The 56506-nt window shown below is 62.1% G+C and carries 55 protein-coding genes (1 of these 55 cut by a window edge); 19 read left to right on the top strand and 36 right to left on the bottom strand.

Annotated elements, in window-relative coordinates:
• Positions 1–461, bottom strand: partial view of a MurR/RpiR family transcriptional regulator gene (locus OOZ53_RS12630; protein WP_271089937.1) — the 5' portion only. 445 nt of this gene lie to the left of the window's left edge; 461 of the gene's 906 nt are visible here — the first part of the coding sequence; it begins with the start codon at positions 459–461; its stop codon lies off the left edge, out of view.
• Positions 462–824: 363 nt separating this feature from the next.
• On the opposite strand from OOZ53_RS12630, the gene OOZ53_RS12625 reads away from it, so the two are divergent.
• From OOZ53_RS12625 to OOZ53_RS12610, 4 genes are read left to right on the top strand one after another with little or no spacing between them, the layout of a single operon-like run.
• Positions 825–2267 carry a class I adenylate-forming enzyme family protein gene (locus tag OOZ53_RS12625; protein WP_271089936.1) on the top strand — a complete coding sequence of 481 codons (1443 nt, stop codon included), beginning with the start codon at positions 825–827 and terminating at the stop codon, positions 2265–2267.
• Complete coding sequence (locus OOZ53_RS12620) at positions 2264–2851, top strand: GNAT family N-acetyltransferase (RefSeq protein ID WP_271089935.1); 588 nt, start codon at positions 2264–2266, stop codon at positions 2849–2851. The genes OOZ53_RS12625 and OOZ53_RS12620 overlap by 4 nt, the downstream gene beginning before the upstream one ends.
• Positions 2848–3087, top strand: a complete 240-nt coding sequence (locus OOZ53_RS12615) for an acyl carrier protein (RefSeq protein WP_271089934.1) — start codon at positions 2848–2850, stop codon at positions 3085–3087. Before OOZ53_RS12620 ends, OOZ53_RS12615 begins: the two co-directional genes overlap by 4 nt.
• Positions 3084–4100, top strand: coding sequence for a nucleotidyltransferase family protein (locus OOZ53_RS12610; protein ID WP_271089933.1), 1017 nt, complete (start codon positions 3084–3086; stop codon positions 4098–4100). The genes OOZ53_RS12615 and OOZ53_RS12610 overlap by 4 nt, the downstream gene beginning before the upstream one ends.
• A gap of 6 nt (positions 4101–4106) precedes the next feature.
• Here OOZ53_RS12610 and OOZ53_RS12605 read toward each other — a convergent pair whose 3' ends face one another.
• From OOZ53_RS12605 to OOZ53_RS12595, 3 genes are read right to left on the bottom strand one after another with little or no spacing between them, the layout of a single operon-like run.
• Positions 4107–5096, bottom strand: coding sequence for a hypothetical protein (locus OOZ53_RS12605; protein ID WP_271089932.1), 990 nt, complete (start codon positions 5094–5096; stop codon positions 4107–4109).
• Positions 5093–5497, bottom strand: coding sequence for a lasso peptide biosynthesis B2 protein (locus tag OOZ53_RS12600; RefSeq protein ID WP_271089931.1), 405 nt, complete (start codon positions 5495–5497; stop codon positions 5093–5095). The genes OOZ53_RS12605 and OOZ53_RS12600 overlap by 4 nt, the downstream gene beginning before the upstream one ends.
• A gap of 22 nt (positions 5498–5519) precedes the next feature.
• On the bottom strand, positions 5520–5810 hold the full coding sequence (locus OOZ53_RS12595; protein WP_271089929.1) for a PqqD family protein: 291 nt from the start codon (positions 5808–5810) through the stop codon (positions 5520–5522).
• A 271-nt stretch (positions 5811–6081) separates the two neighbouring features.
• Here OOZ53_RS12595 and OOZ53_RS12590 point away from each other — a divergent pair, with 271 nt between their 5' ends.
• Positions 6082–6858, top strand: coding sequence for a beta-keto acid cleavage family enzyme (locus OOZ53_RS12590; RefSeq protein ID WP_271089928.1), 777 nt, complete (start codon positions 6082–6084; stop codon positions 6856–6858).
• Between the two features lie 4 nt (positions 6859–6862).
• Here OOZ53_RS12590 and OOZ53_RS12585 read toward each other — a convergent pair whose 3' ends face one another.
• The 14 genes from OOZ53_RS12585 to torT form a co-directional block, all read right to left on the bottom strand.
• Entirely contained in the window at positions 6863–7846 is a 984-nt protein-coding gene (locus OOZ53_RS12585; RefSeq protein WP_271089927.1) for a beta-ketoacyl-ACP synthase III, read from the bottom strand.
• On the bottom strand, positions 7846–9114 hold the full coding sequence (locus OOZ53_RS12580) for an adenosylmethionine--8-amino-7-oxononanoate transaminase (protein ID WP_271089926.1): 1269 nt from the start codon (positions 9112–9114) through the stop codon (positions 7846–7848). Before OOZ53_RS12580 ends, OOZ53_RS12585 begins: the two co-directional genes overlap by 1 nt.
• A 29-nt stretch (positions 9115–9143) precedes the next feature.
• Positions 9144–9770: a dethiobiotin synthase gene (bioD, locus tag OOZ53_RS12575; protein ID WP_271089925.1), complete on the bottom strand. Its 627-nt coding sequence runs from the start codon at positions 9768–9770 to the stop codon at positions 9144–9146.
• Positions 9767–10924: an 8-amino-7-oxononanoate synthase gene (locus OOZ53_RS12570; protein ID WP_271089924.1), complete on the bottom strand. Its 1158-nt coding sequence runs from the start codon at positions 10922–10924 to the stop codon at positions 9767–9769. The genes bioD and OOZ53_RS12570 overlap by 4 nt, the downstream gene beginning before the upstream one ends.
• Entirely contained in the window at positions 10908–11900 is a 993-nt protein-coding gene (bioB, locus tag OOZ53_RS12565; RefSeq protein WP_271089923.1) for a biotin synthase BioB, read from the bottom strand. Before bioB ends, OOZ53_RS12570 begins: the two co-directional genes overlap by 17 nt.
• A 64-nt stretch (positions 11901–11964) precedes the next feature.
• On the bottom strand, positions 11965–13281 hold the full coding sequence (locus OOZ53_RS12560; RefSeq protein WP_271089922.1) for a 4-aminobutyrate--2-oxoglutarate transaminase: 1317 nt from the start codon (positions 13279–13281) through the stop codon (positions 11965–11967).
• A complete protein-coding gene (locus OOZ53_RS12555; RefSeq protein WP_271089921.1) occupies positions 13278–14252 on the bottom strand; it encodes a 5-oxoprolinase subunit C family protein in 975 nt (324 codons plus the stop codon). Before OOZ53_RS12555 ends, OOZ53_RS12560 begins: the two co-directional genes overlap by 4 nt.
• On the bottom strand, positions 14242–15117 hold the full coding sequence (locus OOZ53_RS12550; protein WP_271089920.1) for a 5-oxoprolinase subunit B family protein: 876 nt from the start codon (positions 15115–15117) through the stop codon (positions 14242–14244). Before OOZ53_RS12550 ends, OOZ53_RS12555 begins: the two co-directional genes overlap by 11 nt.
• Positions 15114–16502, bottom strand: a complete 1389-nt coding sequence (locus OOZ53_RS12545) for an acetyl-CoA carboxylase biotin carboxylase subunit (protein ID WP_271089919.1) — start codon at positions 16500–16502, stop codon at positions 15114–15116. Before OOZ53_RS12545 ends, OOZ53_RS12550 begins: the two co-directional genes overlap by 4 nt.
• 12 nt (positions 16503–16514) lie before the next feature.
• Complete coding sequence (locus OOZ53_RS12540; protein WP_271089918.1) at positions 16515–16757, bottom strand: acetyl-CoA carboxylase; 243 nt, start codon at positions 16755–16757, stop codon at positions 16515–16517.
• Between the two features lie 31 nt (positions 16758–16788).
• On the bottom strand, positions 16789–17517 hold the full coding sequence (locus OOZ53_RS12535) for a LamB/YcsF family protein (protein WP_271089917.1): 729 nt from the start codon (positions 17515–17517) through the stop codon (positions 16789–16791).
• 14 nt (positions 17518–17531) lie between these two features.
• Positions 17532–18560 carry an ABC transporter permease gene (locus OOZ53_RS12530; protein ID WP_271089916.1) on the bottom strand — a complete coding sequence of 343 codons (1029 nt, stop codon included), beginning with the start codon at positions 18558–18560 and terminating at the stop codon, positions 17532–17534.
• Positions 18560–20098: a sugar ABC transporter ATP-binding protein gene (locus tag OOZ53_RS12525; RefSeq protein WP_271089915.1), complete on the bottom strand. Its 1539-nt coding sequence runs from the start codon at positions 20096–20098 to the stop codon at positions 18560–18562. Before OOZ53_RS12525 ends, OOZ53_RS12530 begins: the two co-directional genes overlap by 1 nt.
• A 23-nt stretch (positions 20099–20121) precedes the next feature.
• Positions 20122–21195, bottom strand: a complete 1074-nt coding sequence (gene torT / locus OOZ53_RS12520) for a TMAO reductase system periplasmic protein TorT (protein ID WP_271089913.1) — start codon at positions 21193–21195, stop codon at positions 20122–20124.
• A 374-nt stretch (positions 21196–21569) separates the two neighbouring features.
• On the opposite strand from torT, the gene OOZ53_RS12515 reads away from it, so the two are divergent.
• The 7 genes from OOZ53_RS12515 to OOZ53_RS12485 all read left to right on the top strand — a co-directional run bounded on the left by OOZ53_RS12515 (position 21570) and on the right by OOZ53_RS12485 (position 30168).
• Complete coding sequence (locus OOZ53_RS12515; RefSeq protein WP_271089911.1) at positions 21570–22496, top strand: LysR family transcriptional regulator; 927 nt, start codon at positions 21570–21572, stop codon at positions 22494–22496.
• 316 nt (positions 22497–22812) lie between these two features.
• Positions 22813–23811 (top strand): LacI family DNA-binding transcriptional regulator, encoded by a 999-nt coding sequence (locus tag OOZ53_RS12510; protein WP_271089910.1) that lies wholly within the window; start codon positions 22813–22815, stop codon positions 23809–23811.
• Positions 23812–23862: 51 nt separating this feature from the next.
• On the top strand, positions 23863–25170 hold the full coding sequence (locus OOZ53_RS12505; RefSeq protein ID WP_271089909.1) for an ABC transporter substrate-binding protein: 1308 nt from the start codon (positions 23863–23865) through the stop codon (positions 25168–25170).
• Between the two features lie 74 nt (positions 25171–25244).
• Positions 25245–26090 (top strand): carbohydrate ABC transporter permease, encoded by an 846-nt coding sequence (locus OOZ53_RS12500; protein ID WP_271089908.1) that lies wholly within the window; start codon positions 25245–25247, stop codon positions 26088–26090.
• Complete coding sequence (locus tag OOZ53_RS12495; protein ID WP_271089907.1) at positions 26087–26920, top strand: carbohydrate ABC transporter permease; 834 nt, start codon at positions 26087–26089, stop codon at positions 26918–26920. The genes OOZ53_RS12500 and OOZ53_RS12495 overlap by 4 nt, the downstream gene beginning before the upstream one ends.
• 18 nt (positions 26921–26938) lie before the next feature.
• On the top strand, positions 26939–29056 hold the full coding sequence (locus OOZ53_RS12490) for an ADP-ribosylglycohydrolase family protein (protein WP_271089906.1): 2118 nt from the start codon (positions 26939–26941) through the stop codon (positions 29054–29056).
• Positions 29057–29097: 41 nt separating this feature from the next.
• Entirely contained in the window at positions 29098–30168 is a 1071-nt protein-coding gene (locus OOZ53_RS12485) for an ABC transporter ATP-binding protein (protein ID WP_271089905.1), read from the top strand.
• A 41-nt stretch (positions 30169–30209) separates the two neighbouring features.
• Here OOZ53_RS12485 and OOZ53_RS12480 read toward each other — a convergent pair whose 3' ends face one another.
• The 9 genes from OOZ53_RS12480 to OOZ53_RS12440 form a co-directional block, all read right to left on the bottom strand.
• Positions 30210–30497, bottom strand: a complete 288-nt coding sequence (locus OOZ53_RS12480; protein ID WP_271089904.1) for a hypothetical protein — start codon at positions 30495–30497, stop codon at positions 30210–30212.
• Between the two features lie 184 nt (positions 30498–30681).
• A complete protein-coding gene (locus OOZ53_RS12475; RefSeq protein ID WP_271089903.1) occupies positions 30682–32142 on the bottom strand; it encodes an aldo/keto reductase in 1461 nt (486 codons plus the stop codon).
• A gap of 47 nt (positions 32143–32189) precedes the next feature.
• Entirely contained in the window at positions 32190–33449 is a 1260-nt protein-coding gene (locus tag OOZ53_RS12470) for an ABC transporter substrate-binding protein (RefSeq protein WP_271089902.1), read from the bottom strand.
• Between the two features lie 17 nt (positions 33450–33466).
• Positions 33467–34459 (bottom strand): branched-chain amino acid ABC transporter permease, encoded by a 993-nt coding sequence (locus OOZ53_RS12465; protein ID WP_271089901.1) that lies wholly within the window; start codon positions 34457–34459, stop codon positions 33467–33469.
• A complete protein-coding gene (locus OOZ53_RS12460) occupies positions 34456–35367 on the bottom strand; it encodes a branched-chain amino acid ABC transporter permease (protein WP_271089900.1) in 912 nt (303 codons plus the stop codon). Before OOZ53_RS12460 ends, OOZ53_RS12465 begins: the two co-directional genes overlap by 4 nt.
• Positions 35364–36101, bottom strand: coding sequence for an ABC transporter ATP-binding protein (locus OOZ53_RS12455; RefSeq protein ID WP_271089899.1), 738 nt, complete (start codon positions 36099–36101; stop codon positions 35364–35366). The genes OOZ53_RS12460 and OOZ53_RS12455 overlap by 4 nt, the downstream gene beginning before the upstream one ends.
• A complete protein-coding gene (locus OOZ53_RS12450; protein WP_271089898.1) occupies positions 36094–36876 on the bottom strand; it encodes an ABC transporter ATP-binding protein in 783 nt (260 codons plus the stop codon). Before OOZ53_RS12450 ends, OOZ53_RS12455 begins: the two co-directional genes overlap by 8 nt.
• Positions 36873–37922, bottom strand: coding sequence for an aldo/keto reductase (locus OOZ53_RS12445; RefSeq protein ID WP_333780595.1), 1050 nt, complete (start codon positions 37920–37922; stop codon positions 36873–36875). The genes OOZ53_RS12450 and OOZ53_RS12445 overlap by 4 nt, the downstream gene beginning before the upstream one ends.
• Entirely contained in the window at positions 37915–38292 is a 378-nt protein-coding gene (locus OOZ53_RS12440) for a TIGR04076 family protein (protein ID WP_271089896.1), read from the bottom strand. Before OOZ53_RS12440 ends, OOZ53_RS12445 begins: the two co-directional genes overlap by 8 nt.
• 130 nt (positions 38293–38422) lie before the next feature.
• On the opposite strand from OOZ53_RS12440, the gene OOZ53_RS12435 reads away from it, so the two are divergent.
• Entirely contained in the window at positions 38423–39184 is a 762-nt protein-coding gene (locus OOZ53_RS12435) for a GntR family transcriptional regulator (protein WP_271089895.1), read from the top strand.
• 119 nt (positions 39185–39303) lie between these two features.
• Positions 39304–39798, top strand: a complete 495-nt coding sequence (locus OOZ53_RS12430) for a hypothetical protein (protein WP_271089894.1) — start codon at positions 39304–39306, stop codon at positions 39796–39798.
• Here the strand turns inward: OOZ53_RS12430 and OOZ53_RS12425 are convergent.
• The 8 genes from OOZ53_RS12425 to OOZ53_RS12390 all read right to left on the bottom strand — a co-directional run bounded on the left by OOZ53_RS12425 (position 39771) and on the right by OOZ53_RS12390 (position 48042).
• Positions 39771–40709, bottom strand: a complete 939-nt coding sequence (locus OOZ53_RS12425) for a glycosyltransferase family 2 protein (RefSeq protein WP_271089893.1) — start codon at positions 40707–40709, stop codon at positions 39771–39773. The genes OOZ53_RS12430 and OOZ53_RS12425 overlap by 28 nt on opposite strands.
• Before the next feature lie 4 nt (positions 40710–40713).
• Positions 40714–41367: a bifunctional DNA primase/polymerase gene (locus tag OOZ53_RS12420; RefSeq protein ID WP_271089892.1), complete on the bottom strand. Its 654-nt coding sequence runs from the start codon at positions 41365–41367 to the stop codon at positions 40714–40716.
• Between the two features lie 291 nt (positions 41368–41658).
• Positions 41659–42672: an ABC transporter ATP-binding protein gene (locus OOZ53_RS12415; RefSeq protein ID WP_271089891.1), complete on the bottom strand. Its 1014-nt coding sequence runs from the start codon at positions 42670–42672 to the stop codon at positions 41659–41661.
• Positions 42669–43688, bottom strand: coding sequence for an ABC transporter ATP-binding protein (locus OOZ53_RS12410; RefSeq protein ID WP_271089890.1), 1020 nt, complete (start codon positions 43686–43688; stop codon positions 42669–42671). Before OOZ53_RS12410 ends, OOZ53_RS12415 begins: the two co-directional genes overlap by 4 nt.
• A gap of 6 nt (positions 43689–43694) precedes the next feature.
• Positions 43695–44603, bottom strand: coding sequence for an ABC transporter permease (locus OOZ53_RS12405; protein ID WP_271089889.1), 909 nt, complete (start codon positions 44601–44603; stop codon positions 43695–43697).
• The gene (locus tag OOZ53_RS12400) at positions 44596–45543 is read right to left on the bottom strand and encodes an ABC transporter permease (RefSeq protein WP_271090146.1); all 948 of its coding nucleotides are present in this window, start codon (positions 45541–45543) and stop codon (positions 44596–44598) included. The genes OOZ53_RS12405 and OOZ53_RS12400 overlap by 8 nt, the downstream gene beginning before the upstream one ends.
• A gap of 58 nt (positions 45544–45601) precedes the next feature.
• Entirely contained in the window at positions 45602–47248 is a 1647-nt protein-coding gene (locus OOZ53_RS12395) for an ABC transporter substrate-binding protein (protein ID WP_271089888.1), read from the bottom strand.
• A 38-nt stretch (positions 47249–47286) separates the two neighbouring features.
• Positions 47287–48042: an aspartate/glutamate racemase family protein gene (locus OOZ53_RS12390; protein WP_271089887.1), complete on the bottom strand. Its 756-nt coding sequence runs from the start codon at positions 48040–48042 to the stop codon at positions 47287–47289.
• Positions 48043–48154: 112 nt separating this feature from the next.
• Here OOZ53_RS12390 and OOZ53_RS12385 point away from each other — a divergent pair, with 112 nt between their 5' ends.
• The 3 genes from OOZ53_RS12385 to OOZ53_RS12375 all read left to right on the top strand — a co-directional run bounded on the left by OOZ53_RS12385 (position 48155) and on the right by OOZ53_RS12375 (position 51921).
• Positions 48155–48946, top strand: a complete 792-nt coding sequence (locus OOZ53_RS12385; protein ID WP_271089885.1) for an IclR family transcriptional regulator — start codon at positions 48155–48157, stop codon at positions 48944–48946.
• Between the two features lie 226 nt (positions 48947–49172).
• Positions 49173–50903, top strand: a complete 1731-nt coding sequence (locus OOZ53_RS12380) for a M28 family metallopeptidase (protein ID WP_271089883.1) — start codon at positions 49173–49175, stop codon at positions 50901–50903.
• 4 nt (positions 50904–50907) lie between these two features.
• Positions 50908–51921 carry an NADPH:quinone reductase gene (locus OOZ53_RS12375; RefSeq protein ID WP_271089882.1) on the top strand — a complete coding sequence of 338 codons (1014 nt, stop codon included), beginning with the start codon at positions 50908–50910 and terminating at the stop codon, positions 51919–51921.
• Between the two features lie 39 nt (positions 51922–51960).
• Here OOZ53_RS12375 and OOZ53_RS12370 read toward each other — a convergent pair whose 3' ends face one another.
• Entirely contained in the window at positions 51961–53418 is a 1458-nt protein-coding gene (locus tag OOZ53_RS12370) for an alanine/glycine:cation symporter family protein (RefSeq protein WP_271089881.1), read from the bottom strand.
• A 226-nt stretch (positions 53419–53644) separates the two neighbouring features.
• Between OOZ53_RS12370 and OOZ53_RS12365 the strand changes: the two genes are divergently transcribed.
• On the top strand, positions 53645–54262 hold the full coding sequence (locus OOZ53_RS12365; protein ID WP_271089880.1) for a TetR/AcrR family transcriptional regulator: 618 nt from the start codon (positions 53645–53647) through the stop codon (positions 54260–54262).
• A gap of 3 nt (positions 54263–54265) precedes the next feature.
• Positions 54266–56359: an alpha/beta hydrolase gene (locus tag OOZ53_RS12360; RefSeq protein WP_271089879.1), complete on the top strand. Its 2094-nt coding sequence runs from the start codon at positions 54266–54268 to the stop codon at positions 56357–56359.
• The last annotated feature ends 147 nt before the right edge of the window (positions 56360–56506 follow it).

Below are 56506 nucleotides of genomic sequence, written 5' to 3'. Positions count from 1 at the left end.
CCGACGGAAGCCAGTGAGCCGGCGACAAAGACGTTTCTGGATGCAACCAGCCGGTCCGCCACGAGGCGCAGGCGCGCCACATCCAGATCATTGACGAACTGGTCGATGTTGCGCATGGCCGAGGCCGCCTGGCGCAGGGCAAAAGGTGCCTTCTCGCCGTGCTCGTCGTCGGCGCCCTCAAGTTGCAGCAATGTCGCCTTGTCGGCGAAGCTGATGTTGCGGTGCTTGATTTCGTTTCGGCAAAGCTCGCGCATCTCCTCATAGGAGCCGAGGCCCAGTGCCCGCGCGAGCCGTGAGAAAGTCGGTGGGTTGAGCTTGCTGCTTGCCGCCGTCGCGCGCAGGGAACGGCTGGCGACATCATGGTGGTTCTCGACCACATAGTCGGCGGCAATCTTCAGCTGCGGGCTGAGGCCGTCATAGTGAAGCGCAATCAGGTCGTTGATTGATACACGGCTCTCCAACCCGTTCCTCCGCCGGTTATCCGGTTCTGAAACAGACTGTTTCAAACAAATCCAATTTTGTCAAATAGTGAAACATTTGTATCAAGATCGCGGCCGATAATCTCGGATCGGATTGCCATATTCACCGCGCCAGATGGCTGAATTATGTTCACCGGGCCAATCGGTTCAGGCCCACCGGGACGCGCCACGGACACAAGCCATATTATTTGTGGCGCCAAATGCATTGTTGTTTCGGATTGAATCAAACGCTGATAAACCCATAGGGTCTTTCCAGTATACGATCGACGGGAAAATCTTGCATATGAGTTTGCTTCACGTTGGCCTGACAAGTTGCATGGGGCGCATGTACCGAGATGGAAACACATGACGGACGATCTCGTTTCCATTCCGCTGTTTGATGCTTTTCCGGCTTCAGCGCAGGTGTTCGACATACGCGGCGAGCGATCCCTTGGCAGCGCTGAGCTGGCGGCAAAGATTGCCTCGGGTGCCGCTCTGATCGCGGCGCAGACCGACGGACGGCAGGGCCCGGTGGTCATTGCCGAGGCGGACGCCGTCGACATGCTGGTGATGATATTCGCAGCCTGGGCGGCCGGCCGCTGTGCGGTCGTTGTCAATCCGGGTCTGGGCGCCGAAGAACAGGAAAACGTGATTGCGCATACGGGCGCGCTGGCCTGGTATGGCAAGCTTGCCTGCGGTTTCGAAAACCCGCCGCAAAAGCAACATGCAGCGTTCAATCCATTGGGGCCTGATCAGCCGGCGCTGGTTCTGATGACCTCGGGCACAACCGGTGTTCCGAAAGGCATAGTCCACACGCTGCGCTCTCTTCATGCGCGCGTCTCGCTCAATGTCGCCCAAATGGGCGCCGGTCCGCTTCAACGCAGCCTTTGCGTGCTGCCCATGTTCTTCGGTCACGGCCTTATCGGAAACTGTCTGACGCCGTTGGCCGCCGGCGGCAGCCTTTTTCTCTGGTGCAGCCCCGGCCTTGCCGAGATGGCATCGCTGGGAAACGTGCTCGACGAACACCGGATTTCGTTCATGAGTTCCGTCCCGTCTTTCTGGAAACTTGCCATGCGCATGTCGTCGCCGCCGCAATCCGCGCCGGAGCGGGTCCATGTCGGCTCGGCGCCGCTGTCGATCGAGCATTGGCGGTCGATCGCACAATGGACCGGAACGGATAATGTCTACAACATGTTCGGCATGACCGAGACAGCGAACTGGATCGGCGGCGGTACGCTCGCTGACGCAGAAGGCCGGGACGGCTATGTCGGACATATTTGGGGCGGACGCTGCGCCGTGCTCGGCGAGGACGGATCGGTAAGCGACACCGGCAAGGGTGAGGTGCTGGTGCAATCGCCGAGCATCATGCAGCACTACCTGGACGCACCCGACAAAACGGATGCGGCGTTCATCGGCGGCTGGTTCCGCACCGGCGATATCGGCGTGGTCGGCGATGCCGGTGATTTGACCCTGGTTGGCCGTATAAAGTCGGAGATCAATCGCGCCGGCATCAAGATACAGGCGGAGGAGATCGATATGCTGCTCGAGCGTCACCCCTCGGTCGACGAGGCCTGTGCCTTCGGCATCGAGGATCCTGCCAGCGGCGAAGTCGTTGCCGCCGCCATCGTCCTTGGCCGGAATGATGCGGCGGCTTCGGAGGACATCAGGCAGTGGTGCCGTGAGCGCGTACGTGCTGAGGCGGTTCCCGCGGTTCTGTACATGGTGGACGAAATACCCCGAAACGATCGCGGCAAGATCGTCAGAAGCCAGGTTCGGGCCTTCGCACAGCAACAGGAAAAGACATCATGAAGTGGCATCGGCGCCGGATTGCCGCTCTCGAAAAAACAATCGAGACAGAGCGCTTCGTGGTCAGGCCGGCCGGCAGGTTGCGTGCCCTGCAGCTGTTCAAGAAAATGAACGAGGATGCGGAGATTCTGCTGCAGCTCTCGCACAGCGACAAGAAGGCGGGATGGTGGCGCCTGATCCGGAAATACAGGCTGCCGAACGGCCGTTCGCGCTTCATGTATGAGATCATCCCGACCGGCAGCGATGAATGTATCGGCTACCATGAGATTTACCTCGTGCCCTACCGCTCGGCGACGCTGGGGGTCGTTATTCTCGATCGCGACTGGTGGGGCAAGGGCGTTCCGCTCGAGGTGCGAAAGGCGATCATGGCGCAATTCGTCCGCCATGCCGGTGTGGAGCGTTTCACGGGGTCGGTCGAGGCGCGCAATTTTGCCTCGGTCCTCAATTACCGAAAGCTGGGTTTCAATCACAGCGGCACCATGCACCGCTGCAATTTCAACACAAAGACCAATGTTCCGGTGGACTACTTGAATTTCGAGCTGCTGAAAGAAAACTTCCCGCCCTACCTACCGGGAGCCGAAGCATGAAGGCAATGGAGGATGCACGGCGGATCGTTGCCGAGGCCACCCGTACGCCGCTGGATCAGCTTCCGGAGGAGGCCGGTATCGAGTCGCTGGCCGCATGGGACAGCATTGCCCACATCGGCATCATCCTTGCCGTCGAGGAGTTGTCCGGAAAACAGCTGACGCCGGAATCGATCGTCAGTATTGTTTCCGTACAGTCCATCGCGGATTTCCTGGAAGCTCAGAACCAGCCACAATGAGTGCGTCGAACGAGCATCAATCGCAAAATGGCGACCTCGGACAGGTCCTGTGTGACCTGGCGGACCCGCAGGCAGAGGGACCTTTCGCCGATGCATGCCTTGCCCTGCCGCCAAAACAGCTCTTCGACGCCATCCTGCACCACGGCATCGAGCCAATAGCGCTGAGAAAGCTGACCGGCATTCTGCCACAGGAGCCGCCCTATCCGACATTGATCGACGCGGTGCGCGAGCGTCAGCTCCTGGCGAATGCGCATGCTCTTGTCCTGGAAGCCCATGCGCTGCAGCTGACGACGGCGATCGACGCACAGGGCCTTAATGCGGTCATTGTCAAAGGTCAGGTCTTTGCCAAGGCGTTGTACGACCGGGCTTCTGACCGGCCGTTTACCGATGTCGACGTCCTGGCGCACCCGGCATCGGTGCCTGCCGTCGGTGCGATCCTCAAAGATGCTGGCTTCCTGTTGTATCAGAAGCAGATGTTCGACAATTCCGCCCGCAACATGGAACAGAAATGGGTTCGCGAGGACAACCAAAACATTCTGATCGAACTGCACGGAAATCTCGTCCATTACGCAAGCCTGAGGTGGCGCGTCTCTTTCGGCCATGACGAATACTGGACCGCTTCGGGTGACGGCGATTTTCCCAATGTGGCCTATTTCATGACCGCGGTCATACATGCATCTGCCGGTCACAAATTTCATCGCCTGCAACTGCTTGCCGATGTCATGCAGGCGGCGAGAAAACTGACGGAGGAGGATATCCGGCACCTGAATACGGTGCTCGATATGCTGCGGGCGCGGTTGGAGGTCCTTGTCTGTCTCGACCTGGTCTGTGCGCTGTTTGGCGATGAAGCCTCGCGGCATGTGCGCGACAGCCTGTCGCCTGGCCGGGAATACGGTTTCGCACGCGGACTGGTCACACGGGACGCCGTTATCGATACGTGGAACGATGCCGGCCACCGCTCGCGCATGCGGCGACACGCCTTCCGTTGGGTGCAGCGCGTCGCGCCGCGCTGAGGCCGCCTATTTGGTCAGGGCCGCATCGATCATGGCCGCGACATCATCGGGCGTACCGTTGATGTCGAGCCTGTAGCAGACGCAGGATGCAAGGGTCCGGGAATATATATCCAGCCGCTCCTCGTGGCCGGGAAACAGGCCCGCCGCACCAAGATCGATATTGTCGGCGATGATCTCTCCGAAAGCATCCGCGCCGTTCAGCTCCGTCAATTGCATCGGAAGCCCTGACCGGCGCAATGCAATGACGGATATCACCGGCCGTGCATCGTCCGCCGCGAGGCACCCCTTCGTCGCCAGGACCTTGCGCGCCACCCATTGCTCTTCGTTTTCGTCCCAGTTTTCCGGCTTGATCATGGCGCCCAGCCAGGGAAAGATGCCTGCGGTTTTTCGGTGCACCTTGATTGGACGTGGCACGCCTCGGACGAGAACCTGCCCGTCTGCGGTCGGCGTAAGGATCGTCGCATCATCGGTGCACAACCGGTATCCCGCTTCGACCAGCGCCAGGGCGGTTGTCGTCTTGCCGGTGCCGCTTGGTGCGTGCAACACCAGCCTGCCGCTTCCGTCCGGTGTCTCGATGCAGGCCGCGTGAACCATGACGTGGCCCGCGGCGCCCACGATGTGATCGAGGGCATAGCTTGTCGCAATGCTCAGTATCTCGCCATTGCATGCCGGCCCGACGGTAAACTCCACGGTGCCGTTCGTTCTGTCAAAGCACGCCCGGATCCGGTCCGGCGCGAGCAAATGCCAGCAATCCGCATTGCCTGAGAGTTGAAAGGGACCTTCATCGCCGATCATGCCGTGAAAGAAGACATCGGCTGGCGGCGACGACGCTTCCACCGGTCCATGGACCAGCGAGAACCGGCACTGCGGAGCGACATTTTCGTCGAACGGCACCGCCCACTCACCGATCAGGCTGAGCAGCGGCACAAGGATACGCGGCGCATCGGTGGTAACCTCCAGGCGCAGTCCGGCGAGATCGAAATATTGCCTGGTCATGCCGGGTGAACATGGATCGGAAACATGCCGTCCATGATGTCGTTGAGCACCGGTTTGCCGTCGAGGACGACCCAGCAATGGGCGTCGATCACCGGTTCGTTCAGGCTTTTTTCGTCAATGGCGAAATGCAGCTGCGGGCTGTAACCGGCCATCTTCAGGAAGCGGTATCCGAGGATTCCTTGGCGGAAACAGCGACGGTCGCGCATCAGCCACGGCCGGCGGGTGACCCTGAGCACCGCATGTGCGATCGCGTCTGCGGCAAGGCCGTCGTAACGCCGCGATTCTGTGCCGTCAGCCAGCCGAAGCGCGCCTTCCAGATCCCGCCCCGCGATCAGCAGGGGCAACAGGCGGGCCGTCAGCCAAAGTTCAATTCGAAACAGCCGTTGTCTGGGTTTTCGCATCTGGCGGGAAGCCTGGTCAGCGCTAAGCGTCTGCATCGATGGTGTCGATCACGCCTTCCGACTGAAGATAGGTCAGCAACTCATCCAGATCCGACAGGAGTTGTTCGCGCGAGACATCGAACTCATCGCAAACCGCATCGGCCGTGGCGCCAATGTTCCGGTTCCCGTCGGTGAGACGCAGAAAGGCTTCGGCGGTGCTGTTGCAGGAATAGATCTGTCCCGTATCCGTCATGAGAATAACGCCGCTGTCTCCGACGGAACGAAATGTCGCCTTGTCCGCGAGCCTGAAGGTCTGGTTAGGATCCAACGCCATCCTGTCTCTCCCTGTATTGGCCGAAGTCCCAGACCCGCTCTAGCACTATTTCAACCGCTGTTCGAATCCAACCTTCTCAAAAGGTTATCGTGTTTGGAAATTGCGATTTGCTGAGTTGCAAAGGCAACACAGCCTGGCCCGGCTGCTGATCTCGGATATCAAATTACCTGATTTGCCAGGAACCGAAACGAACGTATCATCCGCGCGCAACAGACTTTCTCGCCACGGCTGATATGACGGTTTTATTCAGGCTATCAATGGGACATTCGTTTTGAAGAACCTCGCCCGCATCATGGTCGCCCCGAACGGCGCACGGCGCGGCAAGGCGGACCACCCGGCCTTGCCCGTCACGATTGACGAAACCGTTGACGCCGCAAGAGCCTGCTTTGCCGCCGGCGCGCCGGCAATCCATGCCCATGTGCGCGACGACAAGGGCGGACATACGCTGGACGCCGGGCTGTACCGCGAATTGATCGCACAGCTTTCCGTCGCTGTTCCCGACATGGCCGTTCAGATCACCACGGAAGCGGTCGGGCGCTACAGCCCGGGCCAGCAGCGGCAGGTTGTGCGCGACGTCATGCCCAAGGCTGTGTCCGTGGCGCTGCGCGAAATGGTGCCCGACGAAGGCGAGGTCCGGGCGGCGCGCGAATTCTACCACTGGGCGCGGGACGCGGACATCGCGGTCCAGCACATATTGTACGAGGCCGGCGAGGTCGCCGAGCTTTTCAGGCGGATCGAGGCTGGCGTCATTCCGGCCGACGAACTGCAGATCCTCTTCGTGCTCGGGCGTTACGCCAAGGACCAGCAGAGCGAAGTATCGGACATGGACCCGTTCCTGAGCGCCCTGGCGCTCCAGGATTATGTGCAAGGCAGTGTCCAGTGGGGTCTGTGTGCTTTCGGCCGCAACGAGACGGATTGCCTTGCCGAGGCGGTGCGGCGCGGCGGACATGCCCGCATCGGTTTCGAAAACAGCCTGTGGAACCGCGACGGCCTGATCGCCGCCGACAATGCGGAGCGGGTGCGTGAATTGGTGCGGGTGCTGGGTTAGCAGCTCAGACCCGCCAGACTGCCGATCCGCCGGTCATGCCGGCGCCTGCCGCGGAAAAGAGCAGCGTCTCCCCGGAAAGCAGGGGTTTGTCGCCGTGCGCCAGCGACAGCGTCAATGGTATGGTCGCCGCTGAACTGTTTCCGTATTCACTGACCGAGGACTGGATCTTTTCGCCGGGGATGCCGATGGCGTGGGCAACGGCGTCGAACATGCGCTGATTGGCCTGGTGCGGGATGAAACGGTCGACGTCGCCGACGGCAATACCGCATTGGTCCAGCGCGGTCCGTGCGCTCTCGGCCATCATGTGCACGGCGTGGGAAAAGACACGCTTGCCATTGTCGATATGCATCTTGAGCGCAGCGTGATCGGCGCTCGGCGAGAACGGCCGACGGGAACCGCCCATCGGGATGAGGATGCGGTCATACTGTTCGCCATCCGACCGCAATTCCAGCGACCGCAGGCCGCAATCGGGATCCGCCGCCGGTTCCAGAACAATCGCGCCTGCCGCATCGGCAAAGAGCACCGCGCTTGCCCGTTCCTGCGGGTCGATGCGCCGGCTCAGAATATTGGCCGCCACCACCAGGGCCGGCTTTTTCTGCAAGCGCACGAAGTTCTCAGCAAAGCTGAGCGCATAGAGAAATCCGCCGCATGCGCCGGTAATGTCGACGGCGCCGGGCGAACAAAGACCCAGCCGGTGGGCCAGCAAGGGGGCGGAGGGCGGCAGCAGATGGTCCGGCGTGCTCGTTGCGAGCAGCAGCAGCCCGATATCGCCGGCGCTGGTGCCGTTTTCGCGCAAGGCCATTTCGGCGGCCGGCAGGGCAATGTCCGTCAGCGCTTCGTCGGGCGCCGCATAACGCCTGCTGTGAATGCCGGAGCGCCGGGCGATCCAGCCGTCCTCGAGACCGAGACGCGCTTCGATTTCAGCGTTCGGCACCACCCGTTCGGGCGCGTGGTGTCCAAGGCCCGCTATGGCAACGCCGGCAGGCATCAGGCGAAGGTCTCCGCCGCGTCCGCGATCGCGCCATAGACGACATCGAGGTCATCGGCTGTGGAGCAGTAGGGTGGCATCACATAAATCGTATTGCCGAGCGACCGCAACAGCAGGTTCCGCTCCTGGAAGAAGGCATAGAGCTTGGGGCCGACATTGGACAGATAACCGTCGTCGCGGGCTTTCAGGTCCATCGCCGTGATGGTGCCGCATTGGCGGATATTCTCGAACCGCGCATCCTCGGCAAAGCGGGCCAGCCGCTCATGCTGCATGCCGGCAAGATTGCCGATTGTTTCCAGCACCGGTTCCTCCTGCCAGATCTTCAGATTGGCAACGGCGGCCGCGCAGGCGATCGGGTTGGCCGTGTAGGAGCTGGAGTGGAAGAAGGTCTTCGACCGGTCGGTCGAATAGTGGGCCTCGAAGATTTCCGAACGGCACAGCGTGACCGCCAGCGGCAGCGAGCCGCCGGTAATGCCCTTGGAATAGCAGGCAATATCCGGCTCGACACCGGCGATCTCGCAGGCGAACATGGATCCGGTCCGGCCCCAGCCGGTCATCACCTCGTCAGCGATGAACAGCACGTCATGAGCTTCGCAGACGGCCTTCAACTGCCCCAGCGTATCTGGCGAATACATCAACATGCCGCCTGCGCCGAGCACCAGCGGCTCGGTGATGAAGGCCGCTACATCGCCATTTCTGCAAGCGGCTTCAAGCGCGGCGATCGTCGCCGCGTCGTCATTCGGTCGCGGGAAGGGCACGGAGGTGACATCGAACATCAAGGGTTCATAGGCTGCATTGAAAACGCCGCGCTCGCCCACGGACATGGTGCCGATCGTGTCGCCGTGATAGCCGTTCTCCATGACGACGATGCGGGTGCGGTCCGTCTTGCCGATATTGCGCCAGTAGCCGAGTGCCATCTTCAACGCGACCTCGACCGAGGTGGAGCCGCTGTCGGAGAAGAACACGTGGTTCAGTGTCGACGGCGTGACTTCAAGCAGTCTTTCGGCGAGCGCCTCGGCCGGGTCGTGCGTATGACCGGCGAAGATGACCTGATCGAGCCTGCCCGCCTGGTCGCGGATTGCCTCGATGATCCGCGGTTCGCAATGGCCGTGGGTGACGACCCACCAGCTTGAGATGCCATCGAAGATCCGGCGCCCGTCCTTCGCCGTCAGATAGGCGCCCTTTCCGCCGGCGATATGAGTCATGTCCGGCAGCACGGCATGCTGCGTAAACGGGTGCCATATGGGAAAGTTCTTCTTGGCGTTCATGGGTTTTTCCTTGCGCCTGGACGCTGTGCTCAGCCGCGGAAATCGCCGCGATCGAAGGCTTCGGCAAAGGCTGTCTTCAGTGTCTGCGGCGTCAGCGGATCGAGCACCGGCAGCCGGCCGAGTTCGCGGATCGCGCCCATCTCCGCGATGGTCCGTTGCGTATCCGCGATTTCCTCGCCAGAAAAGGCAATTCCCAGCAGCGGAACGCCGCGTGCCCGCAGCGCCTCGATGGACAAAAGCGCGTGGTTGATCGCGCCGAGCGCCGTCCGCCCGACCAGGACGGCCGGCAGATTCCACCGGGCGATGACGTCGGCAAAGAGCGTTTGTCGGGTCAGCGGCACGAGGACGCCGCCAGCCCCCTCGATCACCAGCGGACCGTCGACGGAAGGTGGCGTCAGCGTTTCCGGGTCGATCTCAACACCATCGATCTCCGCCGAGCGGTGCGGTGAGAGCGGGCTGTTGAGCCGGTAGGTTTCCGGCAACACGCGGTCATCCGGCAGTTCCGCGAGGCGCTGTACGGTCTGCGAATCCGTATCGCCGTCAAGGCCGGACTGCACGGGTTTCCAGTATGTCGCGCCGAGCGCCGCCGTCAGCCCGGCGGCAAAGACGGTCTTGCCGACATCCGTGTCGGTTCCAAGGACGACAATTCGGGTCATAGTCCCAGCCGATCCAGTTCTTCGCCAAGCGCCGAAAGCATGTCTGCCAGCGCCGCTTCGTCGGCGTTCAAGGTCAGCGAAATGCGCAGGCGCGACGTGCCTTCCGCCACGGTCGGCGGCCGAATACCGCGAATATCGTAGCCGCGCGCCTGCAGTGCTTCGGCGCATTGCATCGTGGCGGTAGGATCGCCGATCACGATTGGCTGGATTTGCGTGCCCGTGGCTTCGCGGCCGAGTTCCCCGAGACCGTCCGTCATCTGCGTTACCAGCCGTTTCAGGCGATCGCGGCGCTCCGGCTCGTCCCTCAGGACGCGCAGCGCTTCGCGCACGGCGCTCGCCATCAGCGGCGAGGGCGCGGTGGCGTAGATGAAGGGGCGGCTGCGGTTGACCAGATAGTCGGCGAGCACCGAAGGCAGGCATACAAGCGCCCCGGACGCGCCCAGCGCCTTGCCGCAGGTATGCACGGCGATGACATTGTCGAGACCCTCAAAGCCGGCCGCCAGGCCGCGCCCGTCCGGCCCGAAGACGCCGGTGGCATGGGCCTCGTCGACCACGAGGAATCCGTCATGGCGATTGGCGATCGCGATCAGATCGTTGAGCGGCGCGCGGTCGCCATCCATGCTGTAGAGGCTTTCGGCGACCAGCCACGGCCGGCCCGTGCCGCCGTCTCTGCGCCACGCAATGATCGCATCTTCGAACGCGTTGGCATCATTGTGGGTGGCGAGACTGACCCTTGCCCGCGTCGCGCTGGCGCCGTCATGGCAGCTCGCATGGATGAGCTCATCGAGGACGACGAGATCGGCGTTGTGCGGCAGGCAGGCAAGCAGCGCGTAATTGGCCATGAAGCCGCTGCCGAAATAGAGCGCGGCCTGCGATCCGAAAAACGCCGCGGCCTCCGCTTCGAGCGCCAGATGTTCCGGATCGTTGCCCCGCAGGAGGCGTGATCCGCCGGCGCCGATCGGAACGCCGCGTGCCACGGCCGCCTGCAGCGCTTCGCCGATGCGGGCATCGCCGGCAAGGGCGAGATAGTCGTTTGAGGAAAAATCGATGCCGGCGTTCTGCGACAGGCTTCGATGCCGCCCGCGCCCCGCAAGACGCCGCAGCGAGGTCTCGTAACGCGTCAGATGGCCCGGATCGTCATTCCGCTGCAACATGGCTGACGGTTTCCTCCTGCACATCCAGTGCCTCCGGTTGCAGGCCGAGCTTGCGGAACAGCACCGCATCCACATCGTCTTCCGGATTGTCCGTTGTCAGAAGCGTGTCGCCGCTGAAGATCGAGTTGGCGCCGGCGAGGAAGCACAGCGCCTGGGTCTCGTCGGACATTTCGGTCCGTCCGGCGGAAAGCCTGACATGGCTTTTCGGCATCATGATGCGGGCGAGCGCGATGGAGCGAACGAAATCCAGCGGCTCGATCGGTTCGGCTTCCGCAAGGGGTGTCCCCGCGATCGGGATCAGCATGTTGATCGGAACGCTCTCCGGCGGTTCGGGCAGGTTGGCGAGCGTGACCAGCATGTCGATGCGGTCCTGCGCCTCCTCGCCAATGCCGAGAATGCCGCCGGAACAGATCTTCATGCCGGCGTCGCGGACATTGGCCAGCGTGTCCAGCCGGTCCGCATAGGTGCGGGTGGTGATGATTTCGCTGTAGTGGCGCTCGGACGTGTCGAGATTGTGATTGTAATAGTCGAGGCCGGCGCCCTTCAGCTCCAGCGCCTGTTCGGGCGTCAGCATGCCAAGCGTCATGCAGGTCTCCATGCCCATCGCCTTGACGCCCTCGATCATGGCGAGCAGCGCCGGCATGTCGCGCGGTTTCGGATTGCGCCACGCGGCGCCCATGCAATAGCGCGTCGAGCCGGCATCCCTGGCGCGTCGCGCCTCCGCCAGAACGCGCTCGACTTCGATCAGTTTCGAGGCGCTCAGTCCGGTCTTGTGATGCGCCGACTGGCTGCAGTAGCCGCAATCTTCCGGGCAGCCGCCGGTCTTGATGCTGAGCAACTGGCTCTTCTGGATCCGGTTCGGGTCGAAATGCTGGCGATGCACGCTCTGCGCCCTGAAGATCAGGTCGTTGAACGGCAGATTGTAGATCGCTTCCGCCTCGTCGCGTGTCCAGGTTCTTGCGGCTGTTTCACTCATTGCATCGTGTCGCTTCATTGAAAAGGAGCCTTCGTTTAGCACCCGCACCGGTTTGTCGCAAATGCTATGACGCCAGTGCGGTTTGCCTGCCCGCTTGCGCCTTTCGGCTTGCCAGGATGGCGTCTTCGAGAATGTCGAGCGCTTCGCTGAACACCGCATCCTCGATCGTGATCGGCGCCAGGAAACGGATGACGTTGGCCCGCACGCCGCAGGTGAGCAGGATAAGCCTGTTTTCCAGCGCCCTGGCGCGCACGGCGTTGGCAAAATCCGGATTGGGAGCCTCACCGCCAGGCAGGTTGAATTCCACCGCGTTCATGAAGCCGGGCCCGCGAATATCGGCAATCTCCGGGACGGTGTCGCGCAGGCTCTCAAGGCGCTGCTTGAGGCGGGCGCCAAGCTGTTCGGCACGCGCGCAAAGCCCTTCTTCATCGATAATGTCGAGGACGGCATGGGCGGCGGCAATCGCCAGCGGATTGCCGCCATAGGTGCCGCCCAGCCCGCCGGCCTGTGGTGCGTCCATGAGTTCGGCCCGGCCGGTGACCGCCGCGAGCGGAAATCCGCCGGCAAGGCTCTTGGCCATGGTCGTCAGATCGGGCGCGGCGTCGTGGTGTTCCATCGCAAAGAGGCGGCCCGTGCGCGCAAAACCCGTCTGCACCTCGTCGGCGATCAGCAATATGCCATGCCGGTCGCACAATTCGCGCAACGCCGTCATGAAAGCGGAGGGTGCCGGGTAAAACCCGCCTTCGCCCTGCACCGGTTCCAGGATGATCGCCGCCACCCGCGCCGGGTCGACGTCGCTGCGCAGCAACCGGTCGAGCGCGGCCAGCGAATCGTCGCTGCTAATGCCATGTATGGGGATCGGGAAGGGCGCGTGGTAGACATCGCCGGACATGGCGCCGAAACCGGCCTTGTAGGGAAAGATCTTGCCGGTCAGCGACATGCCCATGAATGTGCGTCCGTGGAAGCCGCCGCTAAACGCGATGACCGCCGAGCGGCCGGTTGCGGCGCGGGCGATCTTGACGGCGTTTTCCACCGCTTCGGCGCCGGTCGTCAGAAAGACGGTCTTCTTCTCGCCCGTTCCCGGAACCAGCCCATTCAGCCGCTCGGCAAGGGACACGTAGTTCTCATAGGGCACCACCTGGTGACAGGTATGGGTGAACTGGTCGAGCTGCGCCCGCACGGCTTCGACGATGCGCGGATGGCAATGGCCCGTATTGACGACGGCAATGCCGGAGGCAAAGTCGATATGGCGGCGCCCCTCGACATCCCATATCTCGGCATTGCGGGCGCGGTCGGCGTAGATGCCGGTCATGACGCCGACGCCGCGCGACAGGGCCGCGCTGCGCCGTTCGGCAAGGTCGGAATTCAATGCGTCCGTCACTGTGCCAGGGCCTCTCTGATCGATGCAAGCATGCGTGCCCGGTCCTGGCGGGCGGCAAGCGCGCCGTGCATGTCCGTGCGCACGAACCGCGCCGGCGTATTTGGCTGCAACTGCCCGATGAGGTCCATATCGGCGGAGATGACCGTACCGATCATGAAGTAACCTCCGCCGGAAACGGCGTCCCGGTGCAGCACGATGGGTTCGGTGCCGCCGGGCACCTGGATCGAGCCGTAGGGATAGCAGGCATCGGTGATGTTCGACGGGTCGGAACCCGCGCCGAAGGGCGGTTCGCGCTCGATGAAGTCCAGCGGCGTGCCGCCCTGGAACCGGTAGCCCATGCGGTCGGCCTCGCCGGCAACCTTCCAGGTCTCCTCGAAGAACCGGTCGCCGGAGGTTTCGGTGATCCGGTGCCAGTAGAGACCGGGCAGGACGCGCAGCTCGGCCGGACTGCCGGGCGCGCGGCGCAGCGCATCCGGAACGGTTTTGCCTGCAGCATCTGCCGAGGACGGACCGAGCGGCAATTCATCGCCGGCCTGGATCGCGCGCCCGTCGACGCCGCCCAACGCCCCGATGGCGTAGGTGGAGCGGCTGCCCAGCGCCGGCGGCGTGTCGATGCCGCCGGAGATCGCGATATAGGCGCGCGCGCCGGACCGCAGATAGTCGAAGGAAAGCACCTGGCCGGCCTTGACGGGGAACGAGGTCCAGCACTCCATGGCTTGCCCGTCCAGCTTCGGCGGCAGGTCCGCGCCGGTCACGGCAACCACGGCATCGCTTGTGAATTCGAGTTCCGGCCCCATGAAGACGGCTTCCAGCCCAGCCGCGCCCTCGTCATTGCCGACGAGCATGTTCGCGGTGCGCAGGGCCAGGCGGTCCATCGCGCCGCCGATCGGAATACCGAGATGATAATAGCCCGGCCGCCCCATGTCCTGAATGGTGGTCATGAGCCCGGGGGAAAGGACTTTAACGGCCATTGAGCGCCTCCAGGAGTTTTGCGTTGGTTCCATCGATGTCTTTGTTGAATTCCTCAAGCGAGAAGACGACGTTCTTCATGCGCGGCATGAAACGGCCCGCCTCGACATCGGCGACGTCGCGGTCATATTCCTCGCGGCTGATCGGCTTCCATTTGACGATGTCGCCGGGTTTGAAGAACACCATGAAATCCTTGAGGTAGGTGACCTTCTGCGCCGGATCGAAGATCGGCATCGGCGTGATGCCGAACATCTGGTAACCGCCGGCGCCGCGCACCGAATAGATGCAGGAGAAGCTGCCGCCATAGCCGACCGTCAGTTTCGGCGTGTCGGTGCGCGGGCGCAGATATTTCGGCACCTGGATCTGCCTTGGCCGGTCGACCATCTGATAGAGGAACGGCAGCCCGGCGACGAAGCCGACCATGGAGACGAACCACGGCGAGCCGGAATGGGCGGCGATGAATTCGTCGACATTTGCGAAGCCGTTGATCTGCGCCGCATATTCGATATCGGTGGAGTCCGGATCCTGGTGCCTCTCGCGGAACCGCATCAGCGTCTCGTTCGTCCACGGGTCCTGGTAGTAGACCGGGATCTCGATGATACGGGTTTCCAGCACCGCTTCTGCGTGCTCCGCAGTCTCCTCGATCCTCTTCAACTCGGTCATCAGGTCGTCGGGATGAATGACGTCCGGATCGAACTTGATCTGGAACGAGGCGTTGGCCGGGCAGATTTCGGTAATGCCCTTGATGCCGGCCTCGCGCACCGAATTGGTGATCGACAGGCTCTTGAAGAAGGCTTCGAGCGACATGTCCTCGCTCACCTCTACGAAGATATGCTCGTCGCCGCCGAATGAATATCGCGATGTCATGCCGCAAGACCTCCTTCGTTCTGCGCCAGCCCGGCGCCGTTGTCTTCAAGCCAGGGCTCCAGCCATCCGGTGTGGACAGCGCCCGAGCGAACCTCGGCATCCTCGGCGAGCGCCGAGAAAAGCGGCGCCGTGGTCTTCAGCCCGTCGATGCGGAATTCGGAAACGGCGCGCTGCAGGCGGGCGATCGCGTGTTCGCGGCTCTCGCCATGGACGATCAGCTTGCCGAGCAGCGAGTCGTAGAAGGGCGGGATCTGGTAGCCGGGATAAAGCATGTGATCGAAACGCACGCCGGGCCCGCCGGGGAAGCGGAAATCGGCGACGACGCCCGGAAACGGCATGAAATTGTTGGCCGGGTCCTCGGCATTGATACGCACCTCGATCGCGTGCCCCTTGATGGCAAGGTCCGCCTGCCGGACCGACAGCGGTGCGCCGCCTGCGATGCGGATCATTTCGGCGACCAGATCGACCCCGGTGATTTCCTCGGTCACCGGATGCTCGACCTGGATGCGCGTGTTCATCTCGATGAAATAGAATTCGCCGGTCTTGTCGTCGTAAAGATATTCGATGGTTCCGGCGCCGCGATAGCCCACCGATTTGGCCAGCCGCACCGCGGAGCCGCACAGCGCTTCGCGCGTTTCAGCATCGAGGGCCGGCGAGGGCGCTTCCTCCCAGACCTTCTGGCGCCTGCGCTGAAGCGAGCATTCGCGCTCGAACAGGTGAACCACTTCGTTGCCGTCGCCGAGAATCTGGACCTCGATATGCCGGGCCCGCTCGATGACTTTTTCAAGATAAAGCCCGCCATCGCCGAAAGCCGCGTTGGCCTCGGATGCGGCCTGCGGGGCGAGCGTGTCGAGTTCGTCGCCGTTCTGCGCGATGCGGATGCCGCGTCCGCCGCCGCCGGCGGTCGCCTTGATCATCACCGGGTAGCCGATCTTGTCGGCAATCGCGCGTGCTGCGCCCGGGTCGGTCAGCAGGCCGTCGCTGCCGGGAACCGTCGGAACGCCGGCTTCCTGCGCCGCCTGCCGGGCGGCGGCCTTGTCGCCCATGCGGCGGATGGTGTCTCCGCGCGGGCCGACAAAGATCATGCCGGCGGTTTCCACGGCGTCGGCGAATTCGGCGTTCTCCGCAAGGAATCCGTAGCCGGGGTGCACGGCGTCGGCGCCCGTCTCGCGGGCAGCCTCAAGAATGGCACCGGCATTGAGATAGGATTTCGCCGCCGCCGGCGGGCCGATATCGACGGCCTCGTCGGCCAGTTCCACGGCCAGCGAGTCCGCGTCTGCGGCGCTGTGCACCTGCACGGTGCGGATGCCGAGCTCGCGGGCGGCGCGGTTGATCCGCACGGCGATCTCGCCGCGATTGGCAATCAGGAGCTTATTGATGGGCATTTTTTCGCGTCCTCAGCTTTCGATTTCGGCAAGCACCTGTCCGGGTGTCACGGCGTCTTCATTGTCAACCACGAAGCCCGTAAGCGTGCCTTCGAAATCGGACCGGATCTCGTGGAATGACTTCATCACCTCGACCAGTCCGATCACGTCGCCCTTTGCCACATGATCGCCCGGTGCCTTGAATTCCGGCTGGTCCGGCGCAGGCTTGCGGTAGAAAGTGCCGGGAAGCGGTGAGCGGATTTCCTGTTTTGCCATTGGTCTCTCCAGTCGTGTTTCGAATTGCCGGTCAAGCGGCAAGATAGGGTTCGAGCGCGGTGTGGACGCTGCGGGCGACCGCCGCCGCGTTGGGCGTGTCGGAGTGGACGCAGACCGTCTGAACGCGCACTGGCAGATCCTTGCCGCCGACCGAGCGTACCAGCCCGTCCGTCACCGCCCGCACCGTGCGCCGGGCCGCTTCCTCGGGATCGACGGCCGCGTGCTCGCGGGTGATGATCAGCTTGCCCTCATCGTCATAGTCGAGATCGGAAAAGAACTCCGCCTGGAACTCGAGCCCGCGCGCCGTGTAGATTTCCTCGTGCAGCGTGCCGGCGAGGCCCAGCAGCGGGACCCTGAAATGTTCCGCCGCGTCGGCAACGCCATGCGCGATATGCTCCCGGTTCGCCGCCATTCCGTAGAGCGCGCCGTGCGGCTTGAGATGGCTGAGCGGGATGCCCGCGACGTCCAGGAACCCCTTCAGTGCGCCGATCTGGTAGATGATGATATTGGCCATCTCCTCCCGGTCGATCGTCATCTCCCGGCGGCCGAAGCCGGCCAGGTCCGGCAGCGAGAAATGAGCGCCTACCTTGACCCCGTGCCGCCGCGCCAGCTCGATTGCGGCCCGCATGTGATTGGGATCGGAGCTGTGGAAGCCGCAGGCGATATTGGCCTGGGTGATGTGCGGCATGATCGCTTCGTCGTCGCCCACCCGGTAGATGCCGAAGCTCTCGCCCATGTCGCAATTGATATCGACAGACATAAGGTGCCTCCGGATCAGCGCTTGAGGGACGCCACGTAACGCAGCCTGATCTGGTCGGCGATGACCGCCAGGATCAGCAGCGCCCCGAGGACGACCGTTTGCAGGTAGGATTCGATGCGCGCCAGGTTCATGCCGTTCTGGACGAGGCCGATGAACAGCGCGCCGAGGACGACGTTCTCGACGCGCCCCACGCCGCCGCGCAGGCTGACGCCGGCGATCACGCAGGCGGCGATCGATTCGAGCGGCATGGATGCGCCGATATTGGCCTCGCCCGTATCGAGCCGCGCGGTGAGCAGCATGCCGGCAACCGCCGCCATCGCCGCGCAGAACACATAGGTCCAGAACAGCGTGGCACGGGTGCTGATGCCGGAAAGTCCCGCCGCCTTGATGTTGCCGCCGACCGCGTAGAAGTAGCGGCCGAACGGGGTCCAGTTCAGGAACAGGTAGAGACAAAGGATGATGATCGCCGCGACATAGACGGGCACGGGTATGCCGGCCAGCGCGCCGAAGCCGAAGATATCGCCAAATTGCTGCGGCATGCCGTAGACGGGAACGCCGCCGGTCAGGTAGAGCGCGATGCCGAAGCCGACCGAGGCCATGCCCAGCGACATCATGAAGGGCGAGACGTTGAACAGCGAAACGCCGATGCCGTTGACGACCCCGACCATGGTTCCGGCGAGAATGCCGGCGAAGCAACCGATGAAAATGGCCAGCCAGACCATTTCGGGCATGGCCGCGAAGGCCGTTGCCATGGCCAGTGCGCCGACGACGGAGGACAGGGCGACGATCGTTCCGACCGACAGGTCGAAGCCGCCGGTCAGCAGCGCCAGCATCTGGCCGAGCGAAACGATGGTCAGATAGACCGACTGGCGCAGCACGTTCATCAGGTTGCGGCCGGTCAGGAAATTGTCCGACATCAGCGAAAAGACGATGACCGCGATCACCAGCAGGAACGGCAGGATGCCGAGCCGGATGAAAAGCCGTTTGAGCCGGTCGGAGATATTGATCCTGTTATCGGCGCTCATGCTTGCCTCGCTCGCCATTACGCGGCCTCCCGTTCGAAAAAATGCTTGAGGACGTTCTCCTCGGTGATCTGCGCGCCTTCGAGTTCTGCCTGGACCTGGCCGCGGTAAAAGACATAGGCGCGGTTCGAAAGGTGGAGGATTTCCGGCAGATCGGACGAGATCAGCAGGATCGCGGCGCCGTTCTCGCAAAGCTCGGCAATGAACCGGTAGATGGCCGCGCGGGTGCCGACATCGACGCCCACCGTCGGCTCGTCGAAAGCGATGAGATCGAATTCACGCGTCAGGCTGCGCGCCAGCATTGCCTTTTGCTGATTGCCGCCGGAAAAATGCTCGACCGTGCGCTCGATGCGCATCGGCGACAGATGCAGCCGTTCGGCGAGCTCCGTCGCCATGCGCGTCTCGCCGCCGGCACTCAGCACAAGACCGTTTGAGACCGGCCTTTGCGTCAGCGATGCCAGGCTCACATTCTCGCGCACCGGGCGCATCATCATCAGCCCGTCATTCTTGCGGTCGGACGGCAGATAGAGAAATCCCCGGTCGAGCATCTTGCGCGTCGACAGGCCGGTGACGTCTTCGTCCTTGAACTTGACCATGCCGGAAGCGATCTGACGCGCGCCGAAACAGGCCTGGGTGAATTTCGATTTGCCGGAGCCGACAAGTCCGGCCAGCCCGACGATTTCGCCGCGGCGTACGGTCACGGACGCACCGCGCACCCCGTTGTCCGCTGTTGCCAAGTCCGACACCTCGAGCAGCGTCTGCTGCGGATTGTAACTGACCGTCGGAAAGATCTGGCCGACGACACGGCCGGTCATCAGCCGCACCAGCTCGTCTTCGGAAGTCGTCTTGGCGTCCACCGTATCGATGTAATGACCGTCGCGCAAAATGGTGATGCGGTCGCCGATCTCGCGGATCTCGGACATGCGGTGAGTGATATAGATAATGCCGACACCGTCCGCCTTCAGGCGGGCGATCAGCCTGAAAAGCTGCTCCGTCTCGTGCTGCGTCAGCGATGCGGTCGGCTCGTCCAGGACGAGGACGGAAAGTTCGGACCGGAACGCCTTGGCGATCTCGACCATCTGCTGTTCGGCGCGCGTCAGGCGCGAGACCGGCAGATTGACCGGCAGGTGGAAGTCGAGGTCCTTCAGGATTTCCGTGGCGCGCCGGTGCAGGGCGCGTTTCTGCAATATGCCGGATCGCGTCTCCTCCGCCCCGAGGAAAAGGTTCTCCTCCACGCTCATTTGCGGGATCAGCGAGAACTCCTGGAAGACGGCGCTGATGCCGAGCGCGCGTGCTTCGTGCACCGAGTTCAGATGCACGGGCGATCCGTTGAAGCGGAATTCGCCGGAGGTCGGCCGCGCGGCGCCGGCGATCATCGAAATCAGCGTCGATTTTCCGGCCCCGTTCTCGCCGAACAGGATGTGCACTTCACCGGCCCGCAATTCGAAGTCGACGCCGTCCAGCGCCTTGACGCCGGGAAACTGCTTGGTGACGTTGATCGCTTCGAGAAGAAGATGCGCATCACCCGGATGCGCATCTTCTCTGTCGTGGGAGGACATGATCTTGGACCTTCCGGGCGGGATCAGTTGACCCGGAAGACCGGCTTGAAGCCGCTCGGCGCGAGCGTCGAGGACGGGTCGAAATCGGCCAGATTGTCCTGTGTGACGATCTTCAGAGCCGGACCGACATGTTTCTCAAACGGTTCGCCTTCGAGGATGCGCACCGCCTGGTCGACCGCGATGCGGCCCTGGATGACAGGCGAATCCGTCGGCGCGGCAAGGATCTGCTTGCGGCGGATGCCCTGATCGACACCGGGCGTATAGTAATAGGAAACGACCTTCACCTTGTCGGTCAGACCGCGTGCTCTCAGGATCGGGATGGCGGCTTCGGCCGTCACCGCCGTGCCGACGACATAGTCGAGATCCGGATGGGCTTCCAGCGTGTCCTCGACAAGCTTGGCCTGGGCTTCCTTGCCCGTGTCGCCATATTTCGTTTCGACCAGATCGATGGCCGAGCCTTCGATGGCGCCGGTGAAGCCGGTATTGCCCGCCTCGACCCAGCCGGCGCCTGCCGGTCCAGGGAACCACGCGACCTTCGCCTTCTCGCCGCCGGACGGATGCAGCCCTGCCAGGAACGACCCGGCCTTGCCGCCCATCTCCCCGAAGGAGACCAGCGACTTGGCCGACAGGTCCGATGAGGACATGCCGTTGATCACATCGATGACCGGGATGCCCTTGTCGGATATTTCCTTGACGATGTTGTTGAGGCCGTCGAACGAGATGGCCCCGATGATCACCGCATTGGCGCCGGCCGCGACACAATCCTCGATCTGCGAGATCTGGTTGTTGAGCTCGGTATATCCGCCGGCTTCGACAAGCTGCATCTTGACGCCGAGGCGCTCGGCTTCCTGCGCAACGCCGTAATCGACACCCAGCCAGTACGCATCCTTCATATGCGGAAAGGACACGCAGATTTCCCAGGGCTTGGACGCGGCCGGCAGGGGCTTGTAGTCCATGGTCGAGCGCGGGCTTTCCATGTTGAACGGCGGGTCCCAGACCTCAACCGGGTAGGGATACCAGTTCTCCGCCGCGGCACCGGCCGTCATGCAGGTCGTGATCGCGGCCGATATCAATAGTTTCTGAATTGTCTTCGTCATTCCGTGTGCTCCCGAAATCCGTGGCGGATGTTTGGCCGTCCGGTCGTCTTGGCCGGTGCGGTTGTCCGAGGACGCCATCCGCTCCCATTGGCGGCAATTAGGTTGGACCGGATCGGTATTATTGTAAAATATGAATTTGAACTGTATAAAATCGGAAAAACAGATTCAGGATGAATTTTGAACCACATGGGCAAAATTTCATCCTTATCCGGTATCGAACGCAAAGTGGGTAGAAGATTATTCAGTAAAATCAATATTTAGATCGAGTGGGCATTGTGTCCGTTTCGATAGGAAGCCGCTCCGTTGTCGACAATATCGGGCATGCCGGTTTCCGAGATTATTGATTCAGTTGGTAAGTCGAATCGGAAATCAAGATGGATATTTCACTCAAGCAGATCCGCTATTTCATCGCCGCGGCCAATGCGGGGCAGGTTTCACGCGCCGCAATGGACATCAACGTATCCCAGTCGGCCGTGACCGCCGCCATCAAATCGCTTGAGGAATCCATCGGCGCGCCGTTGTTCGAGCGCCATTCCGGCGGCGTCAGCCTGACCTATGAGGGAAACCTGTTTCTCGACCACGCCCGACATATCGTTGCGACGGTCGACGAGGCGGTGCGTCTGCCGCGGCGCATCCGCGACGATGTGCGCGGCCATGTGAAGCTCGCCGTCAGCTACACGGTTCTCGGCTACTTCCTGCCCTCGCACCTGGCGCGGTTCACGCGCGGCTTTCCCAATGTGGAAGTGCGGATGAGCGAGGCGGACCGTCCCGATATCGAGGAGGGACTGACAGCGGGAACCTTCGATCTGGCGGTCATGCTGACATCGAACATCATCAACCAGGAGGACATCTCCTACGACACATTGCTGCGGTCGCGGCGGCGCCTGTGGCTCGATGCGCAGCACCGCTTTCTGGAGCGCCCGAGCGTTTCTCTGCAGGACGTTGCCGGCGAGCCCTACATCATGCTGACGGTCGACGAGGCCAGCAATACGGCGCAGCGCTACTGGAACCGCAGCCCCTACCGCCCCAAGGTCATCTTCCGCACCTCGTCGGTGGAGGCGGTACGTTCCATGGTCGCCAACGCCATGGGTATCGCCATCCTGTCGGACATGGTCTACAGGCCCTGGTCGCTGGAAGGGCGCCGCGTCGAGGTCATGCCGGTTGCGGACCCCGTTCCCACCATGGATGTCGGCCTGGCGTGGTCAAACGGGGCGGAGCTGAGCCCGGCAACCCGCGCTTTCATCGACTTCATGCACCTGGCCCTCAGCTCCGACCAGTCATTCGGCTCCGGTCGGGACTGAACCCCAGGCACCGGGTATTCGCCGCTCGTATTGCTATGAGCGCTGTTGTCGCGCGGTGTCCACGCTGCGGCGCGCCATTGGATTTCTACGGTCCGCAAGCGGCTGTTGACCGGTTGGCGGAAACATCCTGTCGATTGCGATTTTCTCCTTGCCAACCTTGTGTTTTTCGCGTTTGAGCGCGGCCGTGTAACCTCCTTCAATCCCGGCGATCGCTAACCGCTTGCAAGATTGATTCTCTGCGCTCTCTCAGTTTATCGCTTTACTTATTCGTATTAATTATCTATTGATACGTATCAATTCAAACCAGGTGCGTCGCATGGCCGTCACGCAAAAACAGGTTGCAGAACTGGCTAAGGTCTCCCAGGCTGCCGTTTCACTGGCGCTCAGCCCGGAGGGCCGCAAGACACTGTCGCCGCAGACGGTCGATGCCGTCGAAGCCGCGGCGAGGGCCTTGGGATACCGTGCGAACCGTGCCGCCCAGGCATTGAAAAGCGGCCGTACGCTGACCATCGGTTGTGTCGTGCCGGACCTGACCAACCCCTTCTATCCGTCGCTCATTCGCGGTGTGCGGGAGGTTGTGGAGGCCCATGACTACGACATTGTGATCTATGACAGTGAAGGTTCGCCCGACCGGGAGCGTCGCTTCATCGACTGGGCGCAGGCCGGCCGGGTCGACGGTGTCATCGGCGCCTTTTTCTATTTGCGGGTTCCGGATTTTCTTCCGCTGATCGATGGCGGCATCTCAATTTCCAGGATCGAGATATCGAAAAAGGTTGGTGGCGCGCTCCCGATCGACAATATCTATGTCGACAACCACGCGGCATCGATCGCTGCCGCCGATTTTTTGTTGGACAAGGGCTATGAATCGCTCGGGATCGTATCGGGTCCCGGGGAGCCCAGTGCCGTTCGGGTGCGTGGATTCGAGGGCAGGGCCAAAAGCCGCGGTGCGAAGATCGAGACCGCAATGGCCAAATCACTCAATGAGGAAGGTGGTTTTGCCGCGGCATGCGAACTGATCGGCGGCAGCGACCGGCCTCGCGCCATATTCGCGGTCAACGATTACATGGCCATCGGTGCGCTGCACGCGCTGCACTCGAACGGCGTGCGGGTGCCCGATGAGGTCGCAGTCATCGGGTTCGATGACATTCCCGTGGCATCGCTGGCCTATCCGCCCCTTACCACCGTGTCACAGCCGCAAGCCGAAATCGGCAGGCGGGCGGCCCAGTGCCTCCTGTCGAGACTGGACGGGGGAGAGGATGGGCCGGGCACGGCCCACGAACTGGCTTACAGAATTGTCGAGCGCAGCTCGACGTGAAGTTTCAACAGGAACGTCTCGCATCAGACGAGACCAAAACGGAGGAAACAAATGAGACCTGCAAAAATATTGACAGCCGCGATCGCGTTGGGATTTTCAGCAACGCTGCCGGCCGCCGGCGAGGAAATCAGCTGGTGGTACGAAAACGCCAACCCCGAGCAGCGCCGGGCGCTGGATGAAATCCTGGTTCAGCCTTTTGAGGCATCGAACCCGGATGCAAAAGTTGTCATCGATTATCGCGGCAGCGAACTGGACAAGCAGTTGCGTATCGCCATGCTCTCGGGCCGCGGTCCGGATGTGGTCATGACTCCGGGGCCGGCTTTCGTGGCGTCCATGGCCCAGGCCGGCCAGCTTATGGCGCTCGACGGCTATGCCGAGAAATACGGATGGAACGATCGTCTTCTGCCGGTTTTTCTGGAACTCGGAAGATATGACGGCAAGCTTTACGCCCTGCCGAAAACCTACGAAACGCTGGGTCTGTTCTACAACACGAAGATGTTCGCCGATAATGGCTGGCAAGCCCCCACGACCATTTCGGAGATGGAGACCCTGGCCGATGAGATGATCGCCAAGGGAATCGTTCCGTTCGCTGCCGGAAACGCAAGCTGGCAGGGAACAAATGAATGGTATGTCTCGCTGGTGTGGAACTCCATTGCCGGCCCTGAGAACACCTACAAGGCGCTCAAAGGCGAGATTCCCTGGACGTCGCAGCCATTTGTGGATGCGATATCGAAGCTCAAGGAATGGTGGGACAAGGGATATTTCGGACCTGACTATCTTTCGCTGACCACCGAGCAGGCCTTTGCCACCATTTCCGACGGCAGGGCGGCCATGGCGCCGACCGGCACCTGGAGTTTTCAGTGGGTCCCGACCTATTTTGACGGCCGGGAGGATGAAATCGCCTTCATCGGTTTCCCGAGTGCGGATGGGCTGCCTGCGCCGATCTATCCGCTTGGCATCGGCTCCACCTTTTCCATCGCCGCCAATTCCGATGCGGCTGACGGGGCGGCAGCCGTCATCGACTATATTTTCGGCGACACCTTCTACGGTGCGATGAATTCAGTCTGGAAGGGCGAATGGAACACGCCGCTCCGGGATCTCAGTGCGGTCTCGATTTCGGAAGGAAAGATTCCGCAATATGGTGAAGCCATGTCCGACCTGGCCTCGGCCGTGGACAAGAACCAGTATGGCTACACAACCTGGACCTTTTTGCCCCCGGCCACTGCGAATTTCGTGATCCAGGGTATCGAGGAGGTCTGGTTCGGCAACGTGTCGGTGGAAGACTATCTGGCCCAGATCGACGAGACGTTCCAGTCCGAACTGGCCGAAGGCAAGGTGCCTGCGATACCGGCCCGCTGATAACCCGGCATTCCAGCGAACGAACGGAGCGGCGGGCCCGCCGCTCTGTCTCCCTTGCCCACTGGAGATAATCCATGCATCGGCTCTATCTGATCCCGACGCTTGCAATCAACCTGTCGATCATTCTCTTGCCGGCAATCCTGACGATTGCGCTGGCTTTCTTTCGGTGGGACGGCATAAGTCAGCCGGTCTTCGTCGGATTTGACAATTTTCAGGCATTGGCCGGCGATCGTGTCTTCTGGCGGGCGCTTACGAACAACATCATCTGGACGGCGATTTTTCTGACGATTCCGATCGGATTCGCGCTGTTGGTCGCGTCGATGCTGCTTCTCATAAGCAGGGGCCGGATCCTGCTTCAAGTGATCTTTTTCCTGCCGATCATCATCGCCACGGTCATCACGGCCAGGGTATGGCAGGGCATGATTTTCAATCCGGTCAGCGGCATTTTCGGTTGGCTGGAGCAGTTCGGCATTCATCTCACCAATCCGCTGACGAAGACGGCCACGTCGCTCTATGGCGTCGCGGCGGTCGATCTTTGGCACTGGTGGGGCTTTCTCGCGGTGATTTTCTTCGCTGCGCTGCGCCAGGTTCCCGCGGAGCAAATCGAGGCGGCGCGGCTGGAAGGTGCAACATTCTTCCAGATGCTGCGCTATGTGCTTCTGCCCGGAATCAAGTCGACGATCATGCTGATGATGATCATGACGGTGATCTGGTCGTTCCTGGTGTTTGACTTTGTCTTTATCATGACCCGGGGCGGTCCCGCCTATTCCAGCGAAGTGCTTTCCACAATGGCCTATCGCCTTGCCTTCTATGATCTGAATGTGGGCAAGGCCGCTGCAACAGCTCTTGTCATCAGCCTATTCGGCCTGGTGGCGACATTCTTCTACATTCGGGCGCAGGCCAAGGACGGTGACCTATGAACGGCGCTGACAACCGGACGACACTGACCCTGACCTATGTGGTCCTGGGCATGGCGGCATTCATTACGCTGTTTCCCATCGCGCTCATGCTGCTGAATTCGCTGAAAGCAGCGCCGGAGGTCATTCGCAGCCCGCTGGCAGTTCCGGAAGAAATTCGCTGGGACAACTACACGCGGGCCTGGCGGGACGGGAATTTCAGTACGGCGTTTCTGAATTCGGCCATTTTGACCGTGATGACCATCATCCTGGTCTGCGGGTCCGGCTCTATGACGGCCTACGTTCTGGCGCGCAAGAAGATCAAGTCGTGGCGACTGGTCACGGGCTATCTGCTGGCAACGACCACCGCGCCGATTCAATTGTTCCTGTTTCCGCTTTACTTCGGCTTCGCCCGGCTTGGGCTTATCGACAATGTCTTTGCAGTGTCGGTGATCTATTGCGCGATCTTCAGCCCGTTTTCGATCATGCTGCTTCGGACATATTTTCTTGCCGTGCCGAAAGAACTGGAAGAGGCGGCGCTGATCGACGGCGCGACCCACTGGCAGGTGTTCACCCGCGTCATGTTGCCGATCGTCTGGCCGGGCATCCTGACCGTCGCCCTGATCGTCGGGCTGAACACCTGGAACGAATTTCTGATCGCAACGACATTCCTTCAGGGGCAGGGGAGCATGACTGCGATCGTCTCGTTCTTCCTGTTTTCGGGTCAGTACACAACGGACTGGGGCCAGCTCATGGCCGGCGCCACGATTGTCGTCCTTCCCGTCGTCGCCCTGTTCATATTCCTGCAGCGCAGGTTCATCGAAGGCATGACCGGCGGCTCCGTCAAAGGTTAACGAGAGGTCCACAACCAAATGAGCAACAAACTTCCACCTGACTATCTTGAGCGCGTCTATGCCGGCGTGTTGGGAAAGCTGATCGGCGTTTACCTCGGTCGTCCCTTCGAAGGTTGGACCTATCAGCGCATCATGCGTGAACTGGGGCCAATCCGGTATTATGTGCACGAGCGGCTCGGCGATCCCCTGGTGATCACGGACGATGACGTTGCGGGCACCTTTACATTCGTCCGCGCCCTCGAGGATCATCGTTTGTCGGAGGACCTGTCTGCAGAGGAAATCGGCAAGGTCTGGCTCAACTACATTGTCGAGGAACGCTCGATCCTTTGGTGGGGCGGGGCCGGCAACTCCACCGAACATACGGCCTGGCTCAATCTGGACAAGGGCATGCCTGCCCCGGCGAGCGGATCGATCGAGACGAACGGGGCCACGGTGGCCGAGCAGATCGGTGCGCAGATTTTCATCGACGGATGGGCTCTGGTCGCGCCGGGCCGGCCGGAGGTGGCTGCCCGTCTGGCGGAGCAGGCCGGTAAGGTGAGCCATGACGGCGAATCCGTCCATGCGGCGATGCTCTGGGCCGCGATGGAGGCAGAGGCCTTCAATTCCCGTGATGTCGATCACCTGCTGGACACGGGACTTTCGGTCATACCCTCCGATTGCCTGATTTCACGCCTGATCGGGGATATCCGCCGCTGGGCGGCTGAGGCCAACGATTGGACCCAGACGCGCCAGAAGATCGAGGACAGTTACGGCTATGACAAATATCCGGGCAACTGCCATGTGGTCCCCAATCATGCGCTGATGGTCATGGCGCTTCTTCACGCGCCGGATGACTTTCATCGCGGACAGATGATCGTCAACACCAGCGGCTGGGACACGGACTGCAACGCCGGAAACCTGGGCTGCCTGCAGGGAATAATGCTGGGGCTGGAGGGTATTGAAAACGGCCCGGATTGGCGCGGGCCGATCTCGGACCGGATGCTGATTTCCTCCGCGGATGGCGGCAACGCGATCACCGATGCGGTGCGCACATCCTACTATCTGGCTAATCTCGGCGCGGCGCTGGCCGGCGCGCCGGCCTATGACGCGCCCAAACAGGGCGCGCGCTTCCATTTCTCCCTTCCGGGTTCAACACAGGGCTTCGCGATCAAACAGTCCGTTGAAACCTGCGAGGCGAGCCGTGTCGAAAATGTCGGTTTCCAGGAGGGACGCGCGCTCGGCCTGCGCTACACGGCACTGGCCGACGGATTGGAGGTCGTTGCCATGACGCCGACCTTCACGCCGCCCGAGGTGACGCAGATGCGGACCTATGACCTGATGGCAAGCCCTTGCGTGTATCCCGGCCAGACACTTTCGGCGCGCATTGCCGGCAGCCGGGAGAACGAGGGCGATGTAACGGTGGCGCTGGCGGTCGGCATCTACAACAGTTCCGACGGTATCGATGTCATCGAAGCCGACCCGCAAACTCTGGCGCCGGGTGCGGAAAGGGTCCTCGAATGGCGGCTGCCGGAAACCGGCGGTCAGCCGATTGCCGAGGTTGGACTGACGATAAGGGCGGCCGGCCGGCGCGCCGACGGCACGGTTTTGGTCGACTGGATGACCTGGTCGGGCGTGCCCGAGATGGAACTCAAGCGTCCCGAGGGCGATGGCGATTTCTGGTGGCGCGCCTGGGTCAGCGATTGCCAGTTCTTTTCAAAGCGGTTCAGGCAGAGTTTCCGGATGTCGAATGGCCGGGGAACGGGCTTGATCCTCCAGGGCGCGCGTGACTGGAACGATTTCGAGGTCGATACTGAAATCATGATTCATGCCGGCAGCAACGCCGGTGTGATCGCACGCGCGCAGGGCCGAAAGCGCTACTATGCTGTCGTGCTCGACCGCAAGGGCGAAATGGCGCTGGTGCGCCAGTTCGACGACGAGACCACCACGCTGGCCAGCGGACCGATCGATTTTGAGTTCGAGACGCCCATCCCGGTCAAGCTGACGGTCAGGGGAAAGAGCGTTCATGCGACCGTCAACGGCGCGACGCTGGAAGCCAAGATTGACAGCGGACCGGAGCTCGCATCCGGCGCGATGGGCCTGCTGGTGACCGAAGGCGCGGTTTCGGCGGACAGGATCAGAATATCCCCCGCCGCCTGACAGCGTCGCCCGGTTACAATCAAAAGGACGTGGAGAAAGCAATGGCGTCAGTAACGCTGTCCTCGGTGAGCAAGAGCTTCGGTGCGGTCAAGGTGCTGGAGAACATATCGACTGAAATCCACGAAGGCGAGTTCGTCGTCCTGGTCGGCCCTTCCGGATGCGGCAAATCCACATTGTTGCGCATGATTGCCGGCCTTGAGGACATCACCGAAGGAACGATTTCCATCGCGGGTCAGGTCGTCAACGACACGGCTCCCAAGGAGCGCGATATCGCCATGGTTTTTCAGAACTATGCGCTTTATCCGCACATGACCGTGGCCGAGAACATGGCCTTTTCCATGACCCTGGCGGGCAGCAGCAAGGCGGAGAAGGAGCGGCGCGTGCGCGAGGCCGCGGACATTCTGGGGCTCAACGATTTGCTGGAGCGCAAGCCGAAGGCGCTTTCCGGCGGACAGCGCCAGCGTGTGGCGATGGGACGCGCCATTGTCAGAAGCCCGCGGGTGTTTCTTTTCGACGAGCCGCTTTCCAACCTGGATGCCAAGCTGCGTGTCGCCATGCGCGCCGAAATCCGGGCTTTGCACCAGCGGCTCAAATCCACATCCATCTACGTGACGCACGATCAGGTCGAGGCCATGACCATGGCCGACCGTATCGTGGTGCTGAACGGCGGAAAGATCGAACAGGTGGGCGCACCGCTCAAACTTTACGACGATCCCGCCAATACCTTTGTCGCCAGCTTTATCGGCTCACCGGCCATGAATTTCATGGAAGCCGAGATCATGGACGGTGATGGTGGAAGATCGCTTGTCTTGCAGTCCGGCGCAAAGATCACGGCGCCGGCCTGGTGTTCGCGTCCCTCGGGAACGCCGGTTACCATAGGTGTTCGTCCGGAGCATTTTTTGTTTGGGCAAGAAGGTGTCGAGATGTCGGTCGAAGTTGTGGAGCATACCGGCTCGGAAACCCATATCATTGCCAACCACGGAAGCCAGAAGATCGTGGCGGTGACCAACCAGCGCCTCGATGCCGCTTACGGCGACAAGATGAAACTGGGCTTTCCAACCGGCACCATGCTGCTCTTTGACCGCGAAACAGGCGAGCGCATTCGTGAATGACAAGGGCCGTGGGCCGATACTGGAATTGTCACGGTCGCCGCCTACTGGAAATTGATCGGCTGTCGTGTTCGGGACGTGCGGATGATCGTGAAGAACTCCCGCGCCAGCACCTGCGCGTCCTCGATTGCCGGACCGGGGTCGAAATCCTGCAGCGTTTCGGGCAGTGTCTCGCCCTCGCTGATCATGGCGATCGCATCTTCTTCGATGCGCCTGATCTCGCCTTCCGTCAGCCAGCCTTGCCAGCCGAGCGCCGTGACCTCGCCATAGGCGCGGCCGATGGCGTTGTGAAACAGCAAGAGTGCCATTTGCGGAGTAGATTTGGGCAACATCTCGAAATCCTTTTCGTGTCCCCGCAAAATTCCTTGATCCCTGAATAAACAACGGTTGTATGCATCAGAGCAGCATAGAGCGAAACGCGAGCGATGCGTCCAATAAAGTCTTTGTGAGCTTAGTCGGGCGACCGGTATGCGACTGTGGCCGTTGCCACACTCCGTTACATTTCGCAGCGTTGTTTCAGAGCAGTTCCGCTTCCGCCTCGACCTCGATTTCATAGTCGCCGACGAGCCGGCCGATCTCCACAAGTGTGTTGGCCGGCCGGACCGTTCCGAAATAGCGGCCATGAACGCGCGAAGCCGGCTCCCACTGGTCTGCGTCGCTGAGATAGATGCGTGTGCGTATGACATCCTCACGCCTTCCGCCCAGCGAGGTGATGGCGCCCAGAATCTTGTCGAGGATGTAGACGGTCTGGCCGCGCACGTCGCCGGGGCACACCACCCGGCTCTCGCCATGGGTCGCCGTCGTGCCGCTGACAAGGATGCGGTTTCCGCTGCGCACCGCGCGGCAGTAGCCGGCGACCGGTTCCCATTCGCTGCCGGAAAGCGCTCGCCGGCGGCCATTCGTTTCAATCACCTCGAAGGCCGGCGGCAAGTCGCTCAGATGATCCGTCAGGTCGCCGGAGGCGGTCAGATAGGGCGGCCGGCGGTACTCGTCGCCGCAGTCGCCCGGGACGGGTGTCATCCGACCGGTGACCGCCGCAATCGCCTCGTGGTCATCCCTGTCGAGTGAAAACGTGAAGACATCGCTGTTGGATGAGCGGTGCTCGGACTGGGTCAGCCGCGCACCGATGATGACGGCGCCGACGGCGGGCTGGTCCAGCACCCAGCGCGTCGCGACATTGGCGAGGGAAACGCCGTGCCGCTTTGCGATGCGGTCGAGGCAGGAAAGCAGGTCCTGGAAGGCAGGCCAGCCGCCCACGGTTTCGATGAACCGCGCATATTTCATCTTGCTCCAGTCGGCGATGGAGGAAGGCTCGGCCGCTCCGAGCCATTTTTCCGACATGAAACCGCCTGCCAGCGTCCCGTAGGCCAGAAGCCTGACGCCGCGTTCGCGGCACAGATCGCTGAGTTCACCGGTCGCGCGGCGGTCGAGCAGCGAGCAGGAGACCTGGTTCGTGGCGATCTCGTATCCCTGTTGCAGGAGAAGGTAGAGATGGTCGGTATCGAAATTGGTGAGGCCGATATGCGCGATAACGCCTTCCTGTTTGAGGCGCATCAGCGTGTCCATCACGTCCAGATATCCCGGATATTCGAATGACCACCAATGCAGCTGCAAGAGATCGATCGTCTCAACGCCAAGCCGTTCGCATCTTCTGGCGATACCGGCGCGCACCGCATCCGGTGAGGTCTCGTGCGGCTCGGGACACCATTTCGTCAGGAATTTCGCATGTGTGTTGCCGTCCCGCTGGAGCAGTGTTCGGCGCGCTTCGCCGCTGATCAGTTCCGCCGATCCGTAGTGGTCGGCCATGTCGAACGTGTCGAAACCGCCATCCGCATAGTCGACAAGCACGCCGGCGGCCGGAACGCGGTCGAGCAGTGTCCCGCCGCGTTCCATGTCCGCGACCTGCCACAGGCCGGTGATGATCCGGCTTGCCTCCAGACCGGGTGCAAGCTCTGTTCGCTCGGGTTTTGCCGCCATTGATATTCGCTCCGCAAGGACGCCCGGCCAGAGGCCGGGCGACAGGGTCAGTTCTCCAGTGAGGAGATAAACGCGTCCACCTCGTCGAGCGTGAAGTACTGGACTTCCTGCGTGCCCGATTCGTCGAACTTCCAGGCCACGGCCGGTGCCGAGACATCGCCATTCGTATCGAACTTCACCGGTCCGGTTCCGCCCTGATAGGAGATGGTCTTGCCGGCGCCGAGCAGTTCCTTGGCCTTTTTCAGACCCTCGGCGTTCGGAAAGATCGGCTCGCCGGCCGGATCCGTCACCTTTGCCACGGACGCCGCGATCGACGGGCCGCTGGCGTCCGGAGCAGCTTCCATGGCGAGCATGGCGATCATCGCCGCATCGAAGCTGTTCGGCAGACCGGGACCGCTGGGTTCGGCGTTGAACTGTTCCTTGTAGAGTTCGACGAAGCCCCGGGCGCTGTCCGTGCGCGGCTGGGCGCTGTCGTGACCGACGGTCTCACCCAGATATTGCAGGCCGACGCTGTCGCGGTACTCGTCGGATTTGAGCGAGTTTGCGACCACCATCTTCTGCGTTCCGCCAAGCGAAATCCACTCGCGTGTGACCAAGGCGCCTTCGGCCGGATAGAGTGCCATGTAGATGGCCTCCGGCTGGCTCTTGAGCGCTTCGGTGACCTCCGAGCGGTAGGAGGACTGGCCGTCGGTTATCGCGATGGAGGCGGGAACGGTCACGCCCATGCTTTCAAGATCGGCCTTGACCAGTTTTCCGATGTCCTGTCCCCAGTCATCGTTCTTGTAGAAAATGGCGACATTCTTGTAGCCGCGCTCCTTGATGAGAAGGGCGGCCACCGCCGACTGGTTACGGGTGGTGGCGAAGGTGCGGAACCACAGCCCGTCGGTCTTGCCTTCGCTGGCGACGGCGGTGAATGCCGTTGACGACGAGCAGCATGACATCTGCATGACCTTGGACGGCACCGTCACCGAAGTGAGGATCGGCATGGAAACGCCGGAGGAGACCGCACCGAGCAGCACCGGCACCTTTTCAAGGTCCACGAGCGCCTTGGCCGCGTCGACACCGACCTTCGGATCGGTTTGCGTGTCGCGCAGGATCATCTCCACCTTGCAGCCCTTGACGCCGCCGGCGACGTTGAAGAGGTCGACCGCGAAGGCCGCCGTCTCGGCGATGGGCCGGCCCCAGTCGACCGAGGTGGGCAGGACGGCGCCGATCTTGGTCGTACAGTCCTGCGCCATGGCCGGGATGGCCCACAGGCCGGCGGTGACAACAGTCGCGCCGATGAGTGTTTTCAGTCCGGAATGCATTGTCATTCTCCCTCTGTTCAGCTCTGATATTGCTCGCCGGCGTTGCTGATCACACCGGTGTTCTGTGGGCCCGGCCGTTTGGTGACCTGCAGCCTTTCGGGCAAAAGCCCGCGCGGCCTGATCAGCAGCGTAACGACGATGATCAGGCCGATGAGAATATATTGAAGCGTTCCCGCATAGAGCTGAAGCTCCTGCGGCGCCAGGCTCGAGAGCACATAGCCGCTGGCAACCCAGCAACCCCAGACGACGAAGGTGCCGAGCATCGCGCCGAGATTGTTGCCGGCGCCGCCGACGATCAGCATCGCCCAGATCTGGAACGTCAGGATCGGCGCCAGGTCTTGCGGGCTGATGAAGGCGTAGAACGTGGCGTAAAGCCCGCCCGCAAGCCCCATGATCACCGCACCGATAACAAAAGCTTCGAGGCGCACGCGGGCCGGGTTCTTGCCCAGTGAACGGGCCGCCGTCTCGTCTTCGCGAATGGCCCGCAGCAGCCGCCCATAGGGCGATGAAACGAGCCTCGAAAGGCCGGCATAGACAATGATGAGCAACACGACCGCCAGCGCCAGGAAAAACAGGCTGTAGAGGAACGGATTGTCGATCAGCGCCTCAAGCGGGCGTTCGAAGCCGCGAATGCCCTTGGCGCCGCCGGTAAGGTAAGTGGCATTGCGCACGAAGGCCTCGATGGCGATGGCGATGCCGAATGTGGCGATCGCCAGATAGTCGTGCCGCAGTCGCGTCGTCGCAAGGCCGACAAGGATTGCCAGCAGGCCGGCCGCCGCGGCGCCGCCGGCCAAGGCGAGCGGCCAGGGCAGGCCGAAGCCGCCGAACTCGCCGCCGCGCTCGGGCCCGCCGAGGATGATCATGATGTATGCGCCGGTTCCGAAGAAGGCCACGACACCGCCATTGAAGATGCCGGCATTGCCCCATTGCAGGTTCAGACCGAGGACCGCGATGGCAAGGATCGCGGTAATCGTCAGGAAGAACACGAGATAAGAAACGAACCCGATCATCGCGCCTCTCCAAACAGGCCGTTGGGGCGGATGTAGAGTGTCGCCAGTATGACGAGGAACGGGATCGCCGGTTTGTAACCCGCCGGCAGCAGCAGGATGGCGAAGGAGGAGGCGAGCCCGACGATGAAGCCGCCGAGCATCGCACCCGTCACGCTGCCAAGCCCGCCGACGATGGCGGCGGCAAACAGCGACAGGACGAGATCGCGTCCCATGACCGGGCTGAGCTGGTTGTCGATGCCGTAGAGCACGCCTGCGATGGCGGCGAGCCCGCCGCCGATGATCCAGGTCAGCCGGATCATGGAGGGCAGGGCAATACCGTTGACTTGCGCCAACGTCGGATTTTCAGCGACCGCGCGCAGCGCGAATCCAAGCGTCGTGCGGGTCAGCAGAAGGTGCAGCGCGGCCATCGCGGCAACGGCGATAAGCAGGATCGCGACCTGGTCCGGCTTGATCAGCAGCAACGGATCGCTGCTGACCATCGTGGCGAAGGAGATCGCGTCGGTAAAGCGCTCCGTCCGCAGGCCGAAGACAAGGGCAATCAGGTTGCGCATGATCAGCGCGACGCCGAAAGAGGCGAAGACCATCGTCAGCGGCCCGGCCGTGTCGCGCAGCCGGCGGAAGACGAGCCGGTCTATAAGCACGGCGGTGAAGCCGGTCAGGATGGCGGCTGCCAGGGTTGAAAGCGCCAGCGCCGCCGACATGGAAAACGGACCGATCAGATTGGCGAGCGGCGGCGCGATGCCTGAAAGCACGGCATCGAATGTGAGCGCGCAATAGGCGCCGACCGACAGCAGCTCGGCATGGGAGAAATTGGCGAACCGCAATATGTGCATCACCAGGGTCAGTCCGATCGCTCCGAGCGAGAGGATCGAGCCGACCAGCACGCCGTCAAAGAGGGCCTGGATCATGCCGCCCCCTTTCGCCTGCCGCCGAGATAGATTTCCGCGACCGCCGGGTCATCGAGAATATCGCCCGCCGGGCCGTCCATCTGGTTCTGGCCGTCGGCAAGGATGTAGGCCCGGTCGGAAATGCCCAGCGCCATCCTGGCATTCTGCTCGACGAGCAGCACCGATACGCCGTCGCCGGCGATCTTGCCGATCAGTTCAAGCACATCCTGGCTTGCCTTGGGCGACAGCCCCGCCGTCGGCTCGTCCATCAGGATGATGCGTGGCTCGGCGATCAGCGCCATGGCGATGGCCAGCACCTGTCGCTGGCCGCCGGAAAGCCCGCCGCCGCGCACGGAGCGGCGTTCCGCCAGGGCCGGAAACAGATCCAGCATGGCCGCGATGCGGGTTTCGGGCGCTGCCCGGCAGCGCCGGGCGGCGAGCGCCAGGTTCTGCGATACACTCAGCGTCGTGAATATGTTGGCGGTCTGAGGCACATAGGACAGGCCGAACCGGCCGAGACGGTCCGGGGCGATGCCGAGGAGGTTCCGTGCTTCCAGCGTTATCGCGCCGCCTTCGACAATGACGAGGCCGGCGATGGCCTTGATCAGGGTCGATTTGCCGGCGCCGTTCGGTCCGATGACGGTAACGATTTCGCCGCTGTTCACATGCATCGACACGCCGTGCAGGATCGGCAGGCCGCGCTTGTATCCGGCGGTAAAGTCCGACACGTTCAGGAACGGCGCGGCGTCAGGCATCGACCGTCGCTCCCAGATAGGCGTTCAGCAGTGTCTCGTTGGACTGGGCGCCGGCCGCGTCGCCCTCATAGATGATGCGGCCGTTCGACATGGCCACGATGGTGTGGCAATGGCGCATGACAAGATCCATGTCGTGCTCGATGACGAGGAATGTGCAGCCATCCGCGTTGAGCTGCTCGATCTTCTCGATGAGCACCCGCGTCAGGGTCGGATTGACCCCGGCCGCCGGCTCGTCGAGCATGATCATCTTCGGTGTACTCATCAGCACGCGCGCCAATTCCAGGAGCTTCTGCTGACCGCCGGACAGTTGGCCGGCAGCCTCCTCGGCGACGCTTTCAAGGGTCGTGAAGGCGAGGACCTCGCGCGCCCTTTCGGCGATCTCGCTTTCTCTCCGGTCGATCCTGCGCCGCGCAACGACGGGAACCCAGAAATGCTCGCCCGGCTGGTCCGGGGCGGCGAGCATCAGATTCTCGAAAACCGACATGGCGGCAAACGGCTTGGGGATCTGGAAGGTCCGCGCCAACCCGTGATGATAGACGCCGTCCGGCGTCAGCCCGCCGATCTCCTTGCCCCGGAAGCGGATCGAGCCGCTGTCGCATGCCTGTTCGCCGACAATGGCATTGAAAAGGGTCGACTTGCCGGCGCCGTTCGGCCCGATCAGCCCGGTGATCGAGCCTTCCTTGACGTTGAGCGAGACCCGGTCCACGGCCTTGAAGCCGCCGAACGACACGCTGACATCGCGTGTCTCAAGCAGGTCCGGAGCGGCGGCGGTCACCGAACGCCCCCGAGATTGTATTTCATGATCCGGCCGTGGCGGCCCGTCTTGTCGCTTTCAAGGCCGTATATCCTGCCGTTCGGGCCGGTGCGGCGGTCGAGCACGGCGGTGATCGCCGCGCGGTCGCGGTCGTCAAGCCGCAAGTCGAAGATCGTTTTGGTTTCGGCGAGATGGTCGGCGGTGCGCGCGCCGATAATGACCGCGCCGACCTGCGGCTGGTCCATGACCCAGCGGCTGGCCACGGCGCCGATCGTGACTCCGTGCCGGTCGGCGACGGACTTGAGCGCATGCAGGAGATCCTGGAACAGCGGCCAGCCGCCGAACTCGTCGATAATCAGCCGGTATTTGACCAGCGACCGGTTCTCGAAGGCGAAACCCGGATCGGCTGCACCGAGCCAGCGTTCGGTCAGGAAACCGCCCGCCAGCGTTCCATAGGCGAGGATGAGCATCCGGTTCGACGCACACCAGTCGGTAAAGGCACCGGCCGGCCTGTGGTCCAGCAGCGAATACTGAACCTGTGAGGAGACCAGGTCCATGCCGGCATCGATGAAGGGCTGCATCGCCGCCTCGCTCCAGTTGGTGGCGCCCAGATGCTGGATCTTTCCCCTGGCCTGGATGTCCTTGAGGCACGCGAGGACTTCATGGGGGCGGCCGACTGACAGGTCCCACCAGTAGAACTGGACAAGCGGCAGGCGCTCCAGCTGCAGCCGGCGCAGCGACCGGTCGATGATGGCTTCGATATCGGCCGGCGTGACCGAGGCAAGGCGGTCGAAATCGGGCACCAGCTTCGTGTGTACCTTGATCCGGTCGACGGCCTCCTCGCCACGGCTCTGGCGCATATGACCCACAAACGTGCCGATCATCTCCTCGACGCCGGTATAGATGTCGGCGCAGTCGAATGCGTTGATGCCGGCATCGAAGAAGCGTTCCATATCGGCGATGGAGCGCTGCCGGTCGACGGGGCCGTGGTCGCCGGCAAGCTGCCATCCGCCCTTGATGATCTGGGAGCATTCGTAACCGGGACGCAGCGATACCAGTTCAGCCATTGTCATCCGCCTTTTGCCAGTAGGGCGTGCCGCGCGCATCGGGCAGGCCGGATGTGCCGGCGTGGGTGAAGCGGCGCTTTTTCAGCCGGGTGATACGGAAACGGCCGCCGCAATGGGGGTCCGGGCAGGCAATCTCCGCATCCGTGGTCATCCAGTCATTGTCGTCCGTCACCCGCTGTTTGGCGGGCAGGAACGGCAGCAATGCGGCCAGCGGATACATGGGAAACCGGTCGACATCGGGGAAAACGAGGTTCTCGCCCTCGACCAGGAAATAGGCGCCTTCCGGATGGTTGCAGACCATCGGCTTGTCGCCGGCTACGACCTCGACCTTGAGGTCAAAAAGCTCGAAAGGTCTTTCCTCCACTGGCATCCCCGTCTTTTTGTGATATGTTATTTGTGATATCTTACACGAAAAGGTGCGCCGCACCGGCCGAAAAGTCAAGTTCAGCCCGGTGGATCGAAGCAACCGTTGCCGCGCACTTGAGAAGCGGGAGAGCCATGTGAGCCAGGAAAGCGCTGCGGAATTCCCGGAAACATCGTTCGAAAAGGCCGAAATCGGATCGGCCAGGCCGGATATGGAGCCGGCGAGCGGCATGCCGGGTCTCGGTCCGGCACGGCAGGTAAACCTGCGCGAACTGGTCTATGACCAGCTCAAGGATGCTTTCATGGTGGGCTATTTTGCCCCCGGAGATTATTTGAACCTGCGTGAGTTGGCGGACCGCTTTGAAACCAGCATCACGCCGGTGCGCGAAGCGGTCAGGCGGCTCGTGGCGGAAGGTGCGCTGATTGACGCACCAGGGCGGGCGCTGCGAGTCCCGCCGCTTCGACGCGCCCACCTGATCGATCTCAGGCAGGCACGCATCGGTATCGAATCGATGATAACCGAGATGGCGGTCGCCCGGGCGACACCGCATGATCTAGACGCACTCGGGTCCATACTGGACGGGGCCGTTTCAAAGAACCCCAAGACGCCGATCGACGAGCTGACGTCGAACCGGAAGTTTCACTTTTCCCTATACGGGATCGGCGGATCGCCGACGCTCTTCCGCTTCGTCGAGAGCCTGTGGCTGCAATATGGGCCGTTCCTGAACCTGATCCACTACACGATCGATCCCGATATCCGCGGCAGCCACAAGGACCACCGCCGCATCATCGCCGCCGCCCGCGACGGCGATGCATTGGCCGCCAAACAGGCGCTTGTCGCCGATATCTCGCGGTCCTTCGATATTCTCGACGCTTACACCCAGGACAGCGCCGATTAGGACGGTCTTCGGCCGGTCCGGGCCGCAACGTCAGTCAGGCTTGTTCGGGCTCCGGTTTTGTGTGGGCCATCCATGGCGTAGGATCGCGGGGATTTGGATATTCGGATCGGTGGAACACCATGCGCGGCGAAATCAGAATGGGCTGGATTGCTTTTGCGGCCGCTGGTTTTTGCGCTGTTCTGCTTGTCGCGATTCTTCTTTTGAGAGACGATCCGGGCGAAAAACCCTATCTGCGGGTTCTCGGCGGCAGTTTCATTTTCAACTACCGCGTCTCCGATATCTACATGGGATTCACCGCGGTGCCGGGAAAACCCATTCCGGTCGGCACCATGCTCGTTGTCACCTTCGAAAATCCATCCGGCGATACGCCCTTCGTTGTGACCCGGCAGATCGGCCTGCCGGACCGTTCCATCTCCGTTCGCAGCCCGTCCATGCGCGGCGTCAGGGCGGGTGTTCCCTATGCGGTCACACTGGAGCTGCGCAGGACAGGCACCGGCGAACCCTTCTGGAACCATGCCTTCTCGATCAGCTCCAATATCGACGATGACATCATGCCTGATGAACCGACAGTCATCGGCCCGGGCTATCACCGTCCCGTGCCGAAGTCCGATTGACGCCAGGGAACGGGGTGCAAAATGCGCCCGGTGCGGGACAGAAAACGGTACCGTGTCGTCCGCCATTCCCTCCTGAGCACCGGATGAGCCCGTACGGGCCGCAGCATGGATATCGCCTCGCCATGCTGTCCGTTCTTGATCAATTGCCGGGCAAAGCGCTGTGCGATCCAGGCGCGCCGCCATTTGAGCACATCGGCGGAGACGCCGTATCGGCGCAAGCGGCGGAAGGCATGGCAGATGGCGAGCCAGTTCCGTTTGGGTTGGATGAGATATCGGCCAGCCGTGCGCCGGCCATCCAGGTGATAGTGCAATACGGGATCTGCCGTGACGGCCACGCTGGTGGTGGCGAGCAGCGCGCTCCAGAACCAGGTGTCTTCATCAATGGTGATTGTTTCCGGAAAGCGGATATCGGCGAGAGCCTCGGCGCGCACCAGTCCGCTTCCCATGGATATGGGCGGTGCGCCGTTGAGCAGATACAGATCCGCATTGTCCGTTACATTGCCACCGTATCCCGCAGGCACCCGGACCAGATCCTCTTGCCCGGGCGTCACCCGCACGGAGGTTCCGATGGCAAGGCCTGCGCCGTATTCCAGCGCGCCTGCAAGCTTTGCCAAACCGCCCGCCAGCAGAATGTCGTCTGCATCGATAAAATATAGCAACGGGCACGATGCCTGTTCGAGCCCGGCATTTCTTGCCGCCCCGGCGCTCCCCGCCTGCACGCAACGGACCGTCAGGGGCAGCTTCAGCGCTCCGGCTGCGGAATGGGCTCGCTCGGCGGTCCCGTCGGAGCACCGGTCGTCGATCAGGATGATTTCGCCGATCAGATCGCGGTCCGGTGCCAGGCTGGCCAGCACATCACCGATGGTGCGCGCGGCGTTGTGGGCCGGTATTATGACGGAAACCGCGGACAAGGTTCTATTGGACCTCGAAATAGCCCCGCTTCCTCACAGAATCGTAGCAGCGCTTGAATGGCGATACTGCATCGATCCCGAGTGAGCGCAGGCCGTCGACAACCGGCGGCGCCGCGTCGAGAGGTGAACGGATCCACTCATAGGCCTTCCGGCCCGCCAGAACCGACGGGCTGGCGACGACATATCCGCCCAGAGACTTCACATGGCCTATCCTGCGCATGCCGGCATACATGCTCGAGGTGACCGTCGGCGTCCCGGTTTTCAGATAGACATGATGGCCGTTCGGTGAGCGGGCGACCGGCGCGTTGGCAACCAGTTCGTCATGGTCCGCCCGCCACTGGTTGAAGTGGCTGGAACCGTCGAAATCAAGCACCAGCAACCCGTCAAATCCGCCGAGAATGCCCACATTGCCGGTAAAGCCGGTAAACCATCCCGAAACCTCTTCCTCCGTCGGCGGCTTCTGCGAGAAGTGGAAGCACAGGGAGGTGAATGCGAGTTCCTTCAGCAGTTTTCGCCGTGTTTTGAAATGCAATGGCGCATAGCCCATTGCCTCGATGTCGAGATGCTTGCCGCCGTGGCGCAAGGGCAGGGGAACATAGCCCCGGCGAAACAACGACAGGGCGTTGTCCATTACATCACGCAGAAATTTGTCCGCCATATTGTCGACGAAAACCCTCGCAGCCCAACCCGCCGGTAAATGGCGGCAGGCCTATAAGCCTTGTTCCAGGCATACCCATTTCAGGTGTTGAACGCCTTGCGGCACTATGGACCGTCCTGACGACGTTGCAACCGCGTATTCGCCGGACGATGTCTAGTTATAAACAAGTATTTTGTGTTATTTCGAATATTTTTTCGGAAAGGAGGATTGTAGGCGCGGCACATACATCAAATAGACTAGGTTTTTATTTATAGTTGTAGTTATCGCCGTCTTATCGTTTAGGTTTCCGTGTCATTGATCGAACAGGTGACAGTGCACCTTTCGGTTGCCCACCTTCGTTGCTTTCGGCTCCTCGAGGGCGCAGCGCTCGAACGCATGCGGGCAGCGGTCGCGCAGCCGGCAGCCCGAGGGCGGGTTGCGCGCATCCGGCGCGCCGGCCTTGATCGGCAGTGCGTCGTGCGACTGGTCCGGATGCGGCACGGGAACCGCGGCGACAAGCGCCTTGGTATAGGGATGCATGGGCTCGCGAACGATGTCCTCGGTGGGGCCGTCCTCGATGATGCGGCCGAGATACATCACGATCGTGCGCTCGCACACATAGCGCACCAGTGCCAGGTCGTGACTGATATAGATGGCGGTCAGCCCGAGATTTTCGCGCACCTCGCGGAAGAGATTGAGAATGCCGGCCCGCACGCTCACATCGAGCATGGAAACCGGCTCGTCCGCGACGACGAAGGAGGGCTCGAGGATAAGGGCCCGCGCCATCACCACGCGCTGCAGCTGGCCGCCGGACATCTGGTGCGGAAACCTTGAAAGAAACTGGTCCGGATTGGGCAGGTGCACCAGCTCCATCGCACTGCGGATACGGTCGGCCTGTTCGCTCTTGGCGATGCCGGCATTCTCCAGCGGTTCGGCCAGGGACTGCGCGATCGTGAACCGCGGATTGAGGGCCTCGAACGGGTTCTGGAAGACCATCTGGGCGCGTGTGCGGAAGCGTTTCAGCTGCTCGCCCTGGCAATCGGCGAGATCTTCGCCCTCGAACAGGATCCGCCCTTCCGTCGTCTCTTCCAGCTTCAGGAGCAACCGGCCCATCGTCGTCTTGCCGCAGCCGGATTCACCCAGCAGGCCGACGCTCTCGCCCCGTCTCAGCGAAAAGTCGACGCCGTCGACGGCCTTGACCAGCGTCGTAGTGCCGCGCATCGCCGCCAGCAGCGGATTGCCCACCGCGAAGTGCTTGCGCACATTGCCGACCTCGATCATCGGCTTTTCTTCGCCCTTCCTGGTATCCGGCTGCTGTTGCGTCATGCCATGGCCGCCCAGGTCTCGGATTTTGCCGCATCGCCGCGCAGCGTTTCCGCCTCGTCGGATCTCAGGCAGGCCGCAAAATGCCCGCCGCCGACATCGGAAAGGGCGATCTCGCCGCTGGTCGTGCAGCGGTCCTGGGCGAACGGGCAGCGCTGTGCAAACCGGCAACCGGTCGGCGGGTGCCGCAGGTCCGGCGGATGTCCTTCGATGGGCGTCAGCACGCCGGCGCTCGACTGCAGGTCCGGAAAGGCGTTGTACAGACCCATCGTGTAGGGATGGTACGGTTTCGTCAGCACCGTTTCCGTATCGCCCGATTCAACCACGCGCCCGGCATACATGACGACGATGCGGTCGCACACATAGGCAACGACCGAGATGTCGTGTGTCACGAGAATCACGGATATACCGAGTTTTTCCTGTAGGTCCTTGAGCGTGTCGAGTATCTGCCGCTGCACGATGACGTCGAGCGCCGTCACAGGCTCGTCCGCAATGACCAGCTTGGGATTGAGCGCGAGCGCCAGCGCGATGGCAACACGCTGGCGCATACCGCCGGAGAACTGGTGCGGATAATCCTTGAGGCGCCGCGGCTCGATGCCGACCATGTCGAAGAGTTCCTCGGCGCGCCTGCGGGCATCCTTCCTGCTGTGGCCGCCGCGCTGGACCAGCACCTCGTTGAGCTGATGTTCGATCCGGTAGACCGGATCGAGCGAGTTCATGGCGCTTTGCGGAACGAAGGCGATGTCGCGCCAGCGAAGGCGGTTCATCTCCGTCTCGCTCATGCTCATCAGGTCGGCGCCGTCGAAGATCGCTTCGCCGCCCTCGATCGACGCGTTCTTTGTCATGACCCGCGTCAGCCCGCGCGCGACGGTCGTCTTGCCGCAGCCCGATTCCCCAACCAGCCCGACAATCGATCCGCCGGGGATCGAGAACGTCGCGTCGTCCACCGCCCGCACTTTTTCATCACCCACCGCGTAGGAGATCTTGAGGCCGTTGACGCGAAGAATATCACCGTCCATCCGCGCCTACTCCTTCAGCTTCGGAAACAGGATTTCCTCATAGCCGCGGCTGATGAAGAAACCGGCAACCACCACAAGCACGATGCAGATGCCGGGCGGCACGAACCAGTAATAGCCGCCGGTCGACAGCGCCTGGCTGGCATAGGCGTCCTGCAGCATGTAACCCCAGGAAATGGTTTCCGGGTCGCCGAAGCCGAGGAAGCTGATGGCGGCTTCGGTCAGGATGGCCCAGCCGATGGCGATGGAGCCGTATAGGAAGCTCAGCGGCAGGATGTTCGGCGCGATATGGCGGAACACGATCTTGAGGTCCGACGATCCGGCGACCCGCGCCGCGTCGATATAGGCGCGGGTGCGCAGCGTCAGCACCTGGCTGCGGATGACCCGGCCGGTGTCGCGCCACAGGATCAGCGCCATCGCGAACACCACATTCCAGATGGATGGCTCGAGAAAAGCCGAAAGCACGATCACGAAGGGCAGGAACGGGATGCCGAATGCGATATCGGCCGCCCGCATCAGGACAACATCGATCCAGCCCCGGAAATAGCCGGCCAGCAGTCCGACGACGGTGCCGATGACCGCGACCATGAAAGCCGCCGTAATGCCGATCAGCAGCGCGCTGCGCGATCCGTAGATAAGTTGCGAATAGATATCGCGCCCCAGGCTCGTCGTCCCGAGGACGAAGCCGTCCTCGCCCGGCCTGAGATCGGCGGCGAGCTGGTAGTCCGCGGTGAACAGGATCTCCAGCGGATTATGCGTGGCGAGCTGGTCGGCGAACACGGCCACCAGGATGAAGACCGCATAGATGATAAGGCCGGCAAGGGCAAAGGGGTCGTCCAGCGGCAGATGAATGCGTTTGATCAGCCGAAGGATGGTTCCATCCTTCACCGGTTCCGCCCGCGCCGTTTCGCTATGCATGGGAAACCCTCGGATCGAGCAGGCTGTAGAGCAGGTCCGCCAGAAGGTTCATCAGGACCACCACGACGGCGATCATCAGAAAGGCCCCCTGTGCCAGCGGATAATCGCTCGCCGAAACCGCATTGACCAGTTCGCGCCCGAGGCCCGGCCACGAGAACACGGTCTCGACCACCACATTGCCCTGGATCTGGTAGCCGACGGCTATGGCGAAGGAGGTCATGACCGGCAGCAGCGCGTTGCGCGCCGCATGGCGAACGACGACCGTCCAGTTGGAAAGCCCCTTGATGCGGGCCATGGTGACGAAATCCTCGTTCATCACTTCCAGCATGTTGGAACGCATCAAAAGCAGCGGCAGGCCCTGGCTGTAGATGGCAAGTGTCAGGGCCGGCAGCACCAGGTGGGATAGAAAATCCCGCGAGGTATAAAGGGCGAGATAGCCGTCATACTCCGAGCCGGGGCTGCGCGTTCCGCCAGCCGGAAACCAGCCCAGGGTAAAGCTGAAGACGGCGAGCAACAGCATGCCGAGCCAGAATTCGGGCATCGCCCGCGTCGTCAGAACCAGCGGAATGGTCGCCCGTTCGGCGACGCTGTCGCGTTTCCAGGCCAGCCACGCGCCGACGATGATGCCGAACAGATAGGCGACGATCAGCGAGCTGAAGGTCAGGACGAGCGTATTGGGAAGCAGCTCCAGCACCCGCTCGCCCACCGGCTGGCGGTAGAAGAAACTGTCGCCCAGCTCGCCCTGCAGAAGATTTTTCAGATAGATGAAATATTGTTCCCACAGCGGCCGGTCGAGCCCGAACTTCGCCATCAGCAATTGCTGCTGCTCTTCGGTGAAGGTCGGATCGATATAGGCTGCCAGCGGATTGGTCGGCATCAGCCGGAACATCAGGAACAGGATGGTGGCGACCGCCCAGAGCACAAAGACCAGTTGCGCCAGGCGGCCGCCTATTTGCTTGAATCCGAGAATGGTTCGGTTCCTCCGGCTTGGCGCAGTCTTATTGCGCCAGCGTTTCCTTCACACCATCCGGATAGTGGAGGGCGCCACCCTTGATCTCGTAGCCGGCGTCCTCGAGGATCGATTTGGCCACATCCGTGCCGGTCTGGAAATCATTGACCGACTGATTGTGCCAGAAGCCGAGTGCCGGTGAAATCACCGAATTCGACTTCACCGCAAAGCCGCGGAACGCAGCGCCGACAATGAGATCGCGGTTGATCGCGTAGGACAGGGCCTTGCGGAATTCCGCGTCATCGAATGGCGGGCGGCGGTGGTTGAAGGCGACGTAGCGGAAGCCCATGTCCACGGTCGAGACCACTTCGAGATCGCCGTCCTGTTCCATCAGGTCGAGCAGGATCTTCGGATCGCCCGAGAAATCGGCGAGGAAGTTGATCTCGCCGGAGCGGAGCATGCCGATGGCGGCTTCCACATTGGGAACAATCCGAAGGATCCAGCGCTCTGCCTTGGGAGGCGAAAAGTGATCCTTGTTTGCTTCAAGCACGACTTCCTCATTGGTCGCCCAGCTTGAGAACTTGAACGGACCGGAACCGATCGGTGTTTCTTCCTGGTAGTCCTCGGCATTTTCTTCCTTGGTCGCGAGATCGGCCAGCACCGGTTCCCACACGTGCTTGGGAATGATGTTGAGCTTTGCGAGGCTGGCGGTCAGGAACGCCGCCGTCGGATTGACCAGCTTGAAGGTGATCTTGTTTCCGTTGGTCTCGATGCTCTCGATATTGCCGACAAACGGCTTGTACATCGGCGCCTCGTCGCCCATCGCGGCTTCGAACGAGAACTTGACGTCGTCGACCGTGACCGGCTTGCCGTCATGCCACTTCATGTCGTCGCGCAGGGTCAGCTCGATGGTCTTGTCGTCAAGCCATTCATAGCTTTCGGCGGCCCATGGCTGCGGCAGACCGTCCGGTCCGATGCGCAGAAGCCGGTCCCAGATCAGTTCCGTGATCCAGCTGTCCGTGCCGCCCGAGATCCACAGCGGGTTGATGCCCTGGATGTTGTCGGACGAATTGAGGATGATGTCCTTCTGATCGCCCGTCGGCTCCATGGAAATGAACGTCCAGGTGTTCTTGATGCCGATGCCGCCCTGGTCGATCACCGTTGCCGGGTTCCAGACCGTCTTGTCGAAGGCGAATGTCGATTTCGGGTGGACCAGCATCAGGTTCGGCTGGTCGGCGGCCAGGATCGACTGGGCCTTGTGCAGCAGTTCCTTGCGCTTGTCCGGATCCGTCTCGACGCGCTGCGCTTCCACGGTCGCATCCAGTTCCGGATTGCTGTAGCCGATGAAATTATAGCCTTTCGGGGCAGTCGATGAGTGAAACAGATTGTAGATCAGCTCGTCCGGATCGGAGCGCTCCGGGCGGCCCACCATCTGCCAGCCGGTCGTGTCCCACTTGTCGCGATTGTACCAGACAAGATCGGCCATCTGTTCCCAGGGCATGACGTCGACCTTCACGTCGAGCCCGAGCTTGCGCCACTCCTGCGCGATCAGCTGCACGAACTGGAATTCCTGTGGCTGTGCCGCCTGCGGACGCGTCGTGAGCGTGATCTCCCTGATCTTGTCACCGGCCGCGAAGGCCGATGTGGCTGCCGCCGTTCCCGCGAGCAGGACGGCCATGGTCAAAAACTTCCTCATGTTCCATTCTCCCTGGTGATTGTCGTTTTTTGCGGTTCCTATCCGACCTTCAGGTCAGCGACCGTTTGCCCGTCGGACACCTTTGGCGGTGTCGCGAAGGCTGTTTTCGAATGGGAAAGACCCATTGAAACGAGTGTTTCGGCCTGTTTCAGCGCTGCCTTCCCGGCATTGAGGAACGGCACGCCGACCGAGGCGGAGATTTCGTCCGCCATGTCGAGGAACGACATGGTCATGCAGCCGAAGATCACGGAATCGGCGCGATCCTGTTCGACGCATTGCGTCGACACCTCGACAAGCCGCGATTTGGTCGCCTTAATGTCGGTCATCAGCTCAAGCACCGGAATGCCGGTCGCCCGCACGGATGCAAGCTTTTCGCGCACGCCGGCCTTCACGGCCAGATATTCCTGACCCGCGATCAGTGAATCGAACAGCGTCAAGACGCTGAATTTGTGGCCGAGGGTCGCGGCGAGCAGCATGGAGGATTCGCACGGTCCGACAACCGGCATGGATACCAGTTCGCGGGCCGCCTCAAGGCCGGGATCGCCGAAGCAGCCGATGATGGCCGCGTCGAAGCCTTCATCCTCCAGGCGCATCAGCAAATCGAGCGTCGGCGGGATTGAAAGCGCCTCCTCATAAGCCGATTCAATCGATGCAGGGCCGGTGGGAACGTCCCTGACTTCCACCTGTGTGCCCTCGAAAGCCCAGCTGTTCAGCAGCTTTTCCCGGCGGGTGACCTCGGCGGCACCCATCGGGCCTTTTGACATTGGTCCAGGAACGGCATAGGCGATGCGCATGACAATCAATCCGAATTTGACAGTTACTGTTTCATACAGTAAAACACTGTTTTAATTTTCAAGAGTACGTGAAACTTTTGGTTCATGCAAGTCCCGGCGCGAAAGGTTTGAAATGAGCGATTCAAGGGATTACCGGATTGCAGCCGTCGACCGTGCGCTCAGCGTATTGGAGGTCCTCAGCGAAAAAGGGGAGCTGGGGGTCACGGAAATGGCGGCGGAACTCGGGATGACGAAGAGCCTGGTGTTCCGAATTCTCCACACGCTGGAAGCGCGCGGCTATGTGGCCAAGAATGACGCCAACGCACTTTACGCCCTGGGCTACCGGGCCTGGCACCTCGGCGACGAAGCGGCCAAGAAGCGCGGACTGCTGCTTGTTGCGGAGCCGCAGATGGATGCCCTCAGGGACCGCTTCAACGAGAATGTCAACCTGATTGTGCGCGACGGTCTGAACGCCCTGGTGGTTACCACCCGCGAAAGCCGGCACTCCATGCGCCTTTATGCGGCGCCCGGCCGGCATGGTCCTCTGCATGCGGGAGGCGGGTCCATGGTCCTGCTTGCCTATGCGCCGCCGGAAGTGCAGGACGAAACGCTTTCAGGACGGTTGACGCATTTCGCATCCCGGACCATCACCGATCCCGAAGAGCTGCGAAAGAAACTGATGCGCATTGCGTCGGATGGCTTCCATGTGACACGCAACGATCTCGACGAGGGCGCCTTTTCCGTCGCGGCTCCCATTAACGGTCCCGGTGGCGATGTGGTCGCCGCCATCTCCGTGGCCGGCCCCGTTGCGCGACTCGACAAGGATCTTCAGAGCCGCATCCTGAAGGACGTTCTTGCCTCCGCCGCAGCCATTTCGCATGGCCTGGGCGCACCCTCCGACCAGCCGGTCGTCGCCGCGCAATAGCAACCGGGTTTAAGGCTTTCGCGCCGTCGCGCGAGGCGCGGATACACGCACGGCGTGTTCGCATTTCTCTCAGTCAACCGATGTTTTGAAGCCGTCCCGCCGGTGACGGCCCTTGATTTGCGACCGCAAGCTTGTTATTCGTAAAACAAAACAGTGTTTTACTGATTGAAACAAGAAGGTGATTGCCAATGGCGCAGCACCGTAACGTACAGTGAGGAGATTCCCGATGAATGAAATTGAAAAAGCACTCCTGTCCGACGTCAGTCTCGACGAGCCGTGGGGCCTGGTGGAGAGTTTTTCGACGTTCAAGCGGGAACATCCCGCAGATGTAGACCGCGGCATGGAGGAAGTGGTCTCCAGGCTGAGAAATCACGGTGTCGAGGTGACGGTCCATCAGCCGAACCTTTATCTCAGCATTCCCGGCCAAGCCCGTATCGAGGCGAACGGCAAGACCTTCCGCGCCAAGCCCCCGGCTTACAGCCTCGACGCCCGCAATGGTCTTGAAGGCGAACTGGTCTATATCGGCGCAAACCAGGCCGACGATATCGACACGATCTTCGACAAGAAGCTCGACCCGACCCGCGACGTGCGTTCGCTGATCGAGGGCAAGATCGTCATCTCAGAAGGTTTCGCCAGCCCCGGCATGATCGCGCAGTTCGAGGAACTGGGGGCGATCGGCGTCATCGGCATCAATCCTGGCGTCGATATTCACTGGGGCATCTGCACCACGGTGTGGGGAACGCCCGACCTCGACGACCTGCCGCGCAAGCCCAACGTCGTCTCCGTCGCCGTCAGCAATCCCGACGGCCAGGAACTGATCGAGATCGCCAAGGCCGGCGGCACCATCAAGATGTTCACCGAAATGGAAGAGGGCTGGTTCCGCTCCAAACTGCCGGAAGTGTTCATCCGCGGATCGAAAGAACCGGAAAAATACGTTCTCCTGCACGGCCACCTGGACAGCTGGGACGTCGGCGTTGGCGACAATGCGACCGGCGATGCGACGCTCATGGAGGTCGCGCGCGTCCTGTGGAAGAACCGCGACAAGCTGGACCGTTCGGTGCGCATTGCCTGGTGGCCCGGCCACTCGACCGGCCGCTATGCAGGCTCGACCTGGTTCGCCGACGAATTCGCCATCGATCTGGAGGAAAACTGCGTCGCCCAGGTCAATTGTGACAGCCCCGGCTGCCGCTGGGCCACGGAATTCCTCAACCTGTCGCGCATGTCGGAAACCGACGCCTTCATCGCCAAGGCCATCGAGGACGTGGCGGGCAAGCCGACCTTCGGCGAGCGGCCGCACCGCGCCGGCGACTACTCCTTCAACAATATCGGCATCTCAAGCTATTTCATGCTGTCCTCGACCATGACCGAGGCGATGCGCGAGGAAAAGGGCTACTACGCGGTCGGCGGCTGCGGCGGCAACATCGCCTGGCACACGGAGAACGACACGCTCGAAATCGCCGACAAGGACATCCTGCTGCGCGATATAAAGCTCTACGCACTGGCGGTCTTCCGCAACGCCAACGCCGAAGTCCTGCCGTTTGACTGGCGCGAGACGACGCGCGAGTTCCTGGCGACCATCGGCACCTATCAGCAGCGCGCCGGCGACCGTTTCGATCTCGGACCGTCAAAATCGGCCGCCGAAGATCTGCATGCGGCGCTCGAGACCTTCTATGGCGGCGTGTCCTCCGGAGCGGTTTCGCCGGGTGATGCCAACGCGGTCATCCAGGATCTGGCGAGGATCCTTGTGCCGATCAACTTCACCCGCGAAGCCCGCTTCCGCCACGACCCGGCGCTGACGGTGCCGCCGCTGCCGACGATTTCGGTCGCGACCGAACTCGATCACCACACCAACGGTACCGAGGGCTTCGCACTGACGCAGCTCACCCGCGGCCAGAACCGACTCGTCTCGGCCCTGCGCCAGGCGAAGCGGCAGGTCGAACGGCTGAACCCGGCATAAGCCCGTGCGGGCGGCCTGGTACAGGCAGACCGGGCCGGCCTCCGATGTATTGGAGACCGGTTCGCTTCCTGACGATACAGCCGGGCCGCCCGGGCCCGGCGAAGTCCGGGTGCGCATCCGCGCTTCCGGCATCAATCCCGCCGACGTCAAGCGCCGCGCCGGCTGGGGCGGCCTTGCCATGGAGCACGATTGCGTCGTGCCGCATGCCGACGGCGCCGGCATCGTCGAGGCCGTCGGCGAGGATGTGTCGTCCTCCTGGCAGGGCCAGCGGGTCTGGATGCGCAATGCCCAGGGCGGCTATGGCGAAGCGGGCCGAGCCTTCGGAACCGCGGCCGAGTATGTTTCATTGCCTGTCGCGCAGGTTTTTGCCCTGCCAGAACCGCTCGGGTTTGCGCAGGGCGCCTGCCTCGGCATTCCTGCACTGACGGCCTATGCGGCCGTGTTCGGCGACGGTCCGGTCACAGGCAACACGGTTCTCGTGACCGGGGCGGCCGGCGCCGTCGGTCATTTTGCCGCCCAGTTCGCGCATGCGGGCGGCGCCCGGGTCATCGCCACGGTCAGCTCCGAGGAAAAGGCGGCACATGTCCGCGCCGTCGGTGTTGACGATATCCTGTTCCGGCATGACGAAGATATCGCCGCACGGGTCATGGAAATGACCGGCAATGATGGCGTCGACCGGATCGTCGAAGTGGATTTTGGCGCCAATCTCGGCATCACGCGGCAGATCATACGCCCGCATTCGGTGATCGCCGCCTATTCCTCGACCGCCGAGCCGAACCCGGTTCTGCCCTACTACGATTTCGCCTTTCGCGGTGCGACCCTGCGCTTCATCCAGGGGTTCCTGCTGACGCCTCGGATACTGGAAGCGGCGGTCGCCTTCATCGCCAGGCTGGCCGGCGACGGGCAACTGACCGTGGCGCTGGCGCGGCAGCTTCCGCTTGAGCGCATCGCCGAGGCCCATGAGCTGGTAGAATCCGGCAACGCCATCGGCAATGTCGTGCTCGAAATCCCGAATTGAAGCTGAAACGCGGGGCCGAGGCCCCGCGCAACCCGACCGCTATTGCGCCGCCGTGGCCTCTTTCTGCAATTCCGGATCGACCCCGGTCCAGGCCGTCCGGTCGAGATCGAGATCCGGAAAGTCGTCCGGATTGAGCACCGGGCGCTGTACGCCCGCCTTCAACTGGCTGCGGAAATCTTTCAGGATGCGCAGACAGGTCGGCAACAGCATCATGATCACCACCAGGTTGACGACGGCAAGGATCCCCATCAACGGGTCTGAGAAGAAGAACACCGACGTCGCGCCCGGGGCGGTCGCGCCCAGAAAGACGATGCAGATGACGATGATCCGCAGCGCATTCGTGGCCATGGCGCTCTTGGTCATCACCGTCAGCGCGTTTTCACCCAGATAGTAGTTGTAGATGATTGAGCTGAAGGCAAAGAGCAGGATCATCAGCGAAAGCAGGTATTGCGACCATTCGCCGAGATGCGAGACGAGCGATTGCTGCGTCAGCGCGATGCCGTCGATCCCTTCTGCGCCCGGCTGGTAAACGTCGCCGAGCAGCACGATGAATGCCGTGCAACTGCAGATGAAGATCGTGTCGATGAAGACCGAGAACGCCTGCGTGATGCCCTGGCTGACGGGATGCCGCACATCGGCCGTCGCCGCGACATTCGGCGCCGAGCCGAGGCCGGCCTCGTTGGAGAACAGGCCGCGGCGCAGACCTTGAGCGATCGCCGCGCCCATGCCGCCGCCGACCACTTCCTCGAAGCCGAAGGCATTGCTGAAGATGCTGGCGATCACGCCTGGCACCGAACCGATATTGAGCACGATCACCACCAGCGCCATGAGAATGTAGCCGAACGCCATGATCGGAACGATCACGTCGGCTGCCTTGGCGATCCTGTGGATGCCGCCGAAGACGATGAAGCCGGCGACCACGGCCAACAGCAGCCCGGTCCACAGCCGGTCGATCCCGACACTGTCCTGGACGGCGCCGGCGACGGTGTTGCCCTGAAACGCGTTGAAGCCCAGCGCAAAGGCCGCGATCAGGCAGACCGCATAGACCACCGCGAGCCAGTGGAATTCCTGGCCGAGGCCATGGATGATCGAGCGTGCCGGCCCGCCGCGGAAGTCGCCATTCGCCTCGCGGCGCTTGTAGAGCTGCGCCAGCGAACATTCGACAAGGCTGGTCGCCATGCCGACGAGCGCAATGGCCCACATCCAGAACACCGCGCCCGGCCCGCCAAGCGTGATGGCGACCGCGACACCGGCGATGTTTCCGCCTCCGACACGCCCGCCGACGGATATCAGCAGCGCCTCGCGCGCCGAGATCGCATTCGGATCGCCGGTCTGGTTTGAGCCCGACAGAACGCGGAACATGCGCCTGAAGAACTGGAATTGCACGAAACCGGTCAGGACGGTGATGAAGACTCCGAAGATCACCAGGAGCGGTATCAGCGCCCATCCCCAAGTCAGAAATTCGATAAGGCCGAAAAGGTCGCGCAGTGCCTGCATATCCCCCTCCCTTGGTTTCGGAATTCATCGATTCCGGGAAGATTGCATCGTTAACGACCTTACAACACATACCAGAGTCGCCGGTTTTGGCTAAGCGCTTAGTCGGCCCTATCAACCGTTATTAAACAAGGCCGCACGGTTGCCGACGGTCGGCGCCAGCGGCGGTTCAAAGCCCGGTTGACTTATTCGTTCGACCGAATTAATAATTAGGAAAGAGGAGATCGTGATGGCCCGGGTGACGGCGGAACGTGTGAAGGAAAGCAAGCGGGAGCTGCTGGATGCGGCGCGCAGCGTTCTTCTGACCGAGGGATATTCGGGGCTGTCGACGCGCCGGGTCGCCGAAGCGGCGGGCACGCAGATGAGTCAGATCCAGTACCATTTCGGCTCCAAGGAGGGCATGATCCTGGCGCTCTTTGAATATCTGAACGGTCAGTTGATCGACCGTCAGACGCGGACTTTCGGCGACCCGGATCTGAGTATCTCCGAGAAGTGGTCGCTGTCCTGCGATTACCTCGATGAGGATATCGAGTCGGGATATGTGCGTGTCCTGATGGAGTTGACGGCGGTGGGCTGGAGCAATCCCGCGATCGGCGAAGCGGTTCGCGCTGCGCTGTCAAACTGGCGCGAGCTGATCGTCCGCCTGACGCGCGAGTTTGAAGACAGCTACGGCACCCTCGGACCCTTCGAGGCCGAAGAGATCGGCGCGCTGGTCAGCGCCGCCTTCATCGGCGCGGAGGCGGCGATCCTGCTTGGCTATGAAAGCCCGGATATACCCTTCCGCAAGGCCCTGCGCCGGTTCGGGACCGTCATCGAGCATTTCGAGAAAACAAACCCGGAGGAGTAGGTCATGCGCGCGATGTTGCCTCACACGACCGGAACCGTCGACCGCGGCGATGTCAGTCTTCACTATGAAGTTTACGGGCAGGGGCCTCAGACGATCGTCTTCGTGCCGACATGGGCGATCATCCACTCGCGCTCATGGAAAGCCCAGATCCCCTATTTCGCCGAATATTTCCGGGTGGTCACATTCGACCCCAGGGGCAATGGCCGCTCCAGCCGCCCCGACACGCCGGACGGCTATGGCCTGGACGCTATCATCGACGATGTGGTCGCGGTCATGGACGCCACCGGAACCCGATCCGCCGCTCTGGTCGGATTTTCCTTCAGCAGCGCCGTTGCCTATGCGGTTGCCGCCGCCTGGCCCGAGCGGGTGACGGCGGTGGTTTCCAGCGGCGCATGGACGCCGATCGTCGAACCTTACAGTGAGCGTTTCGCCACCTATGAGGACGATATCGCCGAGCCGCAGGGCTGGCAGAAATACAACCGCCGGCACTGGCGGCGCGACTATCCCGACTTCCTCGAATTCTTCTTTTCAAAGATTCACAACGAACCGCATTCGACAAAGCAGCGGGATGACGCATTGGGTTGGGGCCTTGATGGCGACGGCGAGATGCTCGCCATGACCCAGGACGGCCGTTTCGACGGCGCGCCGCTTATCGACGAGGCCATGTACAGGCGCGTAAGCTGTCCCGGCCTGCTGGTGGTCGGAGACGCCGACGAGATTGCACCGCCCGAAGGATCGCACAGGATCGCCGAAATCACCGGCGGCGAGTTGCAGGTCTATCCGGGTGGCGGGCATGCCGTTCACGGGCGTTTCCCGGCCTGGTTCAACACGAAAATGCGCGACTTTCTTGCAAAGCATCTGGGCACCCGCAAGCCGGTGCGCCGCAAACCGGAAGGCGAGAAGCGGGTGTTATACCTGTCCTCCCCGATCGGTCTGGGCCATGCCCACCGCGATCTTGCCGTAACGCGCGAGCTCAAGGCGCTGCATCCGGATCTGAAGGTCGACTGGCTTGCGCAGGACCCCGTCACGCGGTTTCTCGATGCCAACAACGAGCGCATTCATCCGGCCAGCAGGCTGCTGGCAAACGAAAGCGCCCATATCGAGGACGAATGCGGCGAGCACGATCTTCATGCCTTTCAGGCCATCAGGAACATGGACGAGATCCTGATCAAGAACTTCATGGTCTTTCAGGAAATCCTGGAGGAGGAGCACTATGATCTGGTGATCGCGGACGAGGCCTGGGACGTCGACCACTACTGGCACGAACATCCCGAACTGAAGCGGGCGCAGATTGCCTGGTTCACCGATTTCGTCGGCTGGGTGCCGTTTGCCGAGAATGGCGCGCGCGAAGCTTTTCTGACCACGGACTACAATGCCGAAATGATCGGCCACGTGGAAAACAATCCACAGATCCGCGACCGGGCGATTTTCGTCGGCGGGCGGCAGGATATCGCCGATCTGGGCTTTGGCGATCAGTTGCCCCGGATGCGCGACTGGATACCCCGGCACTACGAGTTCGCCGACTACATTATCGGCCGGCACCCGTCCGAGTTCGGCACGCGGGACGATCTGCGCGCCGAATTCGGCTATGACGACGGACGCACGACATGCATCGTATCGGTAGGCGGCTCTGGCGTCGGCGCGACGCTCATCCGCCGTATCCTTGCCGCCTATCCGCTCGCCAAGGCACGCATCCCCGATCTGCGGATGATCGTGGTCACCGGTCCGCGCCTCGATCCCGCGATGTTCGACGCGCCGGACGGCGTAGAGATGCACGCCTTCGTTCCCGGCCTCGACCGGCATCTGGCGGCCTGCGACCTGGCCCTGGTGCAGGGCGGCCTGACCACTTGCATGGAGCTGACCGCGGCGGCCACGCCCTTCATCTATTTCCCGCTCCGCAATCACTTCGAGCAGAACTTCCACGTCGCCAGCCGTCTGGAGCGGTACAATGCGGGGCGCAAGATGATCTATGCCGAAAGCGATCCGGACCGGATCGCCGCCGTCATGACCGAAGAACTCGCCGCGCCGCGCGTTCCGCATCCCGTGGCCAGGGACGGCGCGGCAAGGGCGGCGGCAATGCTGCAGGATCTTCTATAAGAGGGTGCCGGCGAGTCGGTGCCATCCATTTCTCGGGGATAATCCGTTGCTGACATCGCCTGGACGGACAATTGCCCGGCCTGAGAGATAGGTAACAAAACGTACCGGACACATAGGTAACACTTTTCGCTTTTGCGTGAGGTGTCG

Source organism: Allohoeflea poritis, assembly GCF_027889715.1.
Taxonomy (GTDB): domain Bacteria; phylum Pseudomonadota; class Alphaproteobacteria; order Rhizobiales; family Rhizobiaceae; genus Hoeflea_A; species Hoeflea_A poritis.
Note: the sequence above shows the minus strand (reverse complement) of the source record. Positions and strands in the feature narration are given on the sequence as shown.

Bases quoted from the DNA above. Each gene is read 5' to 3' on its own strand.
- OOZ53_RS12625 (WP_271089936.1), top strand. From the start codon at position 825: ATGACGGACGATCTCGTTTCCATTCCGCTGTTTGATGCTTTTCCGGCT.
- OOZ53_RS12525 (WP_271089915.1), bottom strand. From the start codon at position 20,098: ATGTCCTCCCACGACAGAGAAGATGCGCATCCGGGTGATGCGCATCTT.
- OOZ53_RS12550 (WP_271089920.1), bottom strand. From the start codon at position 15,117: ATGACATCGCGATATTCATTCGGCGGCGACGAGCATATCTTCGTAGAG.
- OOZ53_RS12405 (WP_271089889.1), bottom strand. From the start codon at position 44,603: ATGCATAGCGAAACGGCGCGGGCGGAACCGGTGAAGGATGGAACCATC.
- OOZ53_RS12500 (WP_271089908.1), top strand. From the start codon at position 25,245: ATGCATCGGCTCTATCTGATCCCGACGCTTGCAATCAACCTGTCGATC.
- OOZ53_RS12440 (WP_271089896.1), bottom strand. From the start codon at position 38,292: ATGCCAGTGGAGGAAAGACCTTTCGAGCTTTTTGACCTCAAGGTCGAG.
- bioB (WP_271089923.1), bottom strand. From the start codon at position 11,900: ATGAGTGAAACAGCCGCAAGAACCTGGACACGCGACGAGGCGGAAGCG.
- OOZ53_RS12465 (WP_271089901.1), bottom strand. From the start codon at position 34,459: ATGATCGGGTTCGTTTCTTATCTCGTGTTCTTCCTGACGATTACCGCG.
- OOZ53_RS12505 (WP_271089909.1), top strand. From the start codon at position 23,863: ATGAGACCTGCAAAAATATTGACAGCCGCGATCGCGTTGGGATTTTCA.
- OOZ53_RS12395 (WP_271089888.1), bottom strand. From the start codon at position 47,248: ATGAGGAAGTTTTTGACCATGGCCGTCCTGCTCGCGGGAACGGCGGCA.
- OOZ53_RS12420 (WP_271089892.1), bottom strand. From the start codon at position 41,367: ATGGCGGACAAATTTCTGCGTGATGTAATGGACAACGCCCTGTCGTTG.
- OOZ53_RS12510 (WP_271089910.1), top strand. From the start codon at position 22,813: ATGGCCGTCACGCAAAAACAGGTTGCAGAACTGGCTAAGGTCTCCCAG.
- OOZ53_RS12600 (WP_271089931.1), bottom strand. From the start codon at position 5,497: ATGCGAAAACCCAGACAACGGCTGTTTCGAATTGAACTTTGGCTGACG.
- OOZ53_RS12415 (WP_271089891.1), bottom strand. From the start codon at position 42,672: ATGACGCAACAGCAGCCGGATACCAGGAAGGGCGAAGAAAAGCCGATG.
- OOZ53_RS12470 (WP_271089902.1), bottom strand. From the start codon at position 33,449: ATGCATTCCGGACTGAAAACACTCATCGGCGCGACTGTTGTCACCGCC.
- OOZ53_RS12545 (WP_271089919.1), bottom strand. From the start codon at position 16,502: ATGCCCATCAATAAGCTCCTGATTGCCAATCGCGGCGAGATCGCCGTG.
- OOZ53_RS12390 (WP_271089887.1), bottom strand. From the start codon at position 48,042: ATGCGCATCGCCTATGCCGTTCCTGGACCAATGTCAAAAGGCCCGATG.
- torT (WP_271089913.1), bottom strand. From the start codon at position 21,195: ATGACGAAGACAATTCAGAAACTATTGATATCGGCCGCGATCACGACC.
- OOZ53_RS12480 (WP_271089904.1), bottom strand. From the start codon at position 30,497: ATGTTGCCCAAATCTACTCCGCAAATGGCACTCTTGCTGTTTCACAAC.
- OOZ53_RS12410 (WP_271089890.1), bottom strand. From the start codon at position 43,688: ATGGACGGTGATATTCTTCGCGTCAACGGCCTCAAGATCTCCTACGCG.
- OOZ53_RS12460 (WP_271089900.1), bottom strand. From the start codon at position 35,367: ATGATCCAGGCCCTCTTTGACGGCGTGCTGGTCGGCTCGATCCTCTCG.
- OOZ53_RS12475 (WP_271089903.1), bottom strand. From the start codon at position 32,142: ATGGCGGCAAAACCCGAGCGAACAGAGCTTGCACCCGGTCTGGAGGCA.
- OOZ53_RS12615 (WP_271089934.1), top strand. From the start codon at position 2,848: ATGAAGGCAATGGAGGATGCACGGCGGATCGTTGCCGAGGCCACCCGT.
- OOZ53_RS12495 (WP_271089907.1), top strand. From the start codon at position 26,087: ATGAACGGCGCTGACAACCGGACGACACTGACCCTGACCTATGTGGTC.
- OOZ53_RS12360 (WP_271089879.1), top strand. From the start codon at position 54,266: ATGCGCGCGATGTTGCCTCACACGACCGGAACCGTCGACCGCGGCGAT.
- OOZ53_RS12485 (WP_271089905.1), top strand. From the start codon at position 29,098: ATGGCGTCAGTAACGCTGTCCTCGGTGAGCAAGAGCTTCGGTGCGGTC.
- OOZ53_RS12365 (WP_271089880.1), top strand. From the start codon at position 53,645: ATGGCCCGGGTGACGGCGGAACGTGTGAAGGAAAGCAAGCGGGAGCTG.
- OOZ53_RS12455 (WP_271089899.1), bottom strand. From the start codon at position 36,101: ATGCCTGACGCCGCGCCGTTCCTGAACGTGTCGGACTTTACCGCCGGA.
- OOZ53_RS12595 (WP_271089929.1), bottom strand. From the start codon at position 5,810: ATGGCGTTGGATCCTAACCAGACCTTCAGGCTCGCGGACAAGGCGACA.
- bioD (WP_271089925.1), bottom strand. From the start codon at position 9,770: ATGACCCGAATTGTCGTCCTTGGAACCGACACGGATGTCGGCAAGACC.
- OOZ53_RS12620 (WP_271089935.1), top strand. From the start codon at position 2,264: ATGAAGTGGCATCGGCGCCGGATTGCCGCTCTCGAAAAAACAATCGAG.
- OOZ53_RS12430 (WP_271089894.1), top strand. From the start codon at position 39,304: ATGCGCGGCGAAATCAGAATGGGCTGGATTGCTTTTGCGGCCGCTGGT.
- OOZ53_RS12445 (WP_333780595.1), bottom strand. From the start codon at position 37,922: ATGGCTGAACTGGTATCGCTGCGTCCCGGTTACGAATGCTCCCAGATC.
- OOZ53_RS12605 (WP_271089932.1), bottom strand. From the start codon at position 5,096: ATGACCAGGCAATATTTCGATCTCGCCGGACTGCGCCTGGAGGTTACC.
- OOZ53_RS12535 (WP_271089917.1), bottom strand. From the start codon at position 17,517: ATGTCTGTCGATATCAATTGCGACATGGGCGAGAGCTTCGGCATCTAC.
- OOZ53_RS12540 (WP_271089918.1), bottom strand. From the start codon at position 16,757: ATGGCAAAACAGGAAATCCGCTCACCGCTTCCCGGCACTTTCTACCGC.
- OOZ53_RS12570 (WP_271089924.1), bottom strand. From the start codon at position 10,924: ATGTTGCAGCGGAATGACGATCCGGGCCATCTGACGCGTTACGAGACC.
- OOZ53_RS12515 (WP_271089911.1), top strand. From the start codon at position 21,570: ATGGATATTTCACTCAAGCAGATCCGCTATTTCATCGCCGCGGCCAAT.
- OOZ53_RS12610 (WP_271089933.1), top strand. From the start codon at position 3,084: ATGAGTGCGTCGAACGAGCATCAATCGCAAAATGGCGACCTCGGACAG.
- OOZ53_RS12380 (WP_271089883.1), top strand. From the start codon at position 49,173: ATGAATGAAATTGAAAAAGCACTCCTGTCCGACGTCAGTCTCGACGAG.
- OOZ53_RS12555 (WP_271089921.1), bottom strand. From the start codon at position 14,252: ATGGCCGTTAAAGTCCTTTCCCCCGGGCTCATGACCACCATTCAGGAC.
- OOZ53_RS12530 (WP_271089916.1), bottom strand. From the start codon at position 18,560: ATGGCGAGCGAGGCAAGCATGAGCGCCGATAACAGGATCAATATCTCC.
- OOZ53_RS12490 (WP_271089906.1), top strand. From the start codon at position 26,939: ATGAGCAACAAACTTCCACCTGACTATCTTGAGCGCGTCTATGCCGGC.
- OOZ53_RS12580 (WP_271089926.1), bottom strand. From the start codon at position 9,114: ATGAACGCCAAGAAGAACTTTCCCATATGGCACCCGTTTACGCAGCAT.
- OOZ53_RS12385 (WP_271089885.1), top strand. From the start codon at position 48,155: ATGAGCGATTCAAGGGATTACCGGATTGCAGCCGTCGACCGTGCGCTC.
- OOZ53_RS12370 (WP_271089881.1), bottom strand. From the start codon at position 53,418: ATGCAGGCACTGCGCGACCTTTTCGGCCTTATCGAATTTCTGACTTGG.
- OOZ53_RS12585 (WP_271089927.1), bottom strand. From the start codon at position 7,846: ATGCCTGCCGGCGTTGCCATAGCGGGCCTTGGACACCACGCGCCCGAA.